Annotated in this window: 53 protein-coding genes, 1 other RNA gene and 1 pseudogene (2 of these 55 only partly in view); 30 read left to right on the top strand and 25 right to left on the bottom strand. The window is 65.0% G+C overall.

The window, feature by feature from the left end:
* From LJ362_RS12060 to LJ362_RS12070, 3 genes are all read left to right on the top strand, one after another.
* Window positions 1-255: the 3' portion of a GNAT family N-acetyltransferase gene (locus LJ362_RS12060; protein ID WP_264799277.1), read on the top strand. 435 nt of this gene lie to the left of the window's left edge; 255 of the gene's 690 nt are visible here — the last part of the coding sequence; the start codon falls outside the window, past its left edge; it ends in the stop codon at window positions 253-255.
* A gap of 190 nt (window positions 256-445) precedes the next feature.
* Window positions 446-1,156, top strand: a complete 711-nt coding sequence (locus LJ362_RS12065) for a hypothetical protein (protein WP_264799278.1) — start codon at window positions 446-448, stop codon at window positions 1,154-1,156.
* 159 nt (window positions 1,157-1,315) lie between these two features.
* On the top strand, window positions 1,316-2,524 hold the full coding sequence (locus LJ362_RS12070; RefSeq protein WP_264799279.1) for an FAD-dependent monooxygenase: 1,209 nt from the start codon (window positions 1,316-1,318) through the stop codon (window positions 2,522-2,524).
* A 327-nt stretch (window positions 2,525-2,851) separates the two neighbouring features.
* Here the strand turns inward: LJ362_RS12070 and LJ362_RS12075 are convergent, their stop codons facing one another.
* From LJ362_RS12075 to LJ362_RS12095, 5 genes are all read right to left on the bottom strand, one after another.
* Complete coding sequence (locus LJ362_RS12075; protein WP_264799280.1) at window positions 2,852-3,292, bottom strand: hypothetical protein; 441 nt, start codon at window positions 3,290-3,292, stop codon at window positions 2,852-2,854.
* Complete coding sequence (locus tag LJ362_RS12080; RefSeq protein ID WP_264801840.1) at window positions 3,289-4,392, bottom strand: adenosine deaminase; 1,104 nt, start codon at window positions 4,390-4,392, stop codon at window positions 3,289-3,291. Before LJ362_RS12080 ends, LJ362_RS12075 begins: the two co-directional genes overlap by 4 nt.
* Window positions 4,393-4,427: 35 nt before the next feature.
* Entirely contained in the window at window positions 4,428-5,588 is a 1,161-nt protein-coding gene (locus LJ362_RS12085) for a BMP family ABC transporter substrate-binding protein (RefSeq protein WP_264799282.1), read from the bottom strand.
* A 116-nt stretch (window positions 5,589-5,704) separates the two neighbouring features.
* Window positions 5,705-6,877, bottom strand: a complete 1,173-nt coding sequence (locus LJ362_RS12090) for an amidohydrolase (protein WP_264799283.1) — start codon at window positions 6,875-6,877, stop codon at window positions 5,705-5,707.
* 255 nt (window positions 6,878-7,132) lie between these two features.
* Window positions 7,133-8,242 (bottom strand): mannose-1-phosphate guanylyltransferase, encoded by a 1,110-nt coding sequence (locus tag LJ362_RS12095; protein ID WP_264799285.1) that lies wholly within the window; start codon window positions 8,240-8,242, stop codon window positions 7,133-7,135.
* A gap of 345 nt (window positions 8,243-8,587) precedes the next feature.
* On the opposite strand from LJ362_RS12095, the gene sdhC reads away from it, so the two are divergent.
* The 6 genes from sdhC to LJ362_RS12125 all read left to right on the top strand — a co-directional run bounded on the left by sdhC (window position 8,588) and on the right by LJ362_RS12125 (window position 14,015).
* Window positions 8,588-8,965, top strand: a complete 378-nt coding sequence (gene sdhC, locus LJ362_RS12100; protein WP_081770431.1) for a succinate dehydrogenase, cytochrome b556 subunit — start codon at window positions 8,588-8,590, stop codon at window positions 8,963-8,965.
* A 1-nt stretch (window position 8,966) separates the two neighbouring features.
* Entirely contained in the window at window positions 8,967-9,416 is a 450-nt protein-coding gene (locus LJ362_RS12105) for a succinate dehydrogenase hydrophobic membrane anchor subunit (RefSeq protein WP_264799287.1), read from the top strand.
* Window positions 9,417-9,425: 9 nt separating this feature from the next.
* The gene (gene sdhA / locus LJ362_RS12110) at window positions 9,426-11,186 is read left to right on the top strand and encodes a succinate dehydrogenase flavoprotein subunit (protein ID WP_173151962.1); all 1,761 of its coding nucleotides are present in this window, start codon (window positions 9,426-9,428) and stop codon (window positions 11,184-11,186) included.
* The gene (locus LJ362_RS12115; RefSeq protein ID WP_264799289.1) at window positions 11,186-11,974 is read left to right on the top strand and encodes a succinate dehydrogenase iron-sulfur subunit; all 789 of its coding nucleotides are present in this window, start codon (window positions 11,186-11,188) and stop codon (window positions 11,972-11,974) included. Before sdhA ends, LJ362_RS12115 begins: the two co-directional genes overlap by 1 nt.
* Window positions 11,975-12,202: 228 nt before the next feature.
* Window positions 12,203-13,429, top strand: coding sequence for a D-alanyl-D-alanine carboxypeptidase family protein (locus LJ362_RS12120; RefSeq protein WP_264799290.1), 1,227 nt, complete (start codon window positions 12,203-12,205; stop codon window positions 13,427-13,429).
* Between the two features lie 415 nt (window positions 13,430-13,844).
* The gene (locus LJ362_RS12125; RefSeq protein WP_262775472.1) at window positions 13,845-14,015 is read left to right on the top strand and encodes a hypothetical protein; all 171 of its coding nucleotides are present in this window, start codon (window positions 13,845-13,847) and stop codon (window positions 14,013-14,015) included.
* Between the two features lie 229 nt (window positions 14,016-14,244).
* On the opposite strand, the gene nrdF is transcribed toward LJ362_RS12125, so the two are convergent.
* The 4 genes from nrdF to nrdH all read right to left on the bottom strand — a co-directional run bounded on the left by nrdF (window position 14,245) and on the right by nrdH (window position 18,155).
* Window positions 14,245-15,216 carry a class 1b ribonucleoside-diphosphate reductase subunit beta gene (nrdF, locus tag LJ362_RS12130; RefSeq protein ID WP_098731519.1) on the bottom strand — a complete coding sequence of 324 codons (972 nt, stop codon included), beginning with the start codon at window positions 15,214-15,216 and terminating at the stop codon, window positions 14,245-14,247.
* A 145-nt stretch (window positions 15,217-15,361) separates the two neighbouring features.
* Window positions 15,362-17,488 carry a class 1b ribonucleoside-diphosphate reductase subunit alpha gene (gene nrdE / locus LJ362_RS12135; protein ID WP_264801841.1) on the bottom strand — a complete coding sequence of 709 codons (2,127 nt, stop codon included), beginning with the start codon at window positions 17,486-17,488 and terminating at the stop codon, window positions 15,362-15,364.
* 5 nt (window positions 17,489-17,493) lie between these two features.
* Window positions 17,494-17,907 (bottom strand): class Ib ribonucleoside-diphosphate reductase assembly flavoprotein NrdI, encoded by a 414-nt coding sequence (gene nrdI, locus LJ362_RS12140; RefSeq protein ID WP_101546862.1) that lies wholly within the window; start codon window positions 17,905-17,907, stop codon window positions 17,494-17,496.
* 2 nt (window positions 17,908-17,909) lie between these two features.
* Window positions 17,910-18,155 carry a glutaredoxin-like protein NrdH gene (gene nrdH, locus LJ362_RS12145; protein ID WP_025778731.1) on the bottom strand — a complete coding sequence of 82 codons (246 nt, stop codon included), beginning with the start codon at window positions 18,153-18,155 and terminating at the stop codon, window positions 17,910-17,912.
* Between the two features lie 707 nt (window positions 18,156-18,862).
* Between nrdH and LJ362_RS12150 the strand changes: the two genes are divergently transcribed.
* The 7 genes from LJ362_RS12150 to LJ362_RS12180 all read left to right on the top strand — a co-directional run bounded on the left by LJ362_RS12150 (window position 18,863) and on the right by LJ362_RS12180 (window position 25,359).
* Entirely contained in the window at window positions 18,863-19,858 is a 996-nt protein-coding gene (locus tag LJ362_RS12150; protein ID WP_264799292.1) for an AAA family ATPase, read from the top strand.
* Window positions 19,859-19,870: 12 nt separating this feature from the next.
* A complete protein-coding gene (locus tag LJ362_RS12155; RefSeq protein ID WP_264799294.1) occupies window positions 19,871-20,755 on the top strand; it encodes a DUF58 domain-containing protein in 885 nt (294 codons plus the stop codon).
* Window positions 20,742-21,194 carry a hypothetical protein gene (locus tag LJ362_RS12160; protein WP_264799296.1) on the top strand — a complete coding sequence of 151 codons (453 nt, stop codon included), beginning with the start codon at window positions 20,742-20,744 and terminating at the stop codon, window positions 21,192-21,194. Before LJ362_RS12155 ends, LJ362_RS12160 begins: the two co-directional genes overlap by 14 nt.
* Window positions 21,185-22,159: a vWA domain-containing protein gene (locus LJ362_RS12165; protein WP_264799297.1), complete on the top strand. Its 975-nt coding sequence runs from the start codon at window positions 21,185-21,187 to the stop codon at window positions 22,157-22,159. Before LJ362_RS12160 ends, LJ362_RS12165 begins: the two co-directional genes overlap by 10 nt.
* Window positions 22,156-23,322, top strand: coding sequence for a vWA domain-containing protein (locus LJ362_RS12170; protein ID WP_264799298.1), 1,167 nt, complete (start codon window positions 22,156-22,158; stop codon window positions 23,320-23,322). Before LJ362_RS12165 ends, LJ362_RS12170 begins: the two co-directional genes overlap by 4 nt.
* A complete protein-coding gene (locus LJ362_RS12175) occupies window positions 23,319-24,101 on the top strand; it encodes a hypothetical protein (RefSeq protein ID WP_264799299.1) in 783 nt (260 codons plus the stop codon). Before LJ362_RS12170 ends, LJ362_RS12175 begins: the two co-directional genes overlap by 4 nt.
* Before the next feature lie 70 nt (window positions 24,102-24,171).
* Entirely contained in the window at window positions 24,172-25,359 is a 1,188-nt protein-coding gene (locus LJ362_RS12180; RefSeq protein WP_264799301.1) for a histidinol-phosphate transaminase, read from the top strand.
* A 54-nt stretch (window positions 25,360-25,413) separates the two neighbouring features.
* On the opposite strand, the gene LJ362_RS12185 is transcribed toward LJ362_RS12180, so the two are convergent.
* Complete coding sequence (locus tag LJ362_RS12185) at window positions 25,414-26,835, bottom strand: PucR family transcriptional regulator (RefSeq protein WP_264799302.1); 1,422 nt, start codon at window positions 26,833-26,835, stop codon at window positions 25,414-25,416.
* A 145-nt stretch (window positions 26,836-26,980) separates the two neighbouring features.
* On the opposite strand from LJ362_RS12185, the gene speB reads away from it, so the two are divergent.
* The 4 genes from speB to LJ362_RS12205 all read left to right on the top strand — a co-directional run bounded on the left by speB (window position 26,981) and on the right by LJ362_RS12205 (window position 33,246).
* A complete protein-coding gene (gene speB / locus LJ362_RS12190) occupies window positions 26,981-27,991 on the top strand; it encodes an agmatinase (RefSeq protein WP_264799303.1) in 1,011 nt (336 codons plus the stop codon).
* Between the two features lie 2 nt (window positions 27,992-27,993).
* Window positions 27,994-29,697: a thiamine pyrophosphate-binding protein gene (locus LJ362_RS12195; RefSeq protein WP_264799304.1), complete on the top strand. Its 1,704-nt coding sequence runs from the start codon at window positions 27,994-27,996 to the stop codon at window positions 29,695-29,697.
* A 24-nt stretch (window positions 29,698-29,721) separates the two neighbouring features.
* Window positions 29,722-31,284: a sodium:solute symporter gene (locus LJ362_RS12200; protein ID WP_264799305.1), complete on the top strand. Its 1,563-nt coding sequence runs from the start codon at window positions 29,722-29,724 to the stop codon at window positions 31,282-31,284.
* A gap of 285 nt (window positions 31,285-31,569) precedes the next feature.
* The gene (locus LJ362_RS12205; protein WP_264799306.1) at window positions 31,570-33,246 is read left to right on the top strand and encodes a thiamine pyrophosphate-binding protein; all 1,677 of its coding nucleotides are present in this window, start codon (window positions 31,570-31,572) and stop codon (window positions 33,244-33,246) included.
* Here LJ362_RS12205 and LJ362_RS12210 read toward each other — a convergent pair.
* The 9 genes from LJ362_RS12210 to prfB form a co-directional block, all read right to left on the bottom strand.
* Window positions 33,227-33,379 carry a hypothetical protein gene (locus tag LJ362_RS12210; protein ID WP_320109174.1) on the bottom strand — a complete coding sequence of 51 codons (153 nt, stop codon included), beginning with the start codon at window positions 33,377-33,379 and terminating at the stop codon, window positions 33,227-33,229. The genes LJ362_RS12205 and LJ362_RS12210 overlap by 20 nt on opposite strands.
* Window positions 33,307-33,894 (bottom strand): hypothetical protein, encoded by a 588-nt coding sequence (locus LJ362_RS12215; protein WP_264799307.1) that lies wholly within the window; start codon window positions 33,892-33,894, stop codon window positions 33,307-33,309. Before LJ362_RS12215 ends, LJ362_RS12210 begins: the two co-directional genes overlap by 73 nt.
* Window positions 33,895-34,000: 106 nt before the next feature.
* Window positions 34,001-34,297 carry an SdpI family protein gene (locus tag LJ362_RS12220; RefSeq protein ID WP_264799308.1) on the bottom strand — a complete coding sequence of 99 codons (297 nt, stop codon included), beginning with the start codon at window positions 34,295-34,297 and terminating at the stop codon, window positions 34,001-34,003.
* 276 nt (window positions 34,298-34,573) lie between these two features.
* Window positions 34,574-34,952: a transfer-messenger RNA gene (gene ssrA, locus LJ362_RS12225) on the bottom strand.
* A 221-nt stretch (window positions 34,953-35,173) separates the two neighbouring features.
* Window positions 35,174-35,644: an SsrA-binding protein SmpB gene (smpB, locus tag LJ362_RS12230; protein ID WP_101547462.1), complete on the bottom strand. Its 471-nt coding sequence runs from the start codon at window positions 35,642-35,644 to the stop codon at window positions 35,174-35,176.
* A 175-nt stretch (window positions 35,645-35,819) separates the two neighbouring features.
* Window positions 35,820-37,049 carry a peptidoglycan DD-metalloendopeptidase family protein gene (locus tag LJ362_RS12235; RefSeq protein WP_264799309.1) on the bottom strand — a complete coding sequence of 410 codons (1,230 nt, stop codon included), beginning with the start codon at window positions 37,047-37,049 and terminating at the stop codon, window positions 35,820-35,822.
* Between the two features lies 1 nt (window position 37,050).
* Entirely contained in the window at window positions 37,051-37,965 is a 915-nt protein-coding gene (gene ftsX, locus LJ362_RS12240) for a permease-like cell division protein FtsX (protein ID WP_264799311.1), read from the bottom strand.
* Window positions 37,962-38,651 carry a cell division ATP-binding protein FtsE gene (gene ftsE / locus LJ362_RS12245; protein ID WP_025780920.1) on the bottom strand — a complete coding sequence of 230 codons (690 nt, stop codon included), beginning with the start codon at window positions 38,649-38,651 and terminating at the stop codon, window positions 37,962-37,964. The genes ftsX and ftsE overlap by 4 nt, the downstream gene beginning before the upstream one ends.
* A 203-nt stretch (window positions 38,652-38,854) precedes the next feature.
* The gene (gene prfB, locus LJ362_RS12250) at window positions 38,855-39,979 is read right to left on the bottom strand and encodes a peptide chain release factor 2 (protein ID WP_264799314.1); all 1,125 of its coding nucleotides are present in this window, start codon (window positions 39,977-39,979) and stop codon (window positions 38,855-38,857) included.
* A gap of 394 nt (window positions 39,980-40,373) precedes the next feature.
* Between prfB and LJ362_RS12255 the strand changes: the two genes are divergently transcribed.
* The 8 genes from LJ362_RS12255 (at window position 40,374) to LJ362_RS12290 (ending at window position 49,157) form a co-directional block, all read left to right on the top strand.
* Entirely contained in the window at window positions 40,374-41,597 is a 1,224-nt protein-coding gene (locus LJ362_RS12255) for a CpaF family protein (RefSeq protein WP_264799315.1), read from the top strand.
* Complete coding sequence (locus tag LJ362_RS12260; protein ID WP_264799316.1) at window positions 41,594-42,568, top strand: type II secretion system F family protein; 975 nt, start codon at window positions 41,594-41,596, stop codon at window positions 42,566-42,568. Before LJ362_RS12255 ends, LJ362_RS12260 begins: the two co-directional genes overlap by 4 nt.
* Window positions 42,565-43,503: a type II secretion system F family protein gene (locus tag LJ362_RS12265; RefSeq protein WP_264799317.1), complete on the top strand. Its 939-nt coding sequence runs from the start codon at window positions 42,565-42,567 to the stop codon at window positions 43,501-43,503. The genes LJ362_RS12260 and LJ362_RS12265 overlap by 4 nt, the downstream gene beginning before the upstream one ends.
* A 102-nt stretch (window positions 43,504-43,605) precedes the next feature.
* Window positions 43,606-43,884, top strand: a complete 279-nt coding sequence (locus LJ362_RS12270) for a hypothetical protein (RefSeq protein ID WP_264801887.1) — start codon at window positions 43,606-43,608, stop codon at window positions 43,882-43,884.
* A 7-nt stretch (window positions 43,885-43,891) separates the two neighbouring features.
* On the top strand, window positions 43,892-44,338 hold the full coding sequence (locus LJ362_RS12275; RefSeq protein WP_264799318.1) for a TadE/TadG family type IV pilus assembly protein: 447 nt from the start codon (window positions 43,892-43,894) through the stop codon (window positions 44,336-44,338).
* On the top strand, window positions 44,331-44,780 hold the full coding sequence (locus LJ362_RS12280) for a hypothetical protein (RefSeq protein ID WP_264799320.1): 450 nt from the start codon (window positions 44,331-44,333) through the stop codon (window positions 44,778-44,780). The genes LJ362_RS12275 and LJ362_RS12280 overlap by 8 nt, the downstream gene beginning before the upstream one ends.
* Before the next feature lies 1 nt (window position 44,781).
* The gene (locus LJ362_RS12285; RefSeq protein ID WP_264799321.1) at window positions 44,782-45,267 is read left to right on the top strand and encodes a pilus assembly protein TadG-related protein; all 486 of its coding nucleotides are present in this window, start codon (window positions 44,782-44,784) and stop codon (window positions 45,265-45,267) included.
* A 200-nt stretch (window positions 45,268-45,467) separates the two neighbouring features.
* On the top strand, window positions 45,468-49,157 hold the full coding sequence (locus tag LJ362_RS12290; RefSeq protein WP_264799322.1) for an FtsK/SpoIIIE domain-containing protein: 3,690 nt from the start codon (window positions 45,468-45,470) through the stop codon (window positions 49,155-49,157).
* A 1-nt stretch (window position 49,158) separates the two neighbouring features.
* On the opposite strand, the gene LJ362_RS12295 is transcribed toward LJ362_RS12290, so the two are convergent.
* Window positions 49,159-50,199: a GNAT family N-acetyltransferase gene (locus LJ362_RS12295; RefSeq protein WP_264799323.1), complete on the bottom strand. Its 1,041-nt coding sequence runs from the start codon at window positions 50,197-50,199 to the stop codon at window positions 49,159-49,161.
* A 44-nt stretch (window positions 50,200-50,243) separates the two neighbouring features.
* On the opposite strand from LJ362_RS12295, the gene LJ362_RS12300 reads away from it, so the two are divergent.
* Window positions 50,244-51,053, top strand: coding sequence for a purine-nucleoside phosphorylase (locus LJ362_RS12300; RefSeq protein ID WP_264799324.1), 810 nt, complete (start codon window positions 50,244-50,246; stop codon window positions 51,051-51,053).
* A gap of 61 nt (window positions 51,054-51,114) precedes the next feature.
* The gene (locus LJ362_RS12305; protein WP_264799326.1) at window positions 51,115-52,938 is read left to right on the top strand and encodes a phospho-sugar mutase; all 1,824 of its coding nucleotides are present in this window, start codon (window positions 51,115-51,117) and stop codon (window positions 52,936-52,938) included.
* A gap of 61 nt (window positions 52,939-52,999) precedes the next feature.
* Here LJ362_RS12305 and deoC read toward each other — a convergent pair.
* The 5 genes and pseudogenes from deoC to LJ362_RS12330 form a co-directional block, all read right to left on the bottom strand.
* Window positions 53,000-53,646, bottom strand: a pseudogene (gene deoC / locus LJ362_RS12310) (deoxyribose-phosphate aldolase).
* Window positions 53,647-53,782: 136 nt separating this feature from the next.
* The gene (locus LJ362_RS12315; protein WP_264799327.1) at window positions 53,783-55,072 is read right to left on the bottom strand and encodes a thymidine phosphorylase; all 1,290 of its coding nucleotides are present in this window, start codon (window positions 55,070-55,072) and stop codon (window positions 53,783-53,785) included.
* A 25-nt stretch (window positions 55,073-55,097) separates the two neighbouring features.
* Complete coding sequence (locus LJ362_RS12320; RefSeq protein WP_264799328.1) at window positions 55,098-55,604, bottom strand: cytidine deaminase; 507 nt, start codon at window positions 55,602-55,604, stop codon at window positions 55,098-55,100.
* 74 nt (window positions 55,605-55,678) lie between these two features.
* On the bottom strand, window positions 55,679-56,962 hold the full coding sequence (locus tag LJ362_RS12325; protein WP_101543256.1) for an ABC transporter permease: 1,284 nt from the start codon (window positions 56,960-56,962) through the stop codon (window positions 55,679-55,681).
* Window position 56,963: 1 nt separating this feature from the next.
* Window positions 56,964-57,671 carry the 3' portion of an ABC transporter permease gene (locus LJ362_RS12330; RefSeq protein ID WP_264799330.1) on the bottom strand. Its footprint extends 525 nt past the window's final position, so only the last 708 of its 1,233 coding nucleotides appear in the window; the start codon falls outside the window, past its right edge; the stop codon is at window positions 56,964-56,966.

Here is a 57,671-nt window from a genome sequence, read left to right on the forward strand (position 1 = left end):
TGGAAGTGCGATGACGCGAACGCCCAGTCGAAAGCGGCCGCCGAACGCTTCGGGTTCACCTTCGAAGGAGTGTTCCGACAGCACGTCGTGTACAAGGGCCGCAACCGCGACACCGCGTGGTTCTCGATCATCGACAGCGAATGGCCGGCGCTGCGATCGGCGTATGAGCAGTGGCTCGACGAAGCGAACTTCGATGCCGCCGGCGGCCAGCGCCAGAGCCTGCGCGAACTCATCGCCGCACCACGCCGCGGCTGAGGCAGCAGGGTCGGGCGCCGCGGTTGGGCGGCCGGCCTGTGCCGTCAGGGCCACTGCGTCGCATCCCGGCGCAGAGGCCTCGCACCTGCGCCGCTTTCGCCGCATCGCCGCGCGTCCATCCGGGCTCTGGCCGTCCCGCGCATTAGGGTGGAAGCGACACCATTTGGACGCTGAGACACCTCGAGGAATCATGCGACTTCGCCCCCTTGCCCTGCTGTCCGCCGCTGCGCTGCTGGCCACGACGACGGCCTGCGTGTCGACTCCCGATGAGACCCGGCCCCAGCCGCGCCCCTCGGTGAGCAAAGAAGAAGTCACCCCGATCGAGACGCCTGACGATGCGCCGAAGGTATCCATCGTCGATTCCTCGCCGGGCGGGGCGAAGGACACCGACCCACTGTGGCAGGGCCTCGCCGAGGCGGCCGAGAAGAAGACCGAGGCCTACCTCAAGGTCTACGTGCACACCGGCAACCCCGAAGTCCCAGACTCCGGCGAGACGACCGTGACCGCCGACAGCCCCGACAGCGTCAGCGTCACCGTCGACGCGAAGAACGTCGACGACGGCACGTCCCCGTTCTTGCTCATCCACGGCACCTTCGAGGTCGAAGAGATCGGCAACTCGGCTTACACCCTCAAGACCGTCGACGACGAAGACATCCCCGAGCTCGACCCGAAGGGCCCGGATGACGAGAAGCGCTGCACCGCCGATGATGCCCAGGACCGCATCGGCCTGGCCGCCGACGACCTCGCCGAGGATCCCGGCCGTCGCGAAGAGTTCCGCCAGCAGTGGGGAGGTTCGCCGCGCGTGTGGTGGGGCATCCAGATGACCGCCATCAGCCTCGGAGAAGAGGGCGGAGTCGCCGGCGACTACCTCACCGAAGCCTGCGGAGAGTACCTCCAGTAATTCCTGGGCTCCGCCTCGCTTCGTCTCGCCTCGGTGCGTGTTAAGTGTGCGCAGATTGCCATTCTGAGGCCTGTTCTGGGCAGTCTGCGCACACTTAACGTGTACCAACGGCCAGCCGGCGGCGTCGCCACCCGGCGCTCTGCGTGCGACGATGAGTTCATGAAGATCGCTGTCATCGGAGCTGGAATCGGCGGACTCTCGGCGGCCGTGGGACTGCAGAGGACCGGAGCCGAGGTCACTGTGTTCGAACGTGCCCCCGAAGTAAGGGCCGGTGGCTCGGCACTGTCGATCTTCGCCAACGGTCTTGCCGCGATGGAGACGCTCGGCCTGCGTGAGGCCTTCGACGCCGTGACCGACTCCAGTGTCGAAGGCTTCGCCGCAGGTCAGCGTCTTGCCGACGGCCGCTGGATCGCTCAGGTGCCCAATGATTCCGTCGGTGCCCTGCGCATCGTCGACCGGGCCGACCTCCACCGCATCCTCCTCGATGCTTTGGCTCCCGGGACAGTGCGCACCGGCACCGTGGCCACGGCGACCGGCACCGACGGGACGCTGACCATCAGGGCCGGGTCCGCCGACGATTCGAACACGATGGAATCGAACGCAGAGCGTTTCGACCTCATCATCGGCGCCGACGGCCTGCACAGCCGGGTCCTCACCGTCGTCGACGGTGAACCGGTGGCGCCGCGGTACTCCGGGTATTCCGCGTGGCGGGGCATCACCTCGGTGCCGGTGGATCTGTCCGGCGAGGCCGGGGAGTCGGTCGGGCACGGACGCCGCTTCGGCATCGCTCCTCTGGCCGACGGCCGCGTCTACTGGTTCGCTGTGGCGAATATGCCGCAGAACGCGGTCTTCGCCAATGAGAAGGCGACGATCGAGCAGATGTTCACGGGCTGGCACTCCCCCATCGCCGAGCTCATCGCCGCCACCCCCGCCGAGGAGGTTCGCCGCACCGCGATCTCCGACCTCTCCCGCCGGTTGCGTCATTATCACCGCGACCGAGTCGTCCTCCTCGGGGATGCCGCGCATGCGATGACGCCGAACCTCGGCCAAGGCGGAGGTCAGGCCCTCGAAGACGCGGCGACGCTCACCGTCCTGCTCGCCCCGCTGATCGGGAAGTCTCCGGGGCCCGAGGCGGGCCGGAGCGCCTCAGTACCGCCAGACCTCGCTGCGGCACTCGGCCGCTATGACTCGCTGCGCCGCCCGCGGACGCAGTCGATCGCCCAGAAGTCTCGGCTGATGGGGCAGGTGTTCCAACTCGAATCGCCGCTGCTGGCGCGGATACGCAATGCCGTCTTCTCAGCGGTTCCATCGCGACTCATCGCCGCTCAGGCCGCGAGCGTCCAGAAATGGTCACCGCCGACGGTGTGATGCTGCCTGGTTCCGACTGCGCTGCGAGCTCACCGACGCTGACTGCGCGGCGGGCCCGATGCTGTTGGTCGCACCTCTGTGACGCGAGTTAAGTGTGCGCACATTGCCCATCAGACGCCGGTTTTTTGGCAATCTGCCCACACTTAACTCGTGCAGACCGACGCCCAGCGGATCGAAGTCGAAAGAACTTAGGTCGCTATCGGATACTCTGTGCAGAATTCAGGTCGCATTCGGATACTTTTCTCGCTCGAAAGTATCCGATTGCGACCTATAGCCGGGCGAGTGACCGTCTCGACCACTCAGGACCCTCAGTCAGCGCCCGCCTGCTCAATCAGTCAAAGCGCGGTTGTAGGCGTCGACGACGGCGGGCAGGAAGAAGCCCAAGAGCACGGCGATGGCAGTGACCAGGCAGGCCAGCCCCAGCCACAGGGAACCGCCGATGACGCTGAAGGCGAAGACGATGACGAGCAGCTCGAAGGCGATCGCCGCCGGACGCGCCCACCGATGCAGACGCCAGGCGCCCCGGGCCGCGGCGCCGACACCAGCAGCGAAGATGAGGAACATGACGGCCAGACCGATCAGCGAAGTCGCCAAGGGTCCGGCGGTGACCGCGGTGATGACGAATGAGACCGCCGCACCGACCAGGGCCAGCGCCTGGATGCCGAGGACGCTCACGGGCAGCAGCATCGCCCGTGGGGTCGGAACGCCGTGCCCCTCAGGCTCCGGTGAGGCACCGGACTCTGCGGCCCGGTCATTGCGTGAGCTCAAATGGTCACCCGGGCGAATCCGGGGATGAGGATCTCGTCGAGCATGCGCTCACGCACATCCAGCGGCAGGAAGGCAGCGGTGATGGCATTGACCGTCGCCCATTCGAGGTCGGTCTGGTTCCAACCGGCATCATCGACGAGCAGACGCATCTCACGCGACACCGAAGTGCCGGACATGAGCCGGTTGTCCGGGTTGATGGTGACCGCGAAGCCGAGGTCTTTCAGTCCCGTGATCGGGTGGCTGGCGATGGTGCCGCCGATGTCGGTCTGCAGGTTGGAGCTCGGGCACAGCTCGAGCGGGATCTGCTGGTCGAGGACCCAGGCGGCGAGGCTGCCGAGCTGACCCTGACCGTCGACGATGTCCATGTCCTCGACGATGCGCGCACCGTGGCCCAGACGCTGGGCGTGGCAGATCGTGACCGCCTCGTGGATTGATTCCTTGCCGGCGGCCTCACCGGCATGGATCGTCACCGGCACATATGCCTGGTGCAGGGCGTTGAAGGCGGAGAGGTGCGCAGACGGCGGGAAGCCGTTCTCGGGCCCGGCGATGTCGAAGCCGACGACACCGGAATCCGCGCCCTTCTCACGATGGCGGATGGCCAGTTCGGCGATCGCCAGCGAGTTGTCGGCCTGACGCATGGCCGTGATGAGCTGTCCGACGCGGATGTACTTGCCCTCGGCCGCGGCCTCGGAGACACCGGCTTCCAGACCGTCCTGGACGGCTTCGACGACGGCGTCGAGTTCGAGTCCGCCTTCGAGGTGCTGTTCGGGAGCCCACCTGGCCTCGGCATAGAAGACTCCGTCGGCCACCTGGTCGAGGACCCATTCCTTGGCCACGCGGCGCAGGTTGTCCTCGCTCTGCATGACCGCCACGGTGTGCGAGAACGTCTCGAGGTAGCGGACCAGGTCACCGGAGTTCGCGGACTCGGAGAACCACCGGCGCAGCGATTCGGCATCGGAGGCGGGCAGGGTGTGACCGATCGAGTCGGCCAGTTCGAGCATCGTCGACGGGCGCAGACCGCCGTCGAGGTGATCGTGGAGGGAGACTTTGGGCAGCTGCAGGATGGGGTCGTCCGATGCGACGCCGGCGGGTACATTCATCACCGTCTCAGTTTATCCGATGCGGCGCACGCCCCTCATCCTTTCGCCGGGTCGATCTCCCCGCTCTTGATCCGCTCGCGCAGGTCCGTGATCCCGCGTCCGGCGTCGGAGACACGGGAGAGGAAACCGTCCTCGGCGACGATGCGCACTCCCCCGTTGTCGAGGGTGCCCCAATAGTGGCGGTCGGCGACGCGGAAGCCGCCGATCTCCTCGGGCTCCGTCTTCGGGGCGGGGGCCACCTCGTCGGGGTTCTTGCTCTGCGGCCAGTCGGGGAACATCGTGCGCAGTCCGCGGCGCACGTTCGGCTCCACGGTGGCCACGATCGCCTTGGAGAATCCGCCCGCCGTGCCGTACCAGACGATCTTCGGCCGCGGCGCCTTCTCGTCCTCGTCGACTTCGGTGACGGTGTTCATCTTCATCCGCTTCTCATCGGCTGCGGTGATCACGCCCGTCGCGGCCGCCGAACCGAAGGGGACGAGCACGTCGACATCGGCGTCGAAGGACTGTTCGAAGTAGTCCTTCCCTGCATCGCGGGTATCGTCGATCGCCCGAGGCACACCGTTCGCCGAGGCGGCCCCGCCCGAGGAGGGACGGTAGGACTCCGCCTTCGGCAGGTCCTCGTCCTTCTCCTTGTTGTACAGATCGACGCCGGCGTCGAAGGCACGCAGGAGGCGCTCCGACTGTGGGAAGCCGCGGGCGACGACGACGCCGACCTTCCCCGTCTCCGAGGCGGTGGCCGCGGTGTACCCGGCGATGAACGCCGGAGGGACCAGGTCGAAATCCATGCTCAGCACGTTCTTCGGCAGATCGTCGGTACCGCTGGAGACCCCGAGGAACAGATCATCGGGGTGAGCCGCCGCGAAGGTGCTCAGTTCGTCCGCTCCCCCGGGGCCGATGACCGCGGTCAGTGCACAGTCCTGACCGTGCATGCGATCCAATGCAGCCGAGGTGGCCGACCCACCCGAGACACGTTGACTCGAGGTACCCGAGAAGACCCCGGCCCCGCGGGCCAGCTCCGTTTCCTCGAGAGTGAGGGCACCGGCCGAGTGATCGTCGAAGCCGGCCGGAGCTGAGACGAGGCAACCGAGCCGTTCCTCTTCGACGGCTTCAGGAGTCGTGACGGAGCACCCGGTCAGCACCAGGGAACCTACCGCGGCGATGGCGGCGATGGAGGGGCTGCGGGTGCGGAGACTCATGACATCAAGATTATCGGCCCGGCATCCCAGCCGGGTAATCAACGTGGCCGAGCCCGGCCGCAGTCAACAGTCGATCAGCTGTCACAGCCAGGCTGCCACCGACAGCTGCCGAGTCGTCACCAGCCGCGGTCGAGGACCTTGAGAGCGGTGGCGGTGAATACGCGGGCGGCGATCTCCACAGCGCGTTCGTCGATGAGCAGATCACCCTGGTGGATGTCGTAGGTGATTCCGCCGGGCGTGCGCGTGCCCAGCCGGATGAGTGCTCCCGGGCAGTGTGTGAGATACCAGGCGAAGTCCTCCCCGCCCATGGACTGCGGGGTCAGCTGCACGGAGTTCTCGCCGAGCTCACCGCGGACCGCGGATTCGATGAGGGTGACCTGGTCTTCGGTGTTGACCACGGGAGGAACACCGCGGCGGTGTTCGAGGTCGACCTCGACTCCGTACGGTCCGGCGATGCGGTCGACGAGCTCGGGCAGCACCTCGGCGACCTGGTTCCAGCCGTCCACGTCGAGGCAGCGCAGGGTTCCGCGCAGAATCCCCTCGCTGGGGACGACGTTCGCGGCGTGACCGGCGCTGATCTCGCCCCACACCAGGGAGATCGCGTGCCGCGGATCGATCAGCCGGCCCAGGGTCGAGGGCAGGTCGGTGGCGAGCTTGCCGAGCGCATAGACGAGGTCTTCGGTCAGATGGGGACGGGAGGTGTGCCCGCCGTGACCGGAGAGACGGATGATGACCGTGTCGCCGGCAGCGGTGATGGCGCCGATGCGCGAACCGACCTTGCCGATGTCGACGTTCGGGTCACAGTGAACGGCATAGACTTCGGGCACATCGTCGAGGACGCCCTGGGAGATCACGCGCAGCGCACCGCCCGGGGTGACTTCCTCACCGGGCTGAAAGATCAGTCGCACGCGACCGCCGAGGCCGCCGGGCCTTGATTCATGGATCTTCTGCAGGGCGATGCCGGCGCCGATGAGCGAGGTCAGGTGGACGTCGTGGCCGCAGGCATGGGCGACGCCGGGAACGGTGGAACGGAATTCCTCATCGATGAGGTCATCGACCGGCAGGGCGTCGATATCGGCTCGCAGTCCCACGGCCACCGGCCCCTCGCCGACCTCGCAGACGACCCCGGTGCCGTCGAGACGCTGGGGCCTGAGACCTGCGGCCTCGAGACGGGCGACGATCTTGTCGGTGGTCTCGAACTCCTGGAAGGACAGTTCCGGATGGGCATGGATGTCGCGGCGGAAATCGATGAGTTCTGCACCGATCTCAGCGATTGTCGAGCTGATCACGTCGGGTCCTTCAGGGCGGGGAGGTCGGGGATGGGCGATGTCGAACATTTCAAGCAATGCTAAGCACTCGATGTCATAAATGTGCCCATTGCGACCAATTTCGACATACTTCGCGTCCTGATCCCCGCCCCCGCCGAGGCGGCCTCCCCCTTCAGGTCAGCCCGCTCCTGCCGTGCCCGGCCGGGTTCAGATGCGCCGACTCGCCGTGCCCGGCCAGGTCCGGATCCGCCCTCTCCCAGAGGTGGGCGGCCGGGATCAGAGCAGTTCGTCGAGTCCGCGCTCACCGGCGACGGACACGGCCTTCTTCACATCCTGGGCGTGAGAGCGGGAGGTGATGAGGAGGACGTCGTCGGTGTCGACGACGACGAGGTCTTCGAGTCCGACGATCGCGACCGTCCTCGGCCCTTCGGAGAACACGACTCCCGAGGCATCGACTTCGAGCAGGTCGGTGTTCCCGCCGATCGAGATCACTCCGCGCGGCTCCCCGGGAACCGGCTGCCGCAGTCGGGCCACCGAGTCGAAGTCGCCGACGTCGTCCCAGCCGAAGTCACCGGGGATGACGATGACACGACCGGCCGCAGCCGCGGGCTCAGCCACCACATAGTCGATGGCTCGCTTCTCCAGTCCGGGCCACACGGCGCGCAGCACCTCGTCGTGGTCGGGGGTGTCCCAGGCCTCGGCGATCCGGGCCAGCCCCGAATAGAGGGGCGGATCCTCCTCGGCGAGGATGTCGAGCAGAGAGGAGGCCTTGGCGATGAACATGCCCGCGTTCCAGCGGTAGCGCCCGGAGTTCACATACTGACGGGCGGTGCTCGCCTCCGGCTTCTCCGCGAATGCCAGCGCCCGCCTGGCCGTCGGTGCTCCCTCGAGACCGAGCAGGTCACCGGTCTCGATATAGCCGTAGGCGGTGGCGGGATTGCGGGGCATGATGCCGATGGTGACGATGTCGCCGGTCTCCGCGGCAGCCACGGCCTGGTCGATGACGAGGCGGAACTCGTCGACGTTCGTGATCGAATGGTCGGCGGAGAACGAGCCGACGATGGCGTCGGGATCCTCGCGGGCGATGATCATGGCCGCCAGTCCGATGGCGGCGGCGGAGTCCTTCGGGGAGGGTTCGGCGATGATCTGGGCGCGGGCGATATGCGGCAGCTGTTCGGCGACCTGATCGAAGTGGCTCTCACCGGTGACGACCCAGACCCTGTCTTCGCCGACGATCGGCGCGACCCGGTCCCAGGTGGCCTGGATGAGGCTGCGACCGAGGCCGAGGACATCGTGGAGGAACTTCGGCGTCGCCCGGCGAGACAGCGGCCACAGGCGCGTTCCGGATCCGCCGGCGGGGATGATGGCGTGGAAGTGCGTGTTCACGATTTCAGTGTCTCAGAGTTCGGGCACACCTTCCCCGAGGTTGTCCGCCGTGTCGGATGAGCCGATCCTCACGGCTCCGGTGGGGATCTCCCCACCTCACGGCCGCCTCGGCGATTGTCTGCCCGTGCTCCTGGGCCGTCCAGGTCAGGACGGGAGCGAGACAATTTAGAGCACACGACTGTGATGTAATTGAATTTTCGTGAGACGCGAAATCCCAGTTTTGAGGGAATTGCCAGGGTTGCGGTGTGATCCGGGACGCTCAGCCGTGTCTCGACTGGCACGGAAGCGGTCTTCGGCGTAGTTTCTAGACGTACACACCCGAATATTCAAGATGGAGGATGCTCCGTGGCCAAAGCGTCTACGGGCACTCTGTACCGAGGAAACGAAGGAATGTGGTCCTGGGTCGCGCATCGCGTCACAGGCGTCGGAATCTTCTTCTTCCTTCTGGTCCACGTGCTCGATACTGCACTCGTCCGCGTCTCGCCCGAGGCCTACAACGCAGTGATCGGAACCTATAAGACACCGGTCATGGCATTCGGTGAGATCGCGCTCGTCGCCGCAATCGCATTCCATGCGTTCAACGGTCTGCGCGTCATTCTCGTCGATTTCTCGAAGAGTGGCCCGAAAAATCAGAAGAAGCTGTTCTGGGGAGTCATGGTTGTGTGGCTCATCATCATGATCGCCTTCATTCCCCGCCAGCTGATGCACACCTTCGGAGGCTGACATGAGCACAACATCCATTCCGGCTCCGCGGACCGGCTACTCCCGGCACAAGTCGACGCGTTCGAAGTTCGAGATGTTCGCATGGCTGTTCATGCGCATCTCCGGCGTCGTGCTCGTCATCCTCATCTTCGGCCACCTGTTCGTGAACCTGTGGGCCGGCGACGGCGTCCAGGCCATCGACTTCGGCTTCGTCGCAGGCAAGTGGGCCAGCCCGTTCTGGCAGATCTGGGATCTGCTCATGCTGTGGCTGGCGATGCTGCACGGCACCAACGGTCTGCGCACCATCATCATGGACTACTCCGAGAAGCCCGGCACACGCATGTCCCTGCAGGTGATCCTCTACATCGCCTCGGCCATCGTCATCGTGCTCGGCACGCTCGTCATCTTCACGTTCGATCCCTGCCCGGCCGGAGCGGACCCCTCGGTCCTGGCTGAGTTCTGCAAGGCCTAAAGGAGAAACATGCAGGTACATCATTACGACGTCGTCATCGTCGGTGCCGGCGGCGCCGGCATGCGTGCGGCGATCGAGTCGGGCCAGCGTGCCCGCACCGCCGTTCTCACCAAGCTCTACCCCACCCGTTCGCACACCGGTGCCGCCCAGGGCGGAATGTGCGCCGCACTGGCGAACGTGGAAGAGGACAACTGGGAATGGCACACCTTCGACACCGTCAAGGGCGGTGACTACCTGGTCGACCAGGACGCCGCCGAGGTGATGGCCAAGGAAGCCATCGACGCCGTCCTCGATCTCGAGAAGATGGGGCTGCCGTTCAACCGCACCCCCGAAGGCAAGATCGACCAGCGTCGTTTCGGCGGTCACACCCGCGACCACGGCAAGTCCGCCGTGCGCCGCTCCTGCTACGCCGCCGACCGCACCGGCCACATGATCCTCCAGACCCTGTACCAACAGTGCGTCAAGCACGGCGTGGAGTTCTACAACGAGTTCTACGTCCTCGACCTCCTCATGACCGAGGTCGACGGGGTCAAGCGCCCCGCAGGCGTCGTGTCCTACGAACTGGCCACCGGTGAGATCCACGTCTTCCAAGCCAAGTCGGTCGTCTTCGCCACCGGCGGTGTCGGCAAGGTCTTCAAGACCACCTCGAACGCACACACCCTGACCGGTGACGGCATGGCCGTGACCTACAACCGCGGAATCCCGCTGGAGGACATGGAGTTCTTCCAGTTCCACCCGACAGGCCTCGCCGGCCTGGGCATCCTGCTGTCCGAGGCGGCTCGCGGTGAGGGCGGAATCCTCCGCAACTCCGAGGGTGAGCGCTTCATGGAGCGCTACGCCCCGACGATCAAGGACCTCGCCCCGCGTGATATCGTGGCCCGTTCGATGGCCAACGAAGTGCGCGAAGGCCGTGGCTGCGGACCGAACAAGGACTACGTCCTGCTTGACCTCACCCACCTCGAGCCCTCGCACATCGACGAGAAGCTGCCGGACATCACCGAGTTCGCCCGCACCTACCTCGGCGTGGAGCCCTACACGGAGCCGGTGCCGGTCTTCCCGACCGCGCACTACGCGATGGGCGGCATCCCGACGAACATCGAAGCCGAAGTCCTCGCCGACAACGACACCGTCATCCCCGGCCTCTACGCCGCCGGTGAATGCGCCTGCGTGTCGGTGCACGGTTCGAACCGTCTGGGCACGAACTCGCTGCTCGACATCAACGTCTTCGGCAAGCGCGCCGGCATCGCCGCCGCGGAATACGCGAAGACCGCCGAGTCCGTCGAACTGCCCGAGAACCCGGCGAACGATGTCGTCGAGATGCTCGAGAAGATGCGCACCTCGGACGGCACCGAGCGCATCGCGGCGATCCGCAAGGACCTGCAGGACATCATGGACGCCAACGTGCAGGTATTCCGCACCGACGAGACTCTGCGTGAGGCACTCGACGAGATCGCCAAGCTGCGCGAGCGCTACAACAACGTGGGCATCCAGGACCGCGGCAAGCGCTACAACCTCGATCTGCTCGAGGCCGTCGAGCTCGGCTTCCTGCTCGAGCTCGCCGAGGTCATCTCTGTCGCCGCCATCCACCGCAAGGAATCGCGTGGAGGACACTTCCGCGAGGACTTCCCGGATCGTGACGACGAGAAGTTCATGCACCACACGATGACCTACCTCGATCCCGAAGCGGAGACCGACGGCATCAAGGGCATGCGTCTTGAGACGAAGCCCGTCATCGTCACCCGTTACCAGCCGATGGAGCGTAAGTACTGATGAGCACCGATACCACCCCAGAGCCAGCGTCGAAGATCGACCTGCCGACACACGTGTCCGGCGAAGGCGGAACCATCCCGTCCTTCGACTGCACCTTCCGGATCGCCCGCTTCGACCCCGAGGTCGATTCCGAGGCGCACTGGGAGGAATACAACGTCACGATGTACGGCACTGACCGTGTGCTGGATGCCCTCCACAAGATCAAGTGGGAGATCGACGGCTCGCTGTCCTTCCGCCGGTCCTGCGCCCACGGCGTTTGCGGCTCCGATGCGATGCGCATCAACGGCCGCAACCGCCTGGCCTGCAAGACGCTGCTCAAGGACCTCGACACGTCCAAGCCGATCACCGTCGAGGCGATCAAGGGCCTTCCGCTCGAGAAGGACATGATCGTCGACATGGAGCCCTTCTTCCAGTCGTACCGCGAGGTCATGCCGTTCCTCGTCACCTCGGGACACGAGCCCACGCGTGAGCGTCTGCAGTCGGCCGAACAGCGTGCAGCCTTCGACGACACCACGAAGTGCATCCTCTGCGCTGCGTGCACCTCGTCGTGCCCCGTGTTCTGGACCGACGGCCAGTACTTCGGTCCGGCCGCGATCGTCAACGCGCACCGTTTCATCTTCGATTCGCGTGACGAAGGCGGAGACATGCGTCTCGAGGTCCTCAACGACAAAGAAGGCGTGTGGCGCTGCCGCACCACCTTCAACTGCACCGAGGCCTGCCCTCGTGGCATCGAGATCACCAAGGCCATCGCCGAGGTGAAGCAGGCGATCCTGCAGCGCGCATTCTGATCGCGCCGGCCTGATCCGGACTGCAGCGGCCCCGCACCACACGGTGCGGGGCCGCTTTCGTCTGTCCCGGGCGGACAACTTCCTCAAAAGCTCGATTGAAGGCAGACAGCACTGATTTGAACACGTGCTATGCAACTTCAACCGTGCTTTCACGGAAGTGGTCCCGCCTCGGTGCGGGTGAGGGAAACCTGAGGACGCACAGCTTGGGACGAAAGTAGACTGGGGCGCATGCGTTTCCACCGCTCGACTGCTTCCTCACCGCGCACCCTGTCGCTGAGCGTCATCGGCTTTGCCGCCGCACTGCTCGTGCTCGCGGCCCAGCTCATCCACTCCCCCGCGCCCGCGCAGGCGGTGCCCGAGCCGGCGCAATCGACGGCACCGGCGTATGTCAGTCCCGGCGACCTCAGTGATGGGGCGAAGCCGCCGAAGCCGACGGGCACGTCCTGGCTTGTCGGCGACCTCGACTCCGGGGAGCTGCATGTGGCGAAGAATGTGGAGAAGCGGCACGCTCCGGCGTCGACGATCAAGCTGCTCACGGCTCTGGCGCTCGTGGACGAGTTCGACGACAGGAAGAAGAAAGTGACCGCCGAGTTCGAGGACATGGAAGTCGATGGGACAAAGGTCGGTCTCATGCAGACGAACAAGTACTCCATCGATCTGCTCTTCCACGCGATGCTGATGTCGAGCGCCAATGATGCGGCGAATGCTCTGGGTCGTGCAGCCGGCGGGCAGGACAAGGCCGTGAAGCTGATGAACGAGAAGGCCGCCGAGCTGGGCATGTCGAATACGCAGGCGAAGAACACGTCGGGGCTCGATGCAAAGGGGCAGTACACGACCGCTGAGGACCTCATGAAGCTCGCGTGGGCGGTGTGCGAAGACGACTACCTCATGAAGGTCATCGGCACGGAGACGTTCAAATTCCCGGGCGGAAAGAACCCGCAGACGAAAGAGAAGTTCAAGGGCTACGAGATCCAGAACCATACGAAGATCGTCGGCCAGGTCGACGGCGGGCTGGGCCTGAAGAACGGGTTCACTCGGGCTGCGAAGGGCTCGTACGTGGCCGTGGCCGAGCGTGACGGGCACCGTGTGGTCGCGACCATGCTCGGCATCGACAACAACTCTCGCCAAGTAGCCGTCGACCTGCTCGATTGGGATTTCGCCCAGAAGGACCCGAAATCGCTGCAGACCGTGCCCGTCGGGATTCAGGCCACCGCCGAGGCGGCCCCCACCGCCACTGGCAGCTCGAGTGATGCCGGGGGCGCCGAATCGGATTCGAGCGGAACGACGGAGTCCCAGAAGTCCGATGAATCGGAGCCATCCATGGCGTCCCAGACCGTCGGTGCAGCACTGGACAATCCCCTGGCGCTCATCCTCTTGGCGGGTGGGGCCGTACTCTTCATCGCCACGGTGATCCTGTGGCTGCGAATCCGGGCACGGATGCAGGGCCGACGATAGGGACACTCAGAGCCTCCTCGGCCAGAGGCCGGCGAAAACGATTTGCAGGTCCACCACGGGGAGAGGATCAGCAGTAAAGGTCGGTGCCGCCCCGGCGAGATTCCCGGCGGTAAGGTCGGTCGACCTGGGCCCAGGGATCTGCCCCCAATTGGACAACGTCGACTTAGACGCGTTACGCTTGGAACTTGCGTTCGAAGTTGTCCGCATTCATCGAACCGATCGTTGCGTTGCTCCTGACGACAAGCTTTTGAAGTCGTAGGCCCCGATCGAGGTTCGACTTTGCAGATGAATGTTCCGGACACTGTGTCTCTTCGAATCGCAGATCCCCATGGCGATCACCCAATCGCCGTATTGAGAACCTGAAGAATAGCGCGCGTCGTTGCCTGCTATTCACAACTGAAGAAAGGAGGGAACCATGTCTGAGTTCCCACAGTGGGTCCAGCGCGGACTCGCACACGCAGGAATGATCGATCCCCGGATCAGCCGTCAGGCCCCTGGTGAGATCACGATCGAAGATGCGACCGGCCGTATTGTGCTGTTCACTGGCACCTCGCTGCGTGAGATCACGCCGATGGCCGCCGCCTGATACGAACCTCGGTCACCCTGACCTGCAGGGATCAGCACGGCCCAATAGTGTCGGCCTGATCCGCACTGATCGAGAAGACGCCCACTTGCTGCCGGGTTTTACGCAGCAGGTGGGCGTCTTTCATTCACGGTCGCATCGATCGCGGCACCACTCGCCTATGACAACGACCAACGGCCCATCCGAGCGAGTGTGCTCGGATGGGCCGTATCCGCATCTGTGGCGCGAGGACTCAGAAGTCCCAGTCGTCGTCTTCGGTGTTCTCGGCCTTGCCGATGACGTAGGACGATCCCGAACCGGAGAAGAAATCGTGGTTCTCATCGCTGCCGGGCGAGAGAGCCGCGAGGATGGCCGGGTTGACCTGCGTGACCTCTTTGGGGAACATCGCTTCGTAACCGAGGTTCATCAGCGCCTTGTTGGCGTTGTAGTGGAGGAACATCTTGCAGTCCTCTGACAGTCCCACCGAATCGTAGAGGTCGTGGGTGTAGGCGACCTCGTTCTCGTAGAGCTCGAACATGAGGTTCATCGTGTAGTCCTTGAGCTCCTGCTTGCGCTCCTCGGACTGCGACTCCAGACCCTTCTGATACTTGTAGCCGATGTAGTAGCCGTGCACGGCCTCATCGCGGATGATCAGACGGATGAGGTCAGCTGTGTTCGTCAGTTTGGCGTGTGCCGACCAGTACATGGGCAGGTAGAAGCCGGAGTAGAAGAGGAAGGACTCGAGCAGCGTCGAGGCGACCTTGCGTTTGAGCGGATCGTCACCCCGGTAGTAGCTGAGGATGATATCCGCCTTGGACTGCAGGTACTTGTTCTCACGCGACCAGCGGAAGGCCTCGTCGATCTCCTTCGTCGAGCACAGGGTCGAGAAGATCGAAGAGTACGACTTCGCGTGCACGCTCTCCATGAACGCGATATTCGTCAGCACCGCCTCTTCGTGCGGGGTGACCGCATCCGGGATGAGCGAGATCGCACCGACGGTGCCCTGGATCGTGTCGAGCAGGGTCAGACCGGTGAAGACGCGCATCGTCAGCGTCTTCTCATCGTCGGTCAAAGTCGCCCAGGACTGGATGTCGTTGCTCAGCGGGACCTTCTCCGGCAGCCAGAAGTTGCCGGTCAGGCGGTCCCAGACCTCGTCATCGATCGGATCGACGACGCGGTTCCAGTTGATGGCATCGACATGCGATGCCAGAGTCAGATTCTCCAACGCTTTCTCTCTTCCCAAAGTGCTGTTCGTCGTAAGTACGTGCTGTCTGCGCGGCAGACGAAAGTCATGTGCGCGGGCCCGGCCGGTGATATGTGGCCCGCATGAAGCCGGCGGACCGATTCACATCGGTCCGCCGATTCCATCATCAGAGCATGCAGGAGACGCAGCCTTCGACCTCCGTGCCCTGCAGAGCAAGCTGCCGAAGCCGGATGTAGTAGATGGTCTTGATGCCCTTGCGCCAGGCGTAGATCTGCGCCTTGTTGATGTCACGAGTAGTGGCGGTGTCCATGAAGAACAGCGTCAGCGACAGCCCCTGGTCCACGTGCTTCGTGGCCTCGGCATACGTGTCGATGATCTTCTCGTAGCCGATCTCGTAGGCATCCTGGTAGTACTCGAGATTGTCGTTGTCCATGAAGGGAGCCGGGTAGTACACGCGGCCGACCTTGCCCTCCTTGCGGATTTCGATCTTCGATGCCACCGGGTGGATCGACGAGGTCGAGTTGTTGATGTAGGAGATCGAACCGGTCGGCGGCACGGCCTGGAGGTTCTGGTTGTAGATGCCGTGCTCGGCCACTTGAGCCTTCAGCTCGCGCCAGTCATCCTGGGTCGGTAGGTGCACGCCTGCTTCGGAGAACAGCTCGGTCACACGAGCGGTGCGCGGCTGCCAGACCTCATCGGTGTACTTGTCGAAGTATTCGCCGGTGGCGTACTTCGACCGCTCGAAGCCGGCGAAGGTCTCACCGCGCTCCTTGGCGATCTCCATCGACGCCCGCACACAGTGGTAGGCGACGGTGTAGAAGTACATGTTCGTGAAGTCCAGGCCCTCGTCGGAACCGTAGTAGATGTGCTCACGAGCGAGGTAGCCGTGGAGGTTCATCTGCCCCAGGCCGATGGCATGCGACATGTCGTTGCCGCGGGCGATCGAAGGCACGGACTGGATGTTCGAGGTCTCGGCGACCGCGGTGAGTCCGCGGATCGCGGTCTCGATGGTCTGCCCGAAGTTGCTCGAGTCCATTGTCAGAGCGATGTTGAGCGAACCGAGGTTGCAGGAGATGTCCTTGCCGACGACGTCATAGCCGAGATCGTCGTCGTACTTGCTGGGTTCGGAGACCTGGAGGATCTCCGAGCACAGGTTGGACATGATGATCTTGCCGTCGATCGGGTTCGCCTTGTTGACGGTGTCCTCGAACATCACGTACGGGTAGCCGGACTCGAACTGGATCTCGGCCAGAGTCTGGAAGAACTCGCGGGCGTTGATCTTCTTCTTCTTGATCGCCGCGTTGTCGACGAGCTCGGTGTACTTCTCGGTGACGTTGATGTCGGAGAAGGGCACACCGTAGACGCGCTCGACGTCATAGGGGCTGAAGAGGTACATGTCCTCGTTGCGCTTGGCCAGTTCGAAGGTGATGTCCGGGATCACGACGCCCAGAGACAGGGTCTTGATCCGGATCTTCTCGTCGGCGTTCTCGCGCTTGGTGTCGAGGAACTTGTAGATGTCGGGGTGGTGGGCGTGCAGGTACACGGCACCGGCACCCTGGCGGGCTCCGAGCTGGTTGGCGTAGGAGAACGAGTCCTCGAGCAGCTTCATGACAGGGATGACACCCGAAGACTGGTTCTCGATCTTCTTGATCGGTGCACCGGACTCACGGATGTTCGTCAGAGCGAAGGCCACGCCGCCGCCGCGCTTGGACAGCTGCAGAGCGGAGTTGATAGACCGGCCGATCGACTCCATATTGTCTTCGATGCGCAGCAGGAAGCAGGAGACGAGCTCACCGCGCTGCTTCTTGCCTGCGTTGAGGAACGTCGGGGTGGCCGGCTGGAAGCGGCCGGCGATGATCTCGTCGACGAGCTGGGTGGCCAGTGTCTCGTCTCCGCGAGCCAGGAAGAGAGCGACCATGACGACGCGGTCCTCGAAGCGTTCGAGATAGCGCTTTCCGTCGAAGGTCTTCAGCGTGTAGGAGGTGTAGAACTTGAACGCGCCGAGGAAGGTCTGGAAGCGGAACTTCTGATCGTAGGCGCGCGTCGAGAGCTGCTCGATGAAATCGAACGAGTACTGCTCCAGAACCTCGGGCTCGTAGTAGTCCTTCTCGACGAGGTAGTCGAGCTTCTCCTTGAGGTTGTGGAAGAAGACGGTGTTGTTGTTGACGTGCTGCAGGAAGTACTGCCGGGCAGCCTGTTTGTCACGCTCGAACTGGATCCTGCCGTCCTCGTCGTACAGGTTCAGCATCGCGTTGAGCGCGTGGTAATCCAGATCCGTCTCTTCGCGGATGATGTCCTCTACATTGCGGTCTTCAGCGAGCTCGCGCACAGTTTGTCCAATCCTAGGTTGACAGCGTCGACATCTTCCTGAGTGCCCAGGAGTTCGACTCGATACATGAGGGGTACTTGACACTTTGCCGCGACCTTGAAGGCCGCGCGGCAGTAGTCCATGCCGAAGTTCGTGTTTCCGGCGCCGATGACACCGACCAGATGGCGCCGGTTCTCTTCGACATTGAGGAACTTGATGACTTGTTTCGGAACAGCCCCACGATTGCGACCGGCCCCATAGGTGGGGGTGACGAGAACGAATGGCTCATCCACTCGCAGCGTCGGCTCCTTGGTCAACGTCGGCAACCGCACTGCCGGGTGACGCAGCTTCGCGACGAAGCGGTGCGTGTACTCGGAGTTGGCGGAGAAGTAGACCAGCAGCATTGTCAGGCCACGACGGACGCAGACTGTTCGCCGGTCAGGGTGGCGATCTTGTCCGGACGGAAGCCCGACCAGTGATCGTTGTCGGTGACGACGACGGGAGCCTGCATGTAGCCCATGGCCTTGACGACGTCGAGGGCGTTCTCGTCGACGCTGAGATCCACCGACTTGTACTTCAGGCCCTTGGCGTCGAGAGCACGGTAGGTGGCGTTGCACTGGACGCAAGCTGGCTTGGTGTACACGGTGATCATGACGACTCCTTCATTCTGCTGTGCAGTTCGGCATTCTGATGGCTGTGACCGTGTCCCGTCAACTGCTCGATCATGATGAATATCACGAGGCGCAGGCTCAGGGGTGACCACTAGATGTTGTGTTCGGGTTAGACCTTACCCCTATATCCAGTGTTACACCAGTGTCGTTTGCAGGTTCCACACCCTGTGTCATCACCGTCCACAATCGTCCACAGGCTGTGAACGACACTCGTGTAGTTCGATCACCTGCGCGGACGCTGGGATCGGCGGCTTCGGGGCCGATTTTCGACCCGTTCTCCACCTCCGTTTTCCACCGCTGTCCACAGGAAAAATTTTTGCCTGTGGGCATGTCGCGGAGCCCACGACCGACGATTCCGAACTCCCTCGTGCAGCACCGGTCACGTCGAGGCAGAGGCGATCATCACAGCACCTCCTCACATCCGTCCGTCGGTTCCATCGACGCTACAGCCCGGTCCTGACATGAGATGGCCGTGCTGTGAATGCAGGTGGCGGACGGAGGCACGTCGGACTTGGCACTGCTCCGTGTGTCAGCACTGCAACGTTCTCGGCTGTTGCGTGTCAGTGCCAGCCAATATGCTGGAGACCACAGAAACGCATCAGACGGCGCGGCAGAACGACCACAGTGACACCGAAAGACACGCGGCATCGAGATCGAGACACCAGTGACACCGAGAGACTGAGGGACCATGACGGCAACGGCACCGGCGAACACGCAGGAGATCGCTCACGCACAGACGATCCTCAAAGCTCTGGAGTCCTACCTCGACCATTTCGTGGTCGGGCAGCAACGGCTGCGCGAATCCCTGCTCATCGGACTTCTCTCCAGTGGCCACCTGCTGCTGGAGAGCGTGCCGGGACTGGCGAAGACCACGGCGGCCGCGGCTCTGGCCAATGCCGTGGCCGGGAAGTTCTCCCGCATCCAGTGCACCCCGGATCTGCTGCCGGCCGACATCATCGGCTCGCAGATCTACAACGCGCACGAGGGGTCGTTCAGCACCGTGCTCGGTCCGGTGCATGCGAACATCGTCCTCCTCGATGAGATCAACCGGTCGTCAGCGAAGACCCAGTCGGCGATGCTCGAGGCCATGCAGGAGAAGCAGACGACGATCGGCGGCAAACGCTTCGACCTCCCCCGCCCCTTCCTCGTCATGGCCACGCAGAACCCTATCGAGCAGGAGGGCACGTATCAGCTGCCCGAAGCTCAGCTCGACCGATTCATGATCAAGGATCTGCTCACCCACCCGAATCCCGGCGAAGAGGTCGAGATCCTCTCCCGCCTCGACTCCGGGGTCTTCGACAAGGACTCGGTGCCCGATCCGGCCTGCTCGCTCGACGATGTCGTGACCATGCAGAGCTACGCCCGCACCGTCTACATCGACCCGGCCATCACCCGCTACCTCGTCGAACTCGTCCACGCCACCCGCAATACGACGAAGTACCTCGGCCGATTCGCCCCGTTCATCGAATACGGAGCCAGCCCACGTGCCTCCATCGCGTTCACGAACGCCGGCCGGGCGCTGGCGATGATCCGCGGCCGCAACTACGTCATCCCCGAAGACATCAAGGACCTCGCCCACCGAGTGCTGGCCCACCGCATCCAGCTCAACTTCGAAGCCGCCGCCGAGAACATCACGAGTGCCCAGATCGTCGATGCCCTCCTCATGGCAGTGCCCACTCCCTGATCGGCTGCCGCGATGACTGTCCTGCTCAACCGAATCAAGGCGCGGATGACCATCCACGCCCATCGGCGGACCCGGCGCCTCCTCGACGGCGACTACTCCTCGGTCTTCCACGGCCACAGCCTCGACTTCGACGATCTGCGCGACTACATCCCCGGCGACGAAATCCGCGACATCGATTGGAAAGCCACCGCCAGGCACACAGAACCCCTGGTCAAACGCTATGTCGCTCACCGTCGGCACATCCTCGGCCTCGTCGTCGACACCTCCCGGAACTTCGACGCCGTGACCTCCGCCGGAGCCGACAAACGCCACCTGGCCATCCTCATGGCCGGGATGGTCGGCTACCTCGCCGTCCGCCACGCCGACGACGTCATGCTCATCCACGGAAACGCCGGTCACACCACCGCTTCCCCGCGGAAAGGCAGCGAGGCCCACCTCGAGCACCTCCTGCAGCAGATCCTCGCCGAGACCGGCAGCGACTCCCCCGGGTCGATCAACACCCAGCTGCAGTGGATCACCAGCCATATCAACCATCGGATGCTGTTGGTCGTCATCTCCGATCAAGCTCCGCTGGGACCGGAGGCCGAAGCGACGATCCGTCGGCTGCGCGCCCAACATGAGGTCCTGTGGATCACGATCACCGACGCGGACCTCGCAGGACTGCCGCCCGCCTCGGCGCCGTTCGACGTCGCCCGACCCGACCATGGACTGCCTACCTCGGTGATGACGAAACCCGAGGTCCGACAGGAGTTCGCCCTCGCCGAGGCGGCCCGCGGTCAGCAGCGCATCGACCTTCTCGCCAAGTTGGGCATCGCCCACATCGAAATCGACCATCCGAAGTCGGCCCTCGGCCGACTGCACACACTTCTGCTGAGGCACCGCCGTGGGCCCCGCTGAACTCATCGGGCCCCTGGAGGTCTCACCGGCGTGGTACGTGGCAGCCTGCTTCGTCCTGCTGCTGGCGTGCGGAAACCTCTTCGCTCCGCTCTTCCGCGCCGCCGCCGGAGTCACCGCGGCGGACGGACCGCGCATCCCGATTCCCGTGCGCAGCACCTATCTCTCCCGCATCAGCGCCGTGGAGACGGGACTGACCGCAGAATCGGCGGACGTGCGCGAATCGGCACAGCAGCTGGCGACGATCGTGCGCGAATTCGCCCATGACGCGTGGGGCATCAAAGCCGAGCACCTGACCTACCGCGATGCGGCAGTCGCCGGTCTCGACGACCTCGCGCAGTGCCTGCTCGGCCTCTACGAGGCGGAGTTCGCCGAAGCCGAACCGGCCGGTCTGCAGCCGCAGATCGCCGAGGCCCGGAAGTTGGTGGCGCGATGGTCCTGATGTTCTGGTGGCTGGCGCTCATCCTGCTGGCACTCGCCGCAGCCGCAGTCTTCTGGTTCCGCCGGCCGAAGACGACGGAGTCCTCGTTGGCCGTGGCCCACAGTGGACGGATGACGAGCCTGCCGAGTTTCCGCAGGGCCATGCGCAGACGGCTGGTGACCACGGTCGCCCTCCTCGGCGTCATCGTCCTCACCGGGCTGTCAGCACTGGCGGGAGTCGCGCGTCCGGCTTGGGTGGAGACGGTCAACCCGGAGCGGAAGATGCGCGATGTCATGCTCTGCCTCGATGTGTCCGGGTCGATGCTCGGCTACGACGCCGACCTGCTCGAGTCCTACCAGGAGCTCGTCGACCGCTTCGACGGCGAACGCATCGGCCTGACCGTCTTCAATGCCACCGCGGTCTCCGCATTCCCGCTCACAGACGACTACGACATGGTCCAGAACTACCTCGCCGAGGCCGAGGAGGGGTTCCGCACCTGGGGTGCAGAGGGCACCGACTACTCGTGGTCGACCTCTCCGCCGAATATCGGCGGCTCCTCACTCATCGGCGACGGCCTCGTCAGCTGCGTCGACAACTTCGACCGACAGGACGAGGACCGGTCCCGGTCGATCATCTTCGCCACGGACAATATGCTCGCCGGTGAGCCGCTCTTCGAGCTCAACGAAGCCGCCGATATCGCCGTCGACGCGAAAGTCCGCGTCTACAGCCTCTCCCCTCCCTCGGTGCTGACGACCACTCAGACGAAGGAGCTGCGGTCCGTGTCCGACCGTACCGGCGGCGAACAGTTCGACATGGGTTCGGCCTCGACGATCGACCGCATCGTCGAGGAGATCCAGAGCCAGGAAGCGGCGAACACCCCCGGCCGTTCGTACACCATCGTCCACGATATGCCGGTGGTTCCGCTCGCACTCGCCGTCTTCGGCCTCGTCGGAGTGTTCGTGCTGGCGTGGAGGACGAAATCATGATCTTCGATCCCGTCTTCACCTGGTTCGGCTGGGGCTTCATCGTCCTCGCCCTGCTCACCGTGTGCATCATCCCCGCCATCCGCGGCGACGGAGCACGCTGGAAATGGTTCGCCCGCATGGGTGTCGTCGCCGTGCTCGCAATAGCACTGGCACGCCCCGGGATCCCCATCAAATCCTCGACCGAGGAGTACGAGGCACGAGCCGATGTGTACTTCGTCGTCGACGTCACGACGTCGATGGCCGCCGAGGACTTCGACGGGGACGACACCCGCCTCGCGGGGGTCAAGAAGGACATGCTCGAACTCGCCGACGCCTTCCCCGGCACCCGGCTGAGCATCATCACCTTCGCTTCGACCGCAGCCACTGTGATGCCGCTGACGACCGATCACGCCGCCTTTGCCTCCGCCGTCGACGTCCTCGCACCCGAATCATCCATGAATTCCAGAGGCTCATCGATCACCGAGGCCGGTGAGGAGCTCGATAAGCGGATGACCTCGAACGATGAGGACCGCCCGGAGAACAAGAACGTCGTGTTCTACTTCGGCGACGGTGAGCAGACCGTATCGGAGTCCCCGGAGTCGTGGTCGCCCTTCGCCTCCCGCATCGACAGCGGCGCCGTCTTCGGATACGGCACCGATCAAGGCGGGAAGATGCGCGACAGTCAGCCGTTCGGCTACGGGTCCGGTGTCGGTGACCCCGGCAATGCGCCCGGCATCGGCGACCCCGATGACCCTGATGACGATCAGGCGCCGCCCGAGTACATACAGGACCGCAACGGCAATCCGGGGATCTCGAAGATCGACGAGGGCAACCTGCGCCAGATCGCCTCGGACCTCGGCGTCGACTACCACCACCGGGACGGAAACGGCGCGATCTCCAGCGTCTACACCGCCCCGAAATACGATCAGGCCCTGGTGAAGAAGGACGGCCGGGTCACCGTCGACGAATACTATTGGGTCCCGCTCATCCTCGTCTTCGCGTGGATCGCCGTGGAGCTCGTCTTCGGAGTCCGCGAATACCTTCGCCTCAAAGCGATCACCCCCAAGCGCCCTCGCCGAGGCGGCCCACCCGGTCCCGGAGGTCCGTTTGGTCCCGGAGGCCCACCCGGTCCCAGCGGATCGGTCCCCTACCAGCCCGTGCCCCACCTGGGAGGTCCGCGATGAACCGCCTGAAGAATCTGTGGTCACGGCTGCGTCGGATCACGAAGATCAACCTCATCCTCGGCACGATATTCGCCCTGATCTTCGGCTATATCGCCATGGCCACATACTTCGGAACAGCCTCGCAGGTCAGATACACCTCGAATGACTTCCCCGGTGCCAAGAAGGCGGCGACGGCGTTCCTTCGGGTCAGCCCGTTCCAACGCCATATCGGCTACTTCAACCGCGGCACCGCCGAGGCGGCCGTCGGCGACTACGACGCTGCCCAGACCGATCTCGAAGCTGCTCTGGAGATCGCTCCGACCTCGGCCGAATGTGCTGTGCGGATCAACCTGTCCTTTGTCTATGAGAAGCAGGCAGATCAGATCGCCTCCCAAGACCCCGACCAGTCGCAGGAACTCTACGACCGTTCGCTGAAGACCCTCGAAGATGCGCCCGAGGAATGCCAGCCGAAGAAGAGCGAAGAGAAGCAGAGGAGCAGCCAGGCGAAAGAACGCGTCGAGGACAAGAAGCAGGGTGACAAAGCCAAGGACGAGGGAACCGACGACAGCGAGTCCGAGGACGAGGACTCGAAGGAAAAGGACTCCGGAGACGAGAAATCCTCCGGAGATGAGGGCCAGGCCCCCGGGGAAGAGGAGAAGCCGGACGATTCCTCAGGCAAGTCCGAACGTGAGAAGAAGCGTGACGAGCTGGAGAAGCGCCGTGAGGACTCCGAACGACAGCAGCAACAGCAGGGTCCCGGCGGCGACGGAGGGCGGTCGACCCCGGAGAAACCCTGGTGATCCTCGTCGGCGAGGCCTGACCCTTCCGGGGCCTGGTGGCAGCGCTGATCCGCTGTGACATCATGAGTCCATGAACGTCTCCGACCCCGCTGCTTCAGAATCTGCGTCCACCACCGCGCCCGGGGCTTCGTCCTCGAGTGCACCCGGCTCCACCGCCTCGGCGCCCGCACCCGCTGCACCGTCACCGCGCCTGCGGGCCGCTCTGGAGACCTTCCCGCCCTATGTTCCGGGCAAGCCTCCCCGCCAGGTCGAGGGTCTCGAGTCGTTCAAGCTCTCCTCGAACGAGAACTTCCTGCCTCCTCTGCCGGCAGTCCTCGAGACCATGGTCGCTCACGCGACGAACCCCGCGCTCTACCCCGACGACGCGGCACTGGCACTGCGTCAGGGACTGGCCGACCGCCTCGGTGTCGGACTGGATCAGCTTGTCGTCACCACCGGTGCCAGCGAACTGCTCGTCGCGCTGACCCAGATCACTTCGGACGCCACCACCGAGGCGATCTATCCGTGGCCGTCGTTCGAGATGTATCCGCAGACCACCGGGCTCGTCGGGTCCACCCGCCGCGAAGTGCCGCTGACGGCCGAGGGGCGACACGACCTCGACGCGATGGCTGCGGCGATCACCGAAGACACGCGTCTCATCATCCTGTGCTCACCGAACAACCCGACCGGCCCGGTGCTGCGCGACGACGAGGTCCGCACCTTCCTCGATAAGGTGCCTGACCACGTCCTCGTCGCCCTCGACGAAGCGTACTGGGAGTTCGCCACCGAACCCGGGCGAGCCGATGGACTCGGTCTTGTCCGCGACTATCCGAATTTCGTTCTGCTCCGCACCTTCTCCAAAGCACACGGACTCGCCGGGCTGCGTGTCGGCTACGCCGTCGCCCATCCGCCGGTCATCGAAGGGCTGCTCAAAGCCGTCATCCCCTTCGGCGTCACCGACCTCAGCCAGGCAGCCGCCCTCGAATCCCTCAACCATTGGGACGAAGTGCTCGAGCGGGCCGGCGAGATCGCACAGACCCGCGATGCCTTCGCAGCTGCACTGCGCGAACAGGGCTGGGATGTGCCCGAAGCACAGGCGAACTATGTCTGGCTGCCGCTGGGTGAGAAATCTGATGCCTTCGAAGATGCCTGCGTCGAACAGGCCGTGGCCGTGCGCAACCTCGGCGCCGGTGTGCGCATCAGCATCGGCGAAGACGAAGCCCTCGCCCGAGTGCTTGAGATCGCCGAACGCTTCCACATCCAACACTTCGAGGACTGATCGGAGAGCACCGCTGCGCAGAACACTGTGTTCATCGGTCGGTGAGAGGTGTGCCTAGAGTTCAGCGAGCTCGAGTGCCAACGACACCGCCTGCAGCGTTTCGGCACGGGAGAGGTCGCGGCCGAGCAGCTTCTCGATCTTCGCCAAACGCGCCCGCACCGTATGCCGGTGGACTCCCAACTCGGCGGCAATGCGCTCGCGTGCCCCGGACGCGGCGATGAAGGCCCGCAGAGTCTCCAACAGCTCCTGACCGCCACGCGCCCGAAAGAGTTCGCCGAGAACCCGATCGACGAATCGGTCGGCAGCCTCCTCATCGACCGCCGACAGCAGCGCCCTGACCTCGGAGGCCTCGGTCTCGTGCTGGGTCCGCCACAGCATCCACGTGTGATGGAGCTGACCCAACGGCAGCCTCTTCTCCGCAAGCACGTCCAGGCCGGTGACCTCGGCGGCCCTCGTCACCAGCTCATCGAGTCCGCGTTCCTGTGCTCCGACCACCCCGAGCAGCGAACCGGTGCGGGTGAGCAGGCTCCGACCGACGATATCGGCGATGAGTCGTTCGGCGGAGTCCCCGCGGACACCGCCGAAGATGCGCATCCCCACCGTCGACACCGGGGCCAACCCCGTCACCCTGGTCCACTCCCCACGTGCTTCGTCGTCGCTGAGATCGGCATCGAAGAGCAGCGCGCGGCCGGAGGGAACGGGCAGATCCGCCAACGACATCGCCAACAGCGCCGAGGCGGTCGACAGCAGCAGGGCACGCGTCTTCGGAGATCCGACCGCCTCGGCGGGGGTGAGGATCCACCCGAGCGGATGATCACCCCCGATCGGAACGGCCTCGACGATCCGCGAACCGGTGCGGATCAGACGAGGCCCTGCCGTTGGTTTCAAAGATTCCTCGATGAGTGCCGAACGCACGTCTTCCTCGGCGTCGTCCCCGCTCAACGCCCTGCCGGTCGGCGAGACGAACCGGACCGGAGCCTCCAGCGTCTCTGCCAGATCGGCCACAAGCGCCGCAGGTCCCTCCCCGGCCAATGCGGTTGCGAAACGGCGGGCGGCCCTGCTCGCCCGGGTCAGCTCTCGGTTGGTCTCGGCCTCACGCATCCGGGTGAAGGCATCGACGACGGCGACGAACGGAACCGGCTCGGGCACGCCGAACAGCGCCAGCCCGGCCTCCTGCGCGGCGGCGACGAGCATCGGCGGAACCTGCTGCCACGGCAGGTCGGAGCCCAGTCCGATGCCGAGCGCGTGCACGCCGACAGCTTTGAGGCGGCGCACATAGTCCCCGACCGTGTCCCCGCCGAGGTCCTGACCGACCCCGATCGTCAACAGCACCTCACCGCCGGCAAGCCATTCGTCGACCTCCGGCAGCTCCGAGGAATGCACGATCGTGACGTTCTGCTCCGCTGCGGTGGGCGAATCGACGATGACTTCGAGCGCGAGTTCTGCGCGTGACCAGATCTGTTCCAAGGTGACCATGCACCCGATTCTATCCATTCTGGACAGTAGTGGTTTCAATTGCTCCTTGATGGATATCGGTGTTGTGTGACCCACGTCCTAGGCTGAGGGCATCACCTCCGGCCCGTTCGGGTCGGGTCAGCCGCTACGACGAAGGAGCAAGCCAGTGACGTCTCAGCCGCTCGGCCCAGCCGACTACAGCAAGACACCCCGCTACGCAGGACCCCCGACGTTCGGACTGCTGCCGCGCATCGACGAAGTCGAAGCCGAGCGTCCCGGCGAGAAGATCGACGTCAAGGTCATCGGCATTCCCTTCGACGCCGGCGTCAGCTACCGTCCCGGTGCCCGCTTCGGACCTGCTCACATCCGCCAGTCCTCGAAGCTGCTGCGCCCCTACAACCAGGCCACGAACGTCCACCCGTTCACCGGGCAGCAGGTCGCCGACTGCGGTGACCTCGGCGTCAATCCCTTCGACATCGAAGAGGCCATCACCACCGTCGAGGCCAACGCCGACGCCATGCGCGCCGACGGGGCCAAGCTGCTCACCCTCGGCGGGGATCACACCCTGGCCCTGCCGAACCTGCGCTCCCTGCACAAGACGCACGGCAAGATCGCCGTCCTCCACTTCGATGCGCACCTGGACACCTGGGACACCTACTTCGGTGCGCCCTACACCCACGGCACTCCCTTCCGCCGCGCCAGCGAAGAGGGCCTCATCGACATGACCGCTTCGATGCACATCGGCATCCGCGGTCCCCTCTATGGGAAGAAGGACCTCGAGGATGATGAGGTGCTCGGCTTCCAGATCATCCGCAGCGACGAATACCAGTTCACCTCCGTCCAGGACGTCGTCGCCCGAATGCGGGGTCGCCTCGGCGACGCTCCGGTCTACCTGTCCGTCGACATCGACGTCCTCGATCCGGCGGCCGCACCCGGCACCGGCACCCCCGAGGCAGGTGGAATGACCAGCCGTGAGCTGCTCAACTCGATCCGCGGACTCCAGGGCCTCAATGTCGTCGGCGCCGAAATCGTCGAAGTCGCCCCCGCCTACGACCACGCCGAAGTCACCGGACTCGCCGCCGCTCATGTCGGCTACGAGGTCCTGTCCCTCTGGGCGGCGGAGAACAACGGAGTCACCGCTCCCTCCGGCCCGTCCGGCAACGCCCTCGGAGTCTGAGCATGAGCACCGAAACGAATGTCCGCAATGGCGGCCGTGCGGTCGTGGCGACCCTGGCCGCCCACGGAGTCGACACGATCTTCGGCATCCCCGGCACGCACAACCTCGAGTTCTACCGGCATCTGCCGGAGTTCGGGATCCGCGCCGTGACTCCCCGCCACGAGCAGGGAGCAGGCTACGGTGCCGACGGGTACTTCCTCGTCTCCGGCAAACCCGGGGTCGTCATCACGACCTCGGGGCCGGGGCTGACGAACGTCATCACCGCCGCCGCGACCGCCTATGCCGAGTCCCGACCGATGCTCATCCTCTCTCCCGGTGTGCCCACCGGGTTCGAGCGCGCCGACGTCGGCATGCTGCACGAGACGAAGGACTCCTCCGGTGCGGTGGGCCACCTCCTCGTGTCCTCCCAGCGCACCCGCACCGCAGAAGGTGCTGCGCAGGCCGTCGCCGAGGCGTTCGCCATGTTCGACTCGGCCCGTCCCGGGCCCGTGCACATCGAGGTTCCCCTCGACGTTCTCGAGGGACCCTGGAACGGCAGCGTTCCGGTCCCGTTCGCGGGTCGCCGCCCCGGGCTCGATGACCATGTCGTGGCCCGTGCTGCCGAGGCGATCCGAGCGGCGAAGCGTCCGCTGGTCGTCGCCGGCGGCGGTGCCCGGGGCGCCCACGCGAAGGTGGCCCGCCTCATCGAGGCCCTCGACGCTCCCCTGGCGACGACAGCCAACGGCAAGGGCATCGTGTCCGAGACGCATCCGCTCTCGCTCGGTTCGAATGTGCGCTTCCCCAGCGTGCAGGCCGAATCCGCGGCAGCCGATGTGCTCATCGTGCTCGGCTCAGAATTGGCTGACTCCGACCTGTGGGGCGGGGTCATCGGTGCGCAGACGAGCATCGGTGTGCGTGATGAGTCTGCCGGGCAGACCGTCATCCGCTGCGATATCGACCCCGACCAGCTGAACAAGAACCTGCCCGGGGACATCCTCGCCTGCGCGGACACTGGCGAGTTCCTCACCGCGCTCATGAGCGCGCTCGGAATCGGAAACGACGGTGCCGCCTCGGCGAGCGTTGATGGAACGGATTCGTCCGAACGACACGGATCGGCCGCCTCGGCGAAGGAATCCGGGGCCGATCGGGTCGCCCGGATCCGGGAGAGCTGGGCCACCGATTTCGACTTCGACGCGATCGGCGCCCGGGTCACCCGGCTCGTCGAAGAGGGAGCGGGATCGACCGTCGTCGTCTCCGGTGACTCCTCGCAGGTCACCTACGACGGCACAGTGCACGCGCTGACGGCGAGCACACCCGACCAGCTGCTCTACATGCCGGGATTCGCCACCCTGGGCTACGGCATTCCCGCGGCCCTCGGAGCGAAGGTCGCCGATCCTGCGCGACCGGTCGTGTGCATCCTCGGCGATGGTGCGGCCATGTTCTCCATCCAGGAACTCATGACCGCTGCCGAGCTGGGACTGGGCATCCCCTTCGTCGTCGTCGACAACGGCGGATATGCGGAGATCGAGGGTCAGATGGTCGACCGCGATATCGAACCCTTCGCTGTCAGGCTCGCCCGACCCGACTTCGCGAAACTCGGCGAATCCATGGGTGGGGCCGGGGTGACGATCGCCGAGGCGGACATCGATTCCGCTCTGCCGCGGGCCATCGCCGAGGCGCTCGATCGCTCCGTGCCCACCGCCATCCACATCACCGTCGGTCACTGAGCCGATCCAACAGAAAGGGTCGCTGTGGACTCTTTGGTAGTCATCATCTATCTCGCCGCCATGGTGGGATTCGGAGTCTGGGGCCGCTTCAAGGCCCATAACCAGGAGGACTTCCTGGTCGCAGGACGCCGCCTCGGCGGACTGCTGTACACCGGCACGATGTCGGCCGTCGTCCTCGGCGGCGCGTCGACGATCGGCGGTGTGGGCCTGGGCTACACGGCCGGGCTGTCGGGAATGTGGCTCGTGTTCGCGATCGGCTTGGGCATCATCGCGCTCTCGCTGTTCTTCGCTCCGAAGATTCAGAAGCTCGAGATCTACACGGTCTCGCAGATGCTTGAACTCCGCTACGGCAAGGGTTCCCGCTTCGTCTCCGGAGCGATCATGACCGCCTACGGTCTGATGATCTCGACGACGTCGGCGGTCGCCTACGCCACGGTCTTCCATACCCTGTTCGATCTCAACAAAGTGTGGTCGGTGCTCATCGGCGGCGGCATCGTCATCCTCTATTCGATGCTCGGCGGCATGTGGTCGATCACGCTGACGGACTTCGTCCAGTTCTTCATTCAGACGATCGGCATCTTCCTCATCATGCTGCCGCTCGTGCTCTCGAAGTCCGGAGGCGTCTCCGAGCTGTTCTCTTCGCTGCCCGAATCGCACACTTCACCGGTGGGCATCGGGTGGGAGGCGATCCTCGGCTACATCCTCATCTACACCCTCGGTCTGCTCATCGGACAGGACATCTGGCAACGCGTATTCACCGCACGCAGCCCGGGTGTGGCCAGGTGGGGCGGTTTCTCCGCCGGGGTCTACTGCCTGCTCTATGCCGTCGCCGGTGCGCTCATCGGCATGGCCGCGACGAAGATCGTGCCTGGCATCGAGGTCCAGGACGATGTGTTCGTCGCCGTCGTAGATGCTTCGATGTCTCCGGTCCTCGCCGGAATTGTGCTCGCTGCGGCTCTGGCCGCGATGATGTCGACGGCCTCGGGTTCGCTCATGGCCGCCTCGACCGTCTGCCGCCAGGACATCGTCGAACCGTTCCTCACCCGCAAGGACATCGTTCCTGAAGGCGGCGTCGGTGCGGGAGCCGGTGCGAAGGATACGGCGACGGATGGTGCGGACGCCTCGGCGAGTGCGTCCGGCATTTCCGGCTCGGAATCCGGTTCTCACTCGGGTTCCGGCGCGAAGTCGACGCTCGTGCGGTCGCTGGTCCGCGAGACCGGAGATGAGGTGCGCGACTCGCGCATCTACCTCATCGTGCTCGGCGTCGTGACTTTGGCGCTCGCGATGATCATGCCCAGCGTCGTCGAGGCGCTGACCGTGGCCTACAACCTGCTGGTGGCCGGTCTGTTCATCCCGATCCTCGGCGGTCTCGTGTTCAAGCGGGGAACGATCGTCGGCGTCATGGCCGGCATGATCCTCGGTGCCGTGACCACAGTGGTCGTCATGATCGTCGTGGATATCTACGCCAACGAGGCCATCTACCTGGGCCTCATCGCCTCACTGGTCGGCTACCTCGTCGGTTCCTTCGCGTCGAAGCCGACCTCGCCCGAGGTCATGGCCGCCTGGAAGGAACGCATCACCCGCTAATTACTACCTGACGGCGGCCCAGCAACCTCGCGCGAGGTTGCTGGGCCGCCGTCAGGTAGTTCTGGTGGGTGAGGTCTGTGCGGGAGGACCCCGACTTGGTGCCTCAGACCACAGTCGCTTATATTCGAAGAGTCAGGCTGAGCCGCTCTCAAGTACGCCGGAAACCGGCGAGTGGGACGAGCACACATCAGCCGGTGCTCGAAAAAGGAGCACGAAGCCGCAAACCGCGCGTGTGAGACATATATGGATCCCTCGTTTCCATATCTCATTCGCGAAAGGCCTGCCATGGCTCATACCTCCGCGCACGTCGCGCACACCCTTGCCGCCCACATCGACGAGGTCTTCGGCCTCATGGGCAACGGCAATGCCTACTTCCTCGACGCCCTGCTGCGTGACACCTCGGCAACCTACACCGCCGTCCGCCACGAAGCCGGTGCCGTCGTCGCCGCCGACGCCCACTTCCGCACCTCCGGGCGGATCGCCGCGGCCACCACCACGTATGGTGCCGGGTTCACGAATACGCTCACCGCCCTCGCCGAGGCGGCACAAGCCCGGGTTCCCCTCGTCCTCGTTGTCGGGGATGAGCCCACATCCGGGCCCCGACCATGGGACGTGGACCAGATCGCCATGGCCTCCGCCGTGGGTGTGCGCACCTACACCGTCGGTCGGGTCGATGCCGCCGCAGCCACCGTGACCGCGATCGAGCATGCGCTTACCTATCGACTGCCCGTCGTCCTGGCCATTCCCTACGATGTCGCGACTCTGGACCTCGGTGAGATCCCGGTTGTCCCCGGTCCCAGTCGTCCCTCGCCGATGGCACCGACCGGCGAATTCGCACATGCGGCTCTTGATCGCCTTGCTGCAGATCTGGCTGGAGCGAAATGTCCCCTGCTGCTCGCGGGCCGCGGAGCCTGGTTGGCCGGAGCCGAGTCCGAACTCGGTGAGCTCGTCGACATCACGGGCGCGCTCACCGTGACGACCGCACTGGGACGCAACATCTTCCCGGCTGCCGAACACGACCTGGGAGTCGCCGGCGGCTTCGGTGCCCCGGCCGCAATGGAACGGATCCGCGAGGCCGATGTGGCCGTGGTCTTCGGTGCTTCACTCAATCAGTTCACGATGCGGTTCGGGGACCTCTTCCATCCCTCGACGACGGTGTGGCAGATCGATACGGACGACCGTGCCACGAATGCCCGCGTCGGAGGCTTCATCCGCGCCGACGCGAAACTAGCCGCCACCGAACTCATCGCGCGCCTGGCGGCGACCGGCGCCGACAGTGCTGGGAGTTCGGACAGTGCTGAAGCACGCTGGCACGATTCCGTCGACACCGCTGCCGACCGGGCCTACGTCGTCGGGCCGGAGCTCGCCGAGGATGGTCGGCTCGATCCGCGTGCGGCGGCGAACCGCCTCGGCGAGGTTCTGCCCGAGGATCGGGTCGTCGTCTCCGACGGCGGACATTTCATCGCCTGGGCGAACATGTTCTGGGAGCCCGGCGCACCCGACCGGCTGGCGATGGTCGGCACTGCCTTCCAGTCGATCGGGCTCGGCTGGCACAGTGTCGCCGGGGCCGCCCGTGCGAACCCGGACTCGACGATCGTGCTGACCACCGGTGACGGCGGCGGCGCCATGGCACTGTCCGACCTCGACACCGCGATTCGGGTGGCCGGTGGTCGCAGTTTGGCTGTGGTCTTCAATGACGCGGCCTACGGTGCCGAGGTCAACTTGTACGGGCTCAAGGGGTTGGAGAAGTCGCCCATGCTCATCGACGAGATCGACTTCGCTGCCCTGGCGACGGCCGCCGGCGGACACGGCGTCGTCGTCCGATCCCTGGCCGACCTCGCCGTCGTCGAGGAGTGGAAGGCTCGTCCGGTCCACGAACGGCCCTTCCTGCTTCTCGACCTGCGGATCTCCGGCGAGGTCATCGCGCCGTACCAGGAAGAGGTCATTCGCGTGAACTCGTGAGGGTGACCGGCTGGTTGCACGGCTGGTGGCGGCTGTGGCCGCGGCGCTGGTGGCGTCGTTCTAACGACCGACCCCAGGTGACGAGGCGCCCCAGCTTCTCCAACGGACCCTGCCCGAAACAGCGCAGCCACAGAGTTGAGACGACGACTGTCCAAATTCGTACCGCTGCGTCCGATGGCGCTGAGCAACTACGTCGGCGCTACCGTCATCGTTGTCGCCGTTCGGCTGGCAGTGCCCGACTTCGCCCGGTTCGACGGTGGCGATGCGACGTCGTTCCGCCTCGGTGGCGATGGCCTGTCGTTCGATCAGTGTGCGGTCATTCGATCGCAGCATCAGACCGATCGCGATCGCGGCGATGACCAGGGCGAACACCATGAGCGCAAAGGTCGCACCGTCGGCCGTGACCAGGGGACAGACGATGTTCGCGACTGCGAGAACGACGATGGAGGCGATGCTCATCCGGCTCGACGAAGTCCGGGCGAGCATCGCCAGCGCCACCAGGCTCAGCCACAGAGTCGTCAGACACATCGTGGCGGCGACGGCGGCCAGGGCGAGGCCGCCGAGCAGTCCGAGGACGGCCCACTCCAGCCGTGCAACCCGTCCCGGACGCAACTGAGCTCGAATGAGAATGGGCAAGCCGACGGCCACGGCGATGACGATCGTGATCGGCCGAGTGGTCGGAACTCCAGGGTCTCGCGAGGGCGTCGCGAAGAGGGTGCCCAGATGTCGGTACGGCGGTCGTCGCCGTGGGAGGTCAGTTGTCTGCGGTCCGCGCCGCGCGGTGGGCCGTCGTCCAGACTCTGACAAAGAGGCTGAGGATGAGCAGCCACCCCGAGACCGCGAAAACGGCTCCGACTGCCTTCGGCCAGGCGAATTTCTCGACGCTCAACAGTGCAATCGAGAAGCCGACGGAGATGATGCTGATGGTGATGAGCATGGGAATCGCCGCACGGTGGCCAGCTTTCCCAGCGGCCTCGGACCGCAGCGTCAGCGCCGACCGGATTCCGATTGCACGATTGCGGGGCAGACGGTCGCCGCGGATGACCAACACGAGAACGATTCAGACTACGGCGAGGACGAGGTAGCCGATCAGCGGCGGATAGAACATCGGTACCGGTCCCCTCTCTGAACTCGGATCCACCGTATCTCATCGGGGCTGAACTTAGCCGATCTCCAAGGGACAGGTGGGAACGGCCCTATCCGGCAGCCTCGGCGATGGTGTTCGCTCTATTCGACGCTTCGTCGACTTCGACGGGTCAAAGTGGCAGCTATGGGAATTTTCGGGCAGCGAAAGGCCCCGGATCCTTGCGGAATCCGGGGCTCAGTCACGTGGAGATGGCGGGAATCGAACCCGCGTCCGTCGGCAGATTGTCAGGACTTCTCCGGGCGCAGTTCGTGAAAACAGTGTCTTAGGTTCTGGCCCCTGCACGAACACATGGACCAACGAACGGAGTTGAGTAAGAGTCCCTCAGATGCCCCCAACATGCATCTGAAGCAGTGGCCTCTTAAGCGACGCCAGGATCTAGAGCAGAGGCAACTCTAGGCTGACGGATTCGCAGCTCGCGCTCTATCAGGCAGCGAGGGCGAAATCGGTGCGGTTGTTAGACTTAGCACCTATTGTTTTGCAGAGGACATTAACGAGATGACTCTGCATTCTCGGCCCGCTTCTCCCGACGCAGTGTCCGACGTCGAAACCGATCATCCCCATATTCTGTTACCAAAACTGATCAGCTGTGTCATCCGCCGAGGCGGCTGCTGGCGCCGATCAGGTACTCCAGCATACTCCTGCAACGCAGACCGAGCCAATTGCATTCCCTGAACTCCGCGAATATGTGACCGGGCTTGCTCGGATACGCTCGGACCGCCTCGGCGAAGGAGCCGAGAGACGATGGTGATGGCGGGGATCTCACCCGCCATCGACCAGCCCTTACAGGTATTGCTTGGACTTCATGGCGCGTTCGGCTTCGCGTTTGTCCTGCGCTTCGCGCAGTGCCTGTCGCTTATCCCATTCCCGCTTGCCGCGGGCCAGGGCGATCTCGACCTTGACGCGTGAACCGTCGAAGTACAGCTCCAGCGGGACCAGGGTCCGGCCGGATTCCTTGACTTTCTGCGAGATCTTGAGGATCTCCTCGCGGTGGAGCAGCAGCTTACGACGACGGCGGGCCGAGTGGTTCGTCCATGTCCCCTGCAGGTATTCGGGAATGTAGACGTTCTCCAGCCAGGCCTCATTCTGGAAGATGAGGGCGAAGCCGTCGGTGAGCGAGGCTCGACCTTCGCGCAGCGATTTCACCTCGGTGCCGGTGAGTACGAGCCCGGCCTCCCACGTGTCTTCGATGTGATAGTCGTGGCGCGCCTTGCGGTTCCTCGCGATGACTTTCTTGCCTGTGTCCTTCGGCATAACCGGCCTCCTCTCTGCTCCCGATTCTGCTCCCGATCACCTGTGCACGCGTTCGCGGGCACAGCCACCAATTCTAGCCCATCGGCCCCCTTCCGCACGCCCGTCCCCTCCCAGAACTACCTGACGGCGGCCCTGCAACCTCGCGCGAGGTTGCTGGGCCGCCGTCAGGTAGCAATTAGAAGATGAAGGGTTTGGGATCGACGTAGCCGCCGTTCTCCATGATCTCGAAGTGGAGGTGGCAGCCGGTCGACGCGCCCGTCGTGCCGGAGTACGAGATGATGTCGCCCTTCTTGACCCTCTGCCCGTCGTGGACCTTGAGCTTCGTGTTGTGGTTGTAGGTCGACGCGATCGAATTGCCCTTGATCTTGCCGTGGGAGATGACGACGCGGTTGCCGTAGCCGCCGGTCCAACCGGAGGTGACGACGATTCCGTCGCCTGCCGAACGGATCGGGGTTCCGCAGGGCACTCCGAAGTCCATTCCCGTGTGCAGCTTCCGCGCACCGGTGATCGGGTGGACGCGGTATCCGAACGGAGACGTCGTCGGGTATCCCTTGGCCGGATTGGCCAGGACTCCGTCACCGAAGACGAACTTGCCCTTCTTCTCCTGTTCCTTCTCCCACTCCCGGACCTTCTCGGCCAGACGCTCCTGCTCGGCCTTCTCGTCGGCGAGCTGCTTCTCGGTCTTGTCCTTGTTGTCGGAGATCGTCTTCTCCGCATCGTCCTTCGCGGAGATGAGGTCGTTGAGGCTGTCGGCCTTCTTCTTCGCATCGACCTGCGCGGCCTCTTTGGCCAGCACCGCCTCGGCGGCTTCGTCCTTGAGGTCGGAGATCTTATCCGTCACGCCCGAGAGCCGCTCTTCGTTGTTCTTGTTCAGCGCCCGCTGTTCGGAGAGCTTGTCGATCGTGCGCTGTTGGGATCGCACCGCCGAGTCGACACGGCCGATGCCGCCGTCGGCGCTCGTGCCCTCGGCCATCTGCAGCAGCATCGCCAGATCGGAGGTGATGCCCGAGTTCTGGTAGGCCTGTCGTCCGATGCGCGCCGCCGAGGTCTTGTGCTTGTCGATCTCCTCCGTGCCGGACTTGATCGTGTCCTTGAGATCCTTCTGCGCGTTCTCCGCCGAAGTCAGGCGTGCGGCCATGTCCTGGTCCTTCTCGATCGCCTCAGCCAGTGCATCGTCGGCGGCCTTCGATTCGGCTTCGGCGTCCGGCAGCTTCTCCTGCGCGGCATCGCGTTCGGCGATGACGCGGGCGAGATCCTCGTCGAGGCCTTCGAACTCCTGTTGGAGTTCCTTGACGCGTTCGTCGACCTCGCTCTTGTCGTCGCGAGGATCGGCCACCACCGAGGCGACCGGCATGACCACTGCCAGCGCAGCTGCCGTGAGGACGAGTCCGAGTCTGCGTCTCATCTCAGACCTTCGTGTACTTGTTGAGCGTGATCAGCGACGATGCTCCGGCCATGAGCACGCCGATGATGATGAGCACGGGGGTGATGAGGAGGACGTCCCATCCGGAGATGAGGCTGAATCCCGTGGCCTGCGACTGCAGCCAACCGCTGACTCCGAAGTGGACGAGCAGCCCCAGAGCACCGGCGGACAGGGTCGCGCCGATGGCAGAGGCGATGACGCCCTCGAGCAGGAACGGCATCTGGATGAAGGTGTTCGACGCGCCGACCAGTCTCATGATGCCGGTCTCCCGGCGTCGGGAGAACGCGGAGAGTCGAATGGTGGTGGCGATGAGCAGCATCGCGCACAGCAGCATGATGCCGGCGATCGCGATCGCCACGATGGTCGCGATGTTGAGCACCCCGAACAGTCGATCGAGCAGCTGATTCTGGTCGACGACCTCTTCCACCCCGGGCGTCGACGAGAACGTCTCCTTGATGATGTCGTACTTCTCGGCGTCCTTGAGCTTGACCCGGAAGGACTCGTTCATCTCATCCTTGGGCACGGTACCCTCGAGGCTGGTGCCCTTGAACTGCTCCTGGAAGTGCTCGTAGGCCTCGGTCTTGTCCTCGAAGTAGACCTTGTCGACGTAGGGGGCCAGATCGGAGCTTTCGAGTTCTGACCGGATCTGATCCTTCTGGTCTCCAGTGACCTCACCGTCGACGCAGTTCGTCGCCTCCGAATCCGGCGGGCACAGGAACACTGAGACCTGCACACGGTCGTACCAGAAGTCCTTCATCTGCCCGACCTGCATCTGCAGCAGGATCGCGGCTCCGACGAAGAGCAGGGACACGAAGGTCACGAGCACGACGGAGATGACCATGGAGAAGTTCCGGCGCAGACCCGAGACGACTTCGGAGAGGATGAAACCGGCCCTCATGAGGCGACTCCGTAGGTGCCTTCTTCGACGTCGCGGACGATTTCGCCTTCGCGCAGTTCGATGACCCGCCGGCGCATCCGGTTGACGATCTCGCCGTCGTGAGTGGCCATGAGCACGGTGGTGCCGTTGCGGTTGATCTTCTCAAGCACGTTCATGATGTCGGCGCTTGTGGCCGGGTCGAGGTTACCCGTCGGCTCGTCGGCGAGCAGGATTCCGGGTTTGTTGACCACGGCGCGGGCGATGGCCACACGCTGCTGCTCACCGCCGGAGAGCTCACTGGGATAGCGTTTCTCCTTGCCGGCCAGGCCCACGGTCTCGAGGACGTCGGGGACGAGGGTCGACATGGCTGCGCGGGACTTTCCGATCACCTGGAGGGCGAAGGCCACATTGGCGAACACGGTCTTGTTCGGCAGCAGACGGAAGTCCTGGAACACGGTTCCGATCCCCCGCCGCAGGTAGGGCACCTTCCAGCTGGGCATCTTCACCACGGACTTTCCAGCGATGTGAATGCGTCCGGCGCTGGGGACCTCTTCACGCAGAATCAGTCGGATGACCGTGGACTTTCCCGATCCGGAGGCCCCGACGAGAAACACGAATTCCCCGCGGTCAGCCTCGAACGAGATGTCATCGAGTGCTTTGCGGGAACGTGTGTCGTAGGACTTCGAAACGGAGTCGAATCTGATCAAGTCGGTCTTCAATCATGTTGCGGGTGGCTCGGCCGATTCCACTGTACGTAACAGTTCCGTGATGTTCGCGGAGGCGGCCGGGCGTGTGTTGCGATCTGATGAAGTTCACAGTCGCCTCGGTGATGGTCGAAACCTCGCCGAGGCGGCCGACCCTCAGTCGGCCCTCGACCGAGCGATACGGCTCGGTACCGTTGGCCGAAGGATCAGGCCTCGGCCTCTTCGGCCATCTCCTGTTCCTTGCGCCAGCGGATGCCGGCTTCGATGAGTCCGTCGAGATCACCGTCGAAGACGGCCGAGGGGTTGTTGACCTCGTAGCCGGTGCGCAGGTCCTTGACCATCTGGTACGGATGGGTGACGTAGGAGCGCATCTGGTCGCCCCAGCTGGCCTTGATGTCACCGGCCAGCTCCTTCTTCTGCGCGGCCTCTTCCTGGCGCTTGAGGTCGAGCAGTCGCGACTGGAGGACGCGCATCGCGGCCTCACGGTTCTGGATCTGGGACTTCTCGTTCTGCATACTCACGACCACGCCGGTGGGGATGTGCGTGATGCGCACGGCCGAGTCCGTCGTGTTCACCGACTGCCCACCGGGGCCCGAGGACCGGTAGACGTCGATGCGCAGATCGTTCTCGTCGATCTCGACATGGTCGGTCGATTCGATGAGCGGGACCACCTCGACGGCAGCGAAGGAGGTCTGACGGCGGCCCTGGTTGTCGAAGGGACTGATCCGCACGAGACGGTGAGTGCCCGCTTCGACCGACAGCGTGCCGTAGGCGTAGGGCGCGTCGATCTGGATGGTCGCGGACTTGATGCCCGCACCTTCGGCATAGGAGGTGTCGAGCTCCTGGACCTTGTAGCCGCGGTTCTCCGCCCACCGGACGTACATGCGGGTGAGCATCTGCGCCCAGTCGGTCGCGTCGTCGCCGCCGGCGCCAGAGCGCACGGTCACGACGGCGGAGCGCTCGTCGTATTCATGGCTGAGGAGGGTCGAGATCTCGAGTTCGGCCAGCTGATCGCGCAGCTTCCTGATGTCGCGGTCGGCTTCTTCGAGCGAGTCCGAGTCGCCTTCGTCCTGAGACATCTCGACGAGCAGCTCGGCATCGTCGATCCGCTCACCGAACTTCTCGAGCTTCTCCAGGGTGCCCTGCTTGTTTGAGAGCTTGGCTGAGGTCTTCTGCGCCGAATCGGGGTCGTCCCAGAACGTCGGCGACGACGCCTGCTCCGTGAGTTCGGCGACCTCGTCGCGCAGGTTGTCCAGATCGGACACGTCGAGAATCGCTTTGTACGTCTGGCGGAGGTTGGCGATTTCAGAAGAGTAATCAGTGGAGGCCATAATGATCCGATTCTAGTGCATGCCCTCCCTCGAGCATGAAACGGCGCCGAGGAGGTCGACCGTTGAGATATCGAGGACTGATCGATCGAGGCGGGCCCCGATCAGTCGCCCCGGCCCCAAAAAGCGCCGCCGGCGGGAGATCTGATTCATCCCGCCGCCGGCGCGGCTCACGTCGCGTCATACGAAGACCGGTGAGGAAAATATAGACCGAAACCCACCCTCGCGCAAGACGAAAACACCCCACAATGACATTCGTGAAACTACACCGTGAGCATTTGCACAACTCAATCCCGGTTATCCACAGATTTCCGAATTCACTGGATTCTTCATTCGACTACAGCTAGGTTAAACAGCAAATCACGCTGTCAATTGAATGATCGGGCAAGGGTTCAGAGTGGAAGCCACCGAAGTCATCACCAGCGAGGTTCACAAGCGGATCAGAGATCTCGATGTGGATCCCCGCGCCGATATTCAGCGCTCTCGCGAGCTCATTCGCGCCGTCATCGCCGAATACGATGAGCGCAGCCTCGTCGCCGATCTCCCGGTGCTCGAGGACAAAGAGGCGACGTTTCGGCATATCGACAATCAACTGTCGGGTTTCGGTGCCCTGCAGGACTATTTCGATGATCCGCACGTCGAAGAGATCTGGGTCAACTCCCCGAGCGAGGTCTTCATCGCCGTCGACGGAATCCACCAGCTGACGACGACGAAGCTGAGCTCGGGCGAACTCGATGACCTCATCGAGCGGATGCTGCGCACCTCGGGACGTCGCGTCGATCTCTCCCAGCCGTTTGTCGACGCCATTCTGCCCGACGGGTCCCGGCTGCATGTCGTGCTGCCCGATATCACTCGCACTCACCCGGCCGTGAATATCCGCAAGTTCATCGCCCGCCCGCGCAACCTCGCCAACCTCGTCGCTCACGGCTCACTGACTCCCGGGGCCGCCGAGTTCCTCGACGCGGCCGTGACGTGCGGTGCCAATATCCTCGTCTCCGGGGCTACTCAGGCCGGCAAAACCACTATGCTCAACGCCTTGGCCGGCTCGATACCGGCCCGCGAACGTACGATCTCCTGCGAAGAGGTCTTCGAACTCAATCTGCCCAGTCGCGACTGGGTTCCCATGCAGTGCCGCCAGCCGTCACTGGAAGGAACCGGCGAAGTCACCCTCCGCGCCCTGGTCAAAGAGGCGCTGCGGATGCGACCGACGCGCATCATCGTCGGCGAGGTCCGAGAAGCCGAAAGCCTGGACCTCCTGGTCGCGCTGAATTCCGGGTTGCCGGGAATGGGCACCATCCACGCAAACTCTGCTCGGGCGGCGATCACGAAGATCTGCACTCTGCCCCTCTTGGCCGGGGCGAACATCTCTTCGGCATTCGTCGTGCCCACCGTCGCCGTCAGCCTCGACGTCGTCGTCCACCTGCGCAGAGACCAGTCCGGAGTGCGCCGAGTCGATGAGATCTGCGCGGTGCCTGGCGGAGTCGAAGGCGACGTCGTCGAACTCGACACGATCTTCCATTCGCCGAGAGGACAGCTCGTTCGCGGTCAGGGGTTCGGCCACCTCGGCGAGCGATTTGCGGCCGTCGGCCGCGATCTTCACGCCATTCTGGAGGCGGCGTGAGCTATTCCCTGTCCGCTCTGCTCATCGGTGCCTGCCTCGGGGCAGGGCTGTTCCTCATCTGGATGTCGCTGTGGCGGCGACCGCAGGGCAAGCGGACTCAGTCACGGTGGGTGCGCGAACTCGATGACATGCTCACCGGAGCGGGATTCCCCAGACTGCGGCCGGCTCACCTGCTGCTCATCTCCGTCGCAGCGTTCTGTGTCGTCGCAGTCGTCGCCACAGTGCTCACCGGGTCGTGGGCGATCGCACTGTGCTTCGGTCTGTTCGCCTCCTGGCTGCCGCATCGGGCACTGCAGCATCGAGCGCGCAGTCGACAGGTGATGCGGCGGGAGCTGTGGCCCGAGACTCTTGACCATCTCAATTCCGGAGTCCGTGCGGGCCTGTCTCTGCCCGAAGCGCTGAGTTCCCTGGCGCATCGCGGACCCGAACCGCTGCGACCGCTGTTCGAAGTCTTCGCCGAAGAATATCGGGCCAGCGGCTCGTTCGCTTTGGCGTTGGAGCGCTTTCGGCAGGTCAGCGCCGACCCGGTGGCCGACCGTATCGTCGTCGCGCTCAGTGTCACCAGGCAGGTCGGCGGCAGCGATCTGGGAACCATGCTCCGAGCCTTGGCTCAGTTCGTCCGCGACGATGCCCGCACCCGCAATGAGCTCTCCGCCCGGCAGCAATGGACGGTCAACGGCGCCCGATTGGCCGTCGCCGCACCGTGGGTGGTGCTCGCGTTCCTCTCCACGCGACCCGAAACGGCGGTGGCATACAACTCCCGTACGGGGCTGATCCTCCTGGCCGCGGGCTTCGTCGTGTCTCTGCTGGCGTATCAGGCGATGAAGCGCATCGGTCGGCTCCCGTCCGAGCCCAGAGTCATCGAAGGGTCCTCACTCAGTGCCGCCCACCGCCGTTTCGCGGGCAGCCCCGGCGCGAGTGGCGGATTCGCCACCGACGACACAGACGTTGCGGACGGACGGGCGGCATGAGTCTCCTCGGCGAGCCCATGTCGATCCTGGCCCTCGGACTCTTCAACGGCTTCGCCCTGTGTGTCTTCGTCCTCTCCCTCCCGCCGCTGCGCAGACCGACTCTGTCGTCGCGGATCGCACCCTATCTGCGGGATCAGGAATCCTTGGTCGACATCTACGCTCCGCCGACCCCGCGCACCCAGGGATTCTGGGGACTGGTGAAGTCCTGGTTGATCGGTTCGACTCTGTGGGTGACGTCGCGCATCACCACGGATGCGACTCTGCGGCTGCGCATCGACCGCCTCGGCGGCAATGCCACGATCGAACGCTTCCGCATCAGCCAGGTGCTGAGCATCCTCGTCGGAATGATCGTCGCCGGCGGTCTGGCCGGTGCCCTGTCGGCGCAGCGCGGCTTCTCCCCCATCGTCACCGTCGTCCTCGTCATCAGCGGCGGCATCGCCGGGCACGTCTTCAACGATTGGCGGCTCAGCCAAGCCATCGCCCGCCACGAATCCCGCGTCCTCGCCGAGTTCCCCACCGTCGCCGAGCTCCTCGCACTGTCCATCACTGCGGGTGAGGGGATCGTGGAGGCTCTCGAACGCGTGTGCCGCACCTGCTCCGGCGACCTCATCGACGAACTCCGCGCGGCCCTGGCCGCCACCCGCACCGGGACTCCGCTGGTCGAAGCGCTCGATGCGATGGCCACGCGCATCGCCATCCCCGAGATCGTCCAGTTCGTCGACGGCCTCGCCGTGTCGATGACCCGCGGCACCCCACTGGCCGAGGTACTCCGCTCCCAAGCCGCTGACGTGCGCGAACAATCTCGGCGGAGGCTGCTCGAACTGTCCGGTCGCAAAGAGATCGGGATGCTCGTACCGGTTGTCGTATTCGTGCTTCCCGTCACCGTGATCTTCGCCGTCTTCCCGTCCCTGACCGTCCTCGACCTCAGTCCATAACGTCCACGCCACGCACCACCGACCATTCCCCGCACCCACAGCCAGTCCCGCACCACCGACCCTGCGGATCGAAACCTCGACCTCGCCGATGAAGGAGACACGATGTTCCGCCAGTTCACCTACCGCCTCGTCCCGCTCATGCTCGGGCTCATTCCGGGTCCTCCTCCCCACGGAGGAACCACCATCACCGAGGCGGCCGAGACCGACATCGACCCGAACCTCACCACCGATGTCGACCGACCCGATCGCGGGGACGTTCCCGGCTGGGTCCTCATCACCCTGATGACTGCGGGATTGGTGGTCGCGTTGTGGGCTCTGGCCGGCGAAGCCTTCACCTCGATGTTCCAAGACGCTATGAACAAGGTCCGGGGGGCGGGGTGACTCAGCTGTGAGCGGAGACGACGAGACGAAGTCGGGGCGGATGACATACGCCTCGGCGGGAATGGCCGAGGAGCGCAGCGATTCGGGGTCCGCCGTCGCCGAATTCGCCCTCATCGCCTCGCTGCTGGCCCTTATCCTGGCCGGAGCCCTGCAGATCGGCCTCGTCATTCACGTCCGCAACACGGTCATCGACTCCGCCATCGCCGGGGCGAGGCAGGCGAGCCTGGCCGATCAGACTCCGCGCGACGGGCAGAAGCTCACCCGCGACCTCATCCGAGTGTCCGTGGGCGAGCGCTATGCCCAGAAGGTCACAGTCTCGACGTCACAGCGCGGTGCCGTCGAGATCGTCGAAGTGCGGGTGACGACCCCGTTGCCCGTCCTCGGGCTGTGGGGACCCGCCGAGGTCTGGGACCTGCGCGGACGGTCCATCGTCGAGGACATCGACCGTGACTGAACCCGCGTTCGTTCAGGGAGTCGCGACCGACGACGCAGACGAAGGAACAGCGGTCATCGAGTTCATCTTCGCCTCCATCGTCCTGCTCATCCCGGTCATCTACCTCATGCTCACCCTCTCCCAGCTACAGGCGGCCAGCTATGCGACCACCTCGGCGGCGATGTCGGCCTCACGTATCGCCGCCCGCGACGCGAACCCCTCGGAGGCTCGGGCCCATGCTGTCGCCGACATGCATTTCGCGGACTTCGGGCTGCGGGATGCGCCGACTACCATCACCTACTCGTGCGCCGGACCTTGTGGACAGGCCGGCTCCTTGGTCACCGCAAGAGTCGAGACGAAGGTGTCTCTGCCAGGGTTCCCGCTCCTCTTCGGCTCCGACCGGTCACCGCACGTCACGTTGCGCGCGAACCACACAGACGTCGTCGCCACAGGACGTCAGTGATATGCCGACTACGGGAGAGCACAGGTGTGAACGGCGACGGGAATCGCAGATCGACCGCGATTCGGAGCACGAATCCGACGCCGGGTCCATCACGCCGCTGGCCATCGGCTTCGTCGTCATCGCCTTGTTGTTGGCCTTCCTCATCGCCGCCCTGACCGACCTGCACATGGCCCGCCGAGAGCTGCAGGGACTGGCCGATTCTGCGGCGCTGGCGGCCTCGGACTCGTTCGAACCGGCTCCAGGAGACGATCCCGGTCTCGCGTTCTCACCCCCGGCAGCGAAACGCGCCGCCGGTCGCTACCTCGATGCAGTGCCGACTCCGAAGGACATGGGCAATCTGCGGTTGAGTGCCGACGCCGACGGAACGCATTCGGTGCGCATCCGCATCGAAGCCCGCTACTCGCCGGCGCTGCTCTCTCCGTTCGTCCCCGGCCTTATCGACCTCCACGCCACCGCTTATGCCCGGGGTGCCCTGCGCCTCGACTGATCAAACCGAGCCGTCTCCACCTCGACACCGATTCCTGTGGGCACAGGCTCCACTCACGCATCCTGAGGCTGTGGATGCCCAATGCGTACCCACAGGGCGCATCCTCGCTCTTGTCCAAGCCATGCGCTCGCGGTGAATCTGTGGGCATGAGAACCCTGGGACTCATCCACCGCATAGAGTCGAACGGAGCCGTCACGAGCATGAGCATCGAAGCTGAATCAGCCCAACCGGCCCTCAAGGTCTTCCGCTCTGCCCTCGGAGCGGAACTGACTTCCCAGGACTTGGCCGTCGGCAACCAGCTCGACAACCACAGAATCGAGTCGATCAGCTGGGGTCATTGGCAGAGACTCAATCCCATCACTGTTGTTGGAGCGAATGTTCTGCGCACCACCGACGAGTGTGCCGACTCCGCACAGACGAGCGTATCCGTCCTGGCAGGACCAGATGCGGGATTCACCCTGACGCTCGACCCACGACGGGCCCGCTTATCTCGACTGCCCCACCCCGATTGCCTGACCATCATCGACCCCAGCATCTCCCGCGCCCCTCAGCCGCTGCGACTCGATGCGACGGGGACTGGGCCCGCCGCAGCTCTGGGTGCGACTGTGCTCGCACCGGGCCCGGCAGACGGTTCTTCAGCCGGCACTTCTTCCTCGGCTGCCCGTTCGGCTCCGCCGATCCGGTCTCCGCCGCTGCACCACAGCAATGACATCCACATCGCCCCGAAGACGATCGACGATCCTCGGCCGGCCAGACCCCCACAGTGGTGGACGTTCCTCATCCCCGTCGGCATCGGCGTGGTGCTGGCCGTGGCCACAGGAATGTGGTGGTTCCTGCTCTTCAGCGTCTCGGCCCCGCTCTCCGGATGGGTCGCCTACCTGGTGGAGAAGAAGCGCTTCACCCGCGACAGCGCACAATGCCGACTCGACCGCAACGAAGCCCTGGCCGAGGCGCGAACCAGACTGAGCCGCCACGAGGCGACGCAAAGACACAGGATCTTCTCGTCCCCTGGCCTGTGTCTGGGGTTCGGGACGGTCTTCAGCGACCTCACCATCGACGAACGGCTGCAGGATGGAATCGACCACGTCGACGGTCGGATCGTCTGCACCGATATGCCGATCCGCATCGATCCACGCACGACGACCGTCACCGTCAGCGGAACGCCCGCAGTCCTGCGCACCATGGCCTTCGCTTGGCTGGCCGACCGGCGATTCAGATGGCGACCGAGTCCCGAACTCACACTGCTGCCGGAATTGGCAGGCACCGAGTTCTCCGCCGACCACGCATCGAACACGGTCGGTTCAGGGTCACGCCCAGACTCCGGCATCGACGACCCCATCTCGATCACCCTCGACGAGGCGGCCCACCCCGCCGTGCTCACGCTCGCCGCACCGCATGCCGGCTCCGCGGTCTCACTGACGGTGGGCTCTCTCGCGCAGGCACGCACCACGTCCTCGACTGCTCCCGGTGGCCCGGTGCCGGGACGGGCACTTGTCGCCACTCTCATGCCGGCCGCGCGATTCGTCACTCTGCACCGTGGCCGCTCCGACGATACCGGCCCCCACACCTGGCCGGACCATGGGCTCGGCGAGCTCTGCGACGATACGCCCGGGGCCATCAGAGCGCGGTGGCGGTCTCCCGCCTCGGGGCCGGTGCCAATCGGGCGCGGAGCCGACGGTGACATCGGCATCGATCTGTTCTCCGACGGTCCTCACGCTCTCGTCGCCGGCACCACAGGCAGCGGAAAATCCCTGCTCCTGCAGACATGGCTGCTGTCGATGGCCTTGGCACAGCCGCCTCGGCGATTGTGTTTCGTCCTCATCGATTTCAAAGGTGGGGCCACATTCTCACCGCTGCAGGATCTGCCGCACACCGACAGTGTGCTCGACGACTTCGACTCCGGTCTCGCCTTTCGCGCTCTCGTCTCCGTGCGCGCCGAGATCACCCATCGAGAGCGGCTGTTGGCCGATCACGGGTGTGCCGATGTCGCCGATCTCGCCGATCCTCCCCCACGACTCGTCGTCGTCATCGACGAATTCCATGCGCTGATGGCCACTCATCCTCGCGCCGCCGACCTGCTCGAACACCTCACAGCTCTCGGCCGGTCCCTCGGCGTCCACCTCATTCTCTCCACTCAGCGCCCGATGGGAGTCGTCACCGGGCAGATGAAGGCGAACATCAACATTCGCGTGTGCCTGCGAGTGCGCGATGAGACCGATTCCTTCGACGTCATCGGCTCCGAGGCGGGTGCGTTCCTGCCCGCGGACAAGCCCGGCGCCGCCTGTCTGGACTCCGGGGTCTGCGTCACCCGATTCCGCGCGGCGATTCCTTTCGGACATGACGCCCACACCGAGGCGGCGCTCCGCCCTCGCGTTCGTCCCTGGGTCCCGGGGCCGGTTCCGTCCCTGGCCAGCGGCGCCCACGGCGTTCACATCGACAACATCATCGCCGCGGCTCACGACATCGCCAGGGCCGAGGACGCTTCGGCTCATCGGCAGGTGGTGCTGCCTCCCCTGCCGGAACCTGAAGAGATGTCGGCCTGGGCGGCAGGGGGACTGACCCATTCTGATGGTGAGCTCGCCGCTTCCCCTGCGGGACCGGTGGCGGAAGGTGGTGAATTCGGTCCGACAGTCACTGGGATCATCGATGTTCCCAGTCAGCAACGGCAGCAGATGTGGACATTCGACCCGGACGTGGACGGTTCCACGATCCTCACAGGCGGCAGCCCGGACACCGTGGAATCCGTGCTTGCGACCATGGCACGAGCGGCCGCTCCGACCCGACGGATCATCGCGATCGGCAGAATCTCCGCGGTCCTCGACTGGGCGGAGATCAGTTGTGGATTGAGCTCGGGCTGGCAGATTCAGGCGGTTCTCGACCATCTTTCTGCCCGTGGGGACCCGTGCAGATTCTCGCGCGACGGTGAAAGCACGGATTCGCCGACCGAGCCGAGGCAGAGCCTACAGCCGCCGAGCCTGATCGTCTGCAGCAATTGGGCCGAGTTCGTCGACTCGCTCGACCACTATTGGGCCGAACGGGCCGAACGTCTCCTCGGACATGGTGCCGGATCGGATCTCGTGTTCTTGCTCGCCGGGTGCCGGAATATGACGAGCAGGAGCTCTCGATTCGCCACCCAGATCATCTTCCCGCCCGAGGCCGGCGAAGACGGAACGAGCGTCGGGCTCAGCCGGCAGCGATTCGCCGGTTCGTGGCCGGATCTCCGCGCCGTCATCCGCGGTCCCTGCACGCAGGCCGCCGGCGGGGAAGGTGCCGATGTGCAGTTCGCACTCGGTGACGCGGCACGATTCGGTTCGTCGATGTCCGAGGCGGGTCCAAGCGCCCTGGACGGACCGCTCGGCATTCCGGAGTCCCGAAAAGGTTTCGCTCCACGCTGGCGGGGGCTTGGCCAACCTGTGGGCATGGGCGAAGAACCCTGCGGCGGCATGCCTGGCTGCATCCCGGTCGGCGTGGATGCTTTCGGCGACCTCGTGGTGTGGGATCCCCGGCGAGACGGTTCGGTTCTCACCGTCCGTGGTTCTCCGCAGAGCGGCAAGACCGGATTCGCGACGTATGTGGGCCGCCTCGGCGGGGTCTCTGTTCACGACGATGCGCACATGGCCGCAGATCCCGTCGACTGGGATCTGCTCGACGGACTATTCCATGTGCTCACTGTGCCGACACGGTTCACTCCCGGCTATGGCTCCCCACTGTCCAAAGCTCAGAGTCTCGGACCGCTGCTCGTGCTCGGTGCGCATACCAGGCAAGATCTCACCGGGCTCGGAGTGCTGCGACAGGCCCCGCTCGACGGACTGCCGGGGACGGGCTGGTTCGTCACCGAGGACCGAGCTCGCCCCGTCCGACTCTTCAATCCCGACGGGAGTCGAGCCTGATTCAGCTGACGTCAGCAGGCGGTCCTGAGAGGGTCTCGTAGCGGTAGAGCTCGGTGGCGGTTCCGGCGTCGAGCAGCCGGTCGGCGAGCGCGGAGACCACGGGCATTCCGCTCGTGACCTCGATGACGACATCGGCGTCGACCGACAGCCTGGCCAACAGGAGTTCGGCATCGGCGACGGCGGCGGCGAAGTCCTCACCCGCAGCGTCGGCGGCATCGTCGCGAGTCTCGAACATCGACCCGAGGATGAGCTCGGTCGGCGGTTCCTCGTCGACCTGATCGACGACAGCGGTCCCGTCGCCGACGGTCGCACCGACACTCGGTTCACCGGCCGAGGGCAGAACTCCGGCGGTTTCATCGGCCTCCCGCGCATAGGACACGGCGAAGGCACTGAGTCCACCCGCCTCGGCGGTCCCGGCGGCACCATTCAGCAGCGCGGCACCATGAGCTCCGGCTGCTTCGGAGAGGAAAGCGTTATTCACTTGTCCGATGGTCAGCGGGCCGACGGCATCGTCGCGGTTGACGGCGGTGTACCAGGCGAGGAACGCCTTCGTCAGCTTCACCGAACCGGTGGCGACGATCTCGAGGTCCTCGGCCCGACCACCGCCGGCCGGAGGCAGAGCACCGGCGGGCACCTTGATCACACGGGTCGTCGTCAGCAGGGTGAACCCGAGAGCCTGCGCGAAGCTCTCTCCCGGGCTGCCGGCGTGCACACGGGCGCGCAGATCGAGGCCTTCGAGTGCGGTTCCTCGCGTCTCCGCGCACACTGCGTCGAAGAGTTCACGCCCCTGACCATGTCCCTGCTCCTCGGCGGCGACCTCGACGTGGACCCACGCCCGGTAGGGGTGAAGCGGGGATTCAGCGATCGCGGCGGCTCCGACGGGAACGTCGGGGACCACCTCGGCGACGACGGAGCGGATCAACGGCGATTCCGAGGACGGACGGAACAAGGACCTGGCCATATGACCGGCCGGGGTGGTCGCGTCGGCGAACACCTCATTCAGGCGCAGATCGTCACCGTCGGTCAGCTCTCGAATCGGCATGTGCTCGCTCCTTGGGCGGTGGGGAACTTGATAATCTTGGCGTCATGACTGACTTAAGCGATCCTACCGCCGCCGCGCACGCCGCGGCCACGACCATCAACGCGAACGCGAGCATCGACGCCCATGACGTCGCGCTCGTCCTCGGCTCCGGTTGGGGCGGGGCGGCGGACCTCCTCGGCGAAACCGTTGCCGAGATCTCCGCGGCCGAGGTCCCCGGATTCCACGCTCCGGCCGTCGAAGGACACGGCGTAACCCTGCGCACGGTGCGCATCGAAGCCAGCGGCAAGCATGCGCTCGTCCTCGGATCGCGCACCCACTACTACGAAGGCAAGGGAGTCCGCGCAGTCGCTCACGGTGTGCGCACCGCGGCTGCGGCCGGCTGCTCCTCACTCGTGCTGACGAACGGGTGCGGTGGCCTCAACCGCAATTGGGCACCCGGCACCCCGGTGCTCATCTCCGATCACATCAACCTCACCGGAACCTCCCCCATCGAGGGCGCGAACTTCGTCGATCTCACCGACCTGTACTCACCGCGCATGCGCGCAATCGCCAAGGAGATCGACCCGACGCTCGACGAAGGCGTGTACGCGCAGTTCCGCGGACCTCACTACGAGACCCCCGCCGAGGTGCGCATGGCCGGGATCCTCGGTGCCGATCTGGTGGGCATGTCGACGACGTTGGAGGCCATCGCCGCACGTCAGTCCGGGCTCGAACTCATGGGCATCTCGCTGGTGACGAACCTTGCCGCCGGCATCCAGGAGACCCCGCTCTCCCACGCAGAGGTCATCGAAGCCGGGGCCGCAGCCGCCCCGCGCATCTCCCGTCTGCTCGCCGACATCGTCGCGAAGCTCTGAGACGGCCAGCCCCACTCCGCGCTCCCCCGCCCCGCCACAGCGAATTCGCAAAGGACATCATATGACCCGCGTAGCCGACCGCTTCACGAATGGATTCGACGCCGAGGTGGTCCGTGCCTGGATCGCCGACGACCCTGATCCGCAGACGGCCATCTCCTTGGAGCACATCCTCGCCGAGGCCGAGAGCGGCGACGAGGCGGCGGTCGCCGATCTCGAGGACCGGTTCTCCGGTCCCCTCGTCTTCGGCACGGCCGGTCTGCGCGGCGAGATCGCCGCCGGCCCTAACCGGATGAACCGAGCCGTCGTCATCCGTGCCGCCGCCGGACTGGCCGCATTCCTCGCAGACACCGTTGGTGAGGGCTTCGAAGTCGTCATCGGGTGCGATGCCCGGTACAAGTCCGCGGAGTTCGCCGCCGACACTGCCGCCGTCATCACCGCCGCCGGCGGAGTCGCGATCCAGCTGCCCGAGCAGCTGCCGACCCCGCTGCTCGCTTATGCTCTGTTGAAGCGCGGGGCTGATGCAGGTGTCATGGTCACGGCCAGCCACAACCCACCGGCTGACAACGGCTACAAGGTCTACCTGGGACAGCGTCCGCTGCAGGCTATCGGATCCGAGGCCGACGCCGAAGCGGGTGCCGGAGCGCAGATCGTCAGCCCGGCCGATGCGCTCATCGCCGAAAAGATCTCAGCAGTCGAGTCCGTGGCGTCTGTGTCACGTGCGGAGTCCGGGTGGGAGCATCTCGACGAGTCGATCGTCGAGGACTATCTGTCGCGCATCGACGATCTGGGTGTCCGGGCGGAGTCGGATCTCTCGATCGTGCTGACCTCGCTGCATGGTGTCGGTGCTGGAGTCGCCGAGGCTGCTCTGACCCGCACCGGGTTCACAAGCCTCCAGCCAGTGGCCTCCCAGCAGGCACCGGATCCGGACTTCCCGACGGTGTCCTTCCCGAACCCGGAGGAAGCCGGCGCACTCGATGAGTCCTTCGCCCTGGCCCGTGAGGTCGGTGCCGAACTCATCATCGCCAACGATCCGGATGCCGACCGATTCTCCGCGGCCATCCCTGATGCCACTGCGGCGGTCGGATACAGGCAGCTGTCCGGCGACGAGGTGGGACTCCTCCTCGTTGAGGATGCCGCGACCCGTCTGGAGGCGGGAACACATCATGCGTCGGGCGCCGATGCTCCGGTGTTCGCGAACTCGATCGTGTCCTCCCGTGCTCTGGCGGCAGCTGCTGCCAGCCACGGCTACGCAGCGGTGAACACTCTCACCGGATTCAAGTGGATCTCCCGCGTGGCCGGCCTCGTCTTCGGCTATGAGGAAGCGCTCGGCTATTGCGTCGACCCGGCTGCAGTGCGCGATAAGGACGGCATCTCTGCCGCTGTGACGTTCGCTGCGCTTGCCTCGCGTCTCAAGGCTGCGGGCAGCAGCATCGAGGCCGAGCTCGATCGCATCCGCAATCGCGACGGATACTTCGCCACCGCTCCTCTGTCTTTCCGCCTCGACGATGTCTCTCTCATCGCCACGGCCATGGCGAAGCTGCGTGAGAACCCTCCGGCCACTCTTGCCGGTTCCCCGGTCGCCGAGGTCCACGACCTGTCGGCCGGGTATGAGGGGCTGCCGCCGACCGATGGAATCCTGCTCCTCTCGGAGTCGAACTCTCGGGTCATCGTGCGTCCTTCGGGTACCGAGCCGAAACTGAAATGCTATCTCGAGGTCGTCGCCGAACCCTCGGAAATCCAGGCTGCGGCCGATGCCGATGCACGAGCGGCCGCCAGCGCGGGAGTGCGCTTGCCGACCGCCTCGGCGAGTGCATCCCTCAAACCGGCCCTGACGGAACGATTGAACTCGATCAGCACCGAACTCAAAGCTTTCCTCGCCCTCTAATTGCTACCTGACGGCGGCCCAGCAACTCGCGCGAGGTTGCTGGGCCGCCGTCAGGTAGCAATTAGAGGGCGTTGAGGATTGCGGCGCTGCCGGAGAGGCCCAAGCGAGACGCGCCCGCGGCGATCATCTCCTCGGCGGCCTCGGCGGTGCGGATTCCTCCGGAGGCCTTCACGCCCAGGCGGTCGCCCACGGTCTCGCGCATCAGTGACACAGCGTGAGCGCTGGCTCCCCCGGCCGGTGGAAACCGGTCGACGTCTTGACGAATCCGGCACCGGCGGCTTCCGAGCGACGGCAGGCCTCGACGATCTGCTCGTCGTTGAGAGCGGCCGACTCGATGATGACCTTGACGAGGGCATCCCCGCTGGCCTCGACGACGCCGCGGATATCGGCTTCAAGCCCGTCGAAGTCCCCGGCGACGGCCTGTCCGATGTTGATGACCATGTCGACTTCGGCGGCACCATCGGCAACGGCCTGAGCAGCCTCGGCGGCTTTGATCTCGGGCTTCACCTGGCCAGAGGGGAACCCGACGACGGTGGCCACGACCAGCTCACCCGGATCGGTGACCGGCAGCATGGACGGTGACACGCAGATCGCGAGCACGCCCAGCTCCTTCGCCTCCGCCACGAGGGCGTCGACGTCGGCGGGGGTCGCTTCGGGCTTGAGCAGGGTGTGGTCGATGATGTTCGCGACATCGGTGCGGCTGGTCATTCGGTCCTCCAGAAGTGGTCGGGCAAGGTTGCGTGGTCGTGCATGGCTGCGCGTGCAGGCGCCGCGCGCAGTGTCATCAGGTCCAGCGTAGCGAGACCAGCGGCCGCGCGGCAGTGCTGAGAGTGTGCGATTCGGCTCAGGTGATCGTGTCGAAGACGATCGACTCCGGCACCGAGGCGGCATCCCCGCCGATCTCGACCGCGGACTCCAGCGCCTCGATGGCGCGTTCGAAGCGTTCCGGGGTCGCCGTGTGCAGTGTCATGAGCGGCTGACCGGCCGTGACCGTGTCCCCGGGCTTGGCGTGCAGTTCGATTCCGGCCACGTCCTGGACCGGATCTTCCTTCCGTGCCCGTCCGGCGCCCAACCTCCACGAGGCGACCCCCACAGACAGAGCGTCGAGCTTCGTAAGCACCCCGGAATCGGTCGCCGTGACGACCTCGGTGTGCTCGGCCACGGGCAGGGCTGCGTCCGGATCACCGTGCTGGGCGCGGATCATCTGTTTCCACTTGTCCATGGCCCGGCCGTCGGCCAGGGCGCCACGGACATCGACATCGGTCTTGCCGGCAAGGCGCAGCATCTCCTCCGCCAGAGCCACGGTGAGGTCGACGACGTCGGCGGGTCCGCCTCCGGCGAGGACCTCGACGGATTCGCGGACCTCGAGGGCATTGCCGACGGCCAGGCCCAAGGGCGTGGAAATATCAGTCAGCAGCGCCGAGGTGTTCACACCGGCGGCCTTGCCGAGCTCGACCATCATCTGCGCGAGTGTGCGAGCCTTGGTCAGGTCCTTCATGAACGCCCCGGAGCCGACCTTGACGTCGAGGACGAGCCCGGAGGTGCCCTCGGCGATCTTCTTCGACATGATCGACGAGGCGATGAGCGGAATGCAGTCGACCGTCGAGGTGATGTCGCGCAAGGCGTAGAGCTTCTTATCGGCCGGCGCCAACCCGGATCCGGCCGCGCAGATTACGGCGCCGACGTCCTCGAGCTGGTCGACGATCGCCTCATTGCTCAGTCCCGCCTGCCAGCCGGGAATCGATTCGAGCTTGTCCAAGGTGCCGCCGGTGTGGCCGAGACCGCGGCCGGAGAGCTGCGGGACGGCGACGTCGAAGACAGCGACGAGCGGGGCAAGGGGCAGGGTGATCTTGTCTCCGACTCCCCCGGTCGAATGCTTGTCCGACGTCGGCCGGGACAGGGATGAGAAGTCCATGCGCTCACCGGAGTCGATCATCGCCTGCGTCCAGTGCGCGATCTCCTCCGGTGCCATGTCGTTGATGAAGATCGCCATGGCCAGGGCCGCCATCTGCTCCTCGGCGACAGCACCCCGGGTGTAGGCGTCGATGACCCAGTCGATCTGCTCCCTGCTCAGGGCTCGGCCATCGCGCTTGGCGGCGATGACGTCGACGGTGTCGAATGCTTCTACGCTCACGGTCTCAATCCTTCGTTTTCGTCGATCAGTGCTTGGCCTCACGGTCGCGGCGTGCGGCGGCCAGGTGGTCGGGTCCGAAAGCTTCGGGCAGGACCACGGACATCGGGGCGCGTCCGCTGGGCATGTTGATGACGAGATCGTTGCCGCCGTGTTCGAACAGCAGCTGTCGGCATCGCCCGCAGGGGACGAGGGTGTTGCCCTCTCCGTCCACGCAGTCGAAGGCGACGAGGCGGCCCCCGCCGGTCATGAACAGCTCGGAGACCAGCGAGCATTCCGCGCACAGCGTTACCCCGAACGAAGCGTTCTCGATATTGCAGCCGCCGACGATGCGACCGTCGTCGACGAGTCCGGCGGCTCCGACAGGGTAGTCCGAGTACGGCACATAGGCGCTCGCCATCGCCCGTGTCGCTTCGGCTCGCAGCAGCTCCCAGGTGCCTTCGCTGAGGTCTTCGGGGCTCACCGGGGTGGGTTCCTCGCTCCAGACCGGGTCGGTCGACTCGGGTGCGGATGCGCGGGGGTCGGGGGCAGTCATGGGGATATCTCTTCCTTCGGGTGGTGACTGTGGGATGTTCGAGGGGAAATGCAGATCCATCGCCGAGGCGGGGCTCACTTCACGTAGGGCACACCTTCCGCGGCCGGCGGGCGGACCCGACCGACGAATCCGGCGACAGCGAAGACGGTGACGATGTAGGGCAGCATGAGCAGCAGCTCGTTGGCCACCGGGGTGCCGATGGACTGCAGAGTGTTGCCGAGGCTCTTGGAGAATCCGAACAGCAGGGCCGCGAACAGCGCACCCTTCGGGTTCCACTTGCCCAGGATCATCGCGGCCAGGGCGATATAGCCCTGTCCGGCCGACATCTCCTTGCCGAACGCCAGTCCGGAGCCGACGGTGAAGAAGGCACCGCCGAGGCCGGCGATGGCACCGGCGAGCAGCGTATTGCGCACGCGGGTGAAGTTGACCTTGATGCCGACGGTGTCCGCGGCCTTCGGGTGCTCACCGACGGCACGCATCCGCAGACCCCACTTCGAGCGGAACACGAAGATCTGCAGGGCGATGACGACGACGTACATGATGTAGACGAGGATGTTCTGGTCGAACAGCACCCGTCCGAGCACCGGAATGTCCGAGAGCAGCGGGATCGGCAGGTTCGGCAGCTTCTGGCGGGAGTTCCACAGTCCCGGATCCTGGGTGAGAACCGTCGAGTAGAGGAAGCTCGTGATGCCGACGACGAGGACGTTGAGGACCACGCCGATGATGATCTGGTTGACCCAGTACTTCACCGCGAAGAAGGTGAGCACCACGGCGACCAGGGCACCGGCGATGGGAGCGGCGAGCAGTCCCGCGTACGGGTTCTTCACCACCGAGGCGACCACCGCGGCGAGGAACGCGCCGGCCAGCAGCTGGCCTTCGATGGCGATGTTGATGATGCCCGAACGTTCTCCCACGAGACCGCACATGGCGCCGAAGATCAGCGGCACGGACAGTGCCAGGGCACCGGCGAGCAGCGTCGTCAGCGGGATGACGCCACCAGATCCGCCGCCGGCCCAGGCGAGGAAGGAGAGAACGAAGATGACGCCGAAGAGCATCGGGAACCAGGAGCCGAGGTCGATGCGCTTGATCGCCACATAGATGGACATGGCGGCCATGATGACGAGCAGGATGCCCAGCGTCAGCCCCGCCGCGGTCGAGGACACTGCGAAGTCGGGGATGGCGAAGAAGTCTCCGCCGGTGGCTACCCGGAAGGTCGTCTCCCCGTCACGGCCGATGAGGCCGAAGAAGATGAGCGAGACAAGAGCGAGGATCGTATAGACGATCGGGAACTTCCAGGCGATCGGCGCAAGCGCCTTGACCTGGGTCGAAGGTGTCTTATCCATGGTCTGAGCAGTCATCTCAGTCCTCCTTCCGCTTGAGCACCGGTGAGGGCAACCGGAAGATCGACCTCACCAGGGGCGGGGCCGCGATGAGCAGCACGATGACGGACTGGACGACGAGGACGATGTCGATCGGCGTACCGGTCTGGGACTGCATGAGGTAGCCGCCGGCCTTGAACGCGCCGAACAGCAGGCCCGCGAGGAACGTTCCCAGCGGTTTCGACCGTCCCAGCAGGGCGACGGTGATGGCGTCGAAGCCGATCGATCCGCTGATTCCGCTGGTGAGTTTGTATTCGGTGCCGAGCACCTGAGCGGCTCCGCCGAGTCCGGCCAAGGCACCGGCGACGATCATGACGAGGATCGTCACCTTCGACACGGAGATGCCTGCGGTCCGGGCCGCGTGCGGGTTCGCGCCGACAGCCTTGAACTCGAAGCCGATCGTCGAGCGCTCGAGCAGCCACCACACGAAGATCGTGGCGAGGATGGCGATGACGAACCCGAAGTGGAGACGGAACGGCGGCGGCAGCAGCAGGAACATCTGCGCGGAGTCGTCGATGACGCGGGACTGCGGGTTCGCCGAGGTCGTGTGCGTGAACCAGTTCTGCTTGAGCAGGTAGCCCAGTGCGTAGCCGGCGATCGAGTTGAGCATGATCGTCACGATCACCTCGTTGGCACCGGTGCGTGCCTTGAGGACACCGGCGATTCCGGCCCAGATCGCACCGCCGAT

It is taken from the genome of Brevibacterium sp. JSBI002 (assembly GCF_026013965.1).
Taxonomy (GTDB): domain Bacteria; phylum Actinomycetota; class Actinomycetes; order Actinomycetales; family Brevibacteriaceae; genus Brevibacterium.

Excerpts from the sequence above, each read along its gene's own strand:
- LJ362_RS12290 (WP_264799322.1), top strand. The coding sequence starts at position 45,468 with ATGAGCATCGAAGCTGAATCAGCCCAACCGGCCCTCAAGGTCTTCCGC.
- LJ362_RS12150 (WP_264799292.1), top strand. The coding sequence starts at position 18,863 with ATGACGGCAACGGCACCGGCGAACACGCAGGAGATCGCTCACGCACAG.
- LJ362_RS12120 (WP_264799290.1), top strand. The coding sequence starts at position 12,203 with ATGCGTTTCCACCGCTCGACTGCTTCCTCACCGCGCACCCTGTCGCTG.
- LJ362_RS12115 (WP_264799289.1), top strand. The coding sequence starts at position 11,186 with ATGAGCACCGATACCACCCCAGAGCCAGCGTCGAAGATCGACCTGCCG.
- LJ362_RS12070 (WP_264799279.1), top strand. The coding sequence starts at position 1,316 with ATGAAGATCGCTGTCATCGGAGCTGGAATCGGCGGACTCTCGGCGGCC.
- LJ362_RS12105 (WP_264799287.1), top strand. The coding sequence starts at position 8,967 with ATGAGCACAACATCCATTCCGGCTCCGCGGACCGGCTACTCCCGGCAC.
- nrdI (WP_101546862.1), bottom strand. The coding sequence starts at position 17,907 with ATGCTGCTGGTCTACTTCTCCGCCAACTCCGAGTACACGCACCGCTTC.
- LJ362_RS12125 (WP_262775472.1), top strand. The coding sequence starts at position 13,845 with ATGTCTGAGTTCCCACAGTGGGTCCAGCGCGGACTCGCACACGCAGGA.
- LJ362_RS12155 (WP_264799294.1), top strand. The coding sequence starts at position 19,871 with ATGACTGTCCTGCTCAACCGAATCAAGGCGCGGATGACCATCCACGCC.
- LJ362_RS12305 (WP_264799326.1), top strand. The coding sequence starts at position 51,115 with ATGACCCGCGTAGCCGACCGCTTCACGAATGGATTCGACGCCGAGGTG.
- LJ362_RS12285 (WP_264799321.1), top strand. The coding sequence starts at position 44,782 with ATGCCGACTACGGGAGAGCACAGGTGTGAACGGCGACGGGAATCGCAG.
- smpB (WP_101547462.1), bottom strand. The coding sequence starts at position 35,644 with ATGCCGAAGGACACAGGCAAGAAAGTCATCGCGAGGAACCGCAAGGCG.
- LJ362_RS12195 (WP_264799304.1), top strand. The coding sequence starts at position 27,994 with ATGAGCACCGAAACGAATGTCCGCAATGGCGGCCGTGCGGTCGTGGCG.
- LJ362_RS12170 (WP_264799298.1), top strand. The coding sequence starts at position 22,156 with ATGATCTTCGATCCCGTCTTCACCTGGTTCGGCTGGGGCTTCATCGTC.
- LJ362_RS12300 (WP_264799324.1), top strand. The coding sequence starts at position 50,244 with ATGACTGACTTAAGCGATCCTACCGCCGCCGCGCACGCCGCGGCCACG.
- ftsX (WP_264799311.1), bottom strand. The coding sequence starts at position 37,965 with ATGAGGGCCGGTTTCATCCTCTCCGAAGTCGTCTCGGGTCTGCGCCGG.
- LJ362_RS12080 (WP_264801840.1), bottom strand. The coding sequence starts at position 4,392 with ATGAATGTACCCGCCGGCGTCGCATCGGACGACCCCATCCTGCAGCTG.
- nrdH (WP_025778731.1), bottom strand. The coding sequence starts at position 18,155 with ATGATCACCGTGTACACCAAGCCAGCTTGCGTCCAGTGCAACGCCACC.
- LJ362_RS12175 (WP_264799299.1), top strand. The coding sequence starts at position 23,319 with ATGAACCGCCTGAAGAATCTGTGGTCACGGCTGCGTCGGATCACGAAG.
- LJ362_RS12295 (WP_264799323.1), bottom strand. The coding sequence starts at position 50,199 with ATGCCGATTCGAGAGCTGACCGACGGTGACGATCTGCGCCTGAATGAG.
- LJ362_RS12085 (WP_264799282.1), bottom strand. The coding sequence starts at position 5,588 with ATGAGTCTCCGCACCCGCAGCCCCTCCATCGCCGCCATCGCCGCGGTA.
- LJ362_RS12180 (WP_264799301.1), top strand. The coding sequence starts at position 24,172 with ATGAACGTCTCCGACCCCGCTGCTTCAGAATCTGCGTCCACCACCGCG.
- sdhA (WP_173151962.1), top strand. The coding sequence starts at position 9,426 with ATGCAGGTACATCATTACGACGTCGTCATCGTCGGTGCCGGCGGCGCC.
- LJ362_RS12325 (WP_101543256.1), bottom strand. The coding sequence starts at position 56,962 with ATGACTGCTCAGACCATGGATAAGACACCTTCGACCCAGGTCAAGGCG.
- LJ362_RS12065 (WP_264799278.1), top strand. The coding sequence starts at position 446 with ATGCGACTTCGCCCCCTTGCCCTGCTGTCCGCCGCTGCGCTGCTGGCC.
- LJ362_RS12165 (WP_264799297.1), top strand. The coding sequence starts at position 21,185 with ATGGTCCTGATGTTCTGGTGGCTGGCGCTCATCCTGCTGGCACTCGCC.
- LJ362_RS12270 (WP_264801887.1), top strand. The coding sequence starts at position 43,606 with ATGTTCCGCCAGTTCACCTACCGCCTCGTCCCGCTCATGCTCGGGCTC.
- LJ362_RS12205 (WP_264799306.1), top strand. The coding sequence starts at position 31,570 with ATGGCTCATACCTCCGCGCACGTCGCGCACACCCTTGCCGCCCACATC.
- LJ362_RS12320 (WP_264799328.1), bottom strand. The coding sequence starts at position 55,604 with ATGACTGCCCCCGACCCCCGCGCATCCGCACCCGAGTCGACCGACCCG.
- prfB (WP_264799314.1), bottom strand. The coding sequence starts at position 39,979 with ATGGCCTCCACTGATTACTCTTCTGAAATCGCCAACCTCCGCCAGACG.
- LJ362_RS12235 (WP_264799309.1), bottom strand. The coding sequence starts at position 37,049 with ATGAGACGCAGACTCGGACTCGTCCTCACGGCAGCTGCGCTGGCAGTG.
- LJ362_RS12185 (WP_264799302.1), bottom strand. The coding sequence starts at position 26,835 with ATGGTCACCTTGGAACAGATCTGGTCACGCGCAGAACTCGCGCTCGAA.
- LJ362_RS12265 (WP_264799317.1), top strand. The coding sequence starts at position 42,565 with ATGAGTCTCCTCGGCGAGCCCATGTCGATCCTGGCCCTCGGACTCTTC.